The sequence below is a fragment of the Neisseria sp. P0021.S006 genome, assembly GCF_051956895.1.
The window spans coordinates 1-45,592 of record NZ_JBQCWZ010000016.1; the positions used below are offsets into that span (position 1 = coordinate 1).

Here is a 45,592-nt window from a genome sequence, read left to right on the forward strand (position 1 = left end):
TAGAAGATAAAGGGAAGAAAGATATGTACTTAAAGGCATTTGACAGAAAATGGGATAGGGCAACTGTGCAGAGGGGCTACTCCTTGATACAGCTGCTGGTGGTGATGCTGCTGGTTTCGATCTTGGCGACGTAAGATATTAGGCCGTCTGAAAGATACTTAAGATTAGCTTTCAGACGGCCTTGTTGTAAGATGAATTTTTGATATTGGCGTACTTTTTTAAATACAGATAAAATCCCTGCTAATTATTTATAACGATATTTTTAGGATACACAGTGCTTGCTTTGGATTATTGTCATCAAAAGGTTGCCGAAAGCCATTCCAGTTTTTTATCCGGCTTTCGTTTTTTATCGGTAGAAAAACGGAATGCGATCACTGTTTTATACGCTTTTTGTCGCGAACTAGACGATGTAGTTGATAGCTGTACCGATCCAAATGTAGCTCAGATAACGTTGAACTGGTGGCGCAGTGATTTGGAGAAAGTGTTTAATAATGAGATGCCTGAGCATCCCGTTCATCAGGCTTTAAAAGATATTCGGGAAAATTTTGACTTGCCGAAGAATGAATTTGAGGCCTTGATTGATGGCATGCAGATGGATTTGGAGCAGGCTCGTTATGGTAGTTTTGATGAATTAAAGCTGTATTGTCACCGTGTTGCCGGAGTTGTGGGGCGTCTTATTGCGCGGATTTTAGGTTTTTCCAATCTGAAAACTTTGGAATATGCGGACAAAATGGGCTTGGCTTTGCAGTTGACGAACATTATTCGTGATGTGGGCGAAGATGCGCGACAAGGAAGAATTTATCTGCCGATAGAGGAAATGCAGAAGTTTGACGTACCTGCCAACGTAATTATGCAGTGCAAACCGACAGAAAATTTTGCACAATTGATGCAGTTTCAAGTGAATAGGGCGCGTGAAACTTATCGTGAAGCGATGTTGCTTTTGCCGGCTGAGGATAAGAAATCACAAAAAGTCGGCCTGATTATGGCGGCTATTTATTATGCGTTGTTGAATGAAATTGACCGTGATGGTGCGCAAAATGTGTTGACTTATAAAATTGCGATTCCTTCTCCCCGTAAAAAACGTATTGCTTTGAAAACTTGGCTGTTTGGATTTAAACCATGAAGACTAAGCGTCCAAAAATTGCTGTAATTGGTGCCGGTTGGGCAGGTTTGTCTGCGGCGGTTTCCCTGATTCATCGAGCCGATATTTCTTTGTTTGAGGCTGGGAGACAGGCTGGCGGTAGGGCGCGTAGCATAGCTGGGAAAGATGGTGGATTCAGCTTTTTGGATAATGGGCAGCATATCTTGTTGGGTGCGTATCATGGTGTTCAAACTTTGATGCAACATATCGGCGTTCAACCTGAATCAGCCTTTTTACGCCAGCCTTTGCGATGGTACATTCATGAGGGATTGCAGTTTCAGACGGCCTCTCTGCCTGCGCCTTGGCATTTGCTTGTCGGTATCCTGCGTGCTAAAAATCTTTCTTTTTCATTGAAAATCAAATTGCTGTCGGATATGTCGGCATTGCAACGTTGGGCTGATCATCATAAAACCGATTTGACGGTTGCAAAGTGGTTGAGAACACGAAATGTTCCGCGCAGCCTGCTTGGGCAATTTTGGCAACCTTTGGTTTGGGGTGCTTTAAATACGCCGTTAGAACAGGCATCGTTGCGCATTTTATGTAATGTATTGAATGATGGCGTGTGGTCTGAAAAGGCGAACAGCGATTATCTTTTGCCTAAGCAGGATTTAGGGCGGATCGTAGCCGAACCGGCTTTGGATTTTCTGCACAAGCATGGTGCAGAAATACATCTTGAAACTCGTATTTCCCATTTAAACCATCATATCGATGGCCGAGTTGAAATCAATGGCGAAGTATTTGATGCGGTTGTTTTGGCTATTGCACCATATCATGTTGACGCACTTCTGCCTGAAGATACGCCTGACTATATTCAGACGGCCTATCAATCGTTGCATTACCATGCGATTACTACGGTTTATTTGCGTTATGCACAAGCAGTCAAACTACCTGAGCCTTTAACGGGATTTTTTGATGGTGCGGCGCAATGGGTGTTACATCGGGGGGCGTTGGGTTTGCCGGATAATGAAGTCGCGGTCGTCATCAGCGTTTCCGATTACACCGAGGCACGGAAGGATAAAGATTTAGCCGAGAAAATTCATGCGGACATTAAGCGGATTTGTCCGGATTTGGGTACGCCTGAAGCCGTACGCATTATTACTGAAAAACGCGCGACTACGGCGGCAACGGTTGATTTTGTACAACCTGATTTCTCATGGTTGCATCATCGCCGTATTTATCCAGCCGGCGACTATCTCCATCCGCGTTATCCGGCAACATTGGAAGCTGCGGTTCAGTCGGGCTTTGCTGCGGCTGAAAAACTTATGCTGGATTTGCGGGTTGAATAAACTGAGGCCGTCTGAATGTTCAGACGGCCTTTTTGACTTTACAAAACTTACCAAGCCGATACAATATCCAAAACCATAAAGTTCAAGGAAAAGTCATGACGACATTAGCGAACAAAACCATCTTGATTACCGGCGCATCCCAAGGCTTGGGCGAGCAGGTTGCCAAAGCCTATGCGGCTGCCGGAGCGACTGTCATTTTGGTGGCGCGTCATCAAAAGCGTTTGGAAAAAGTATATGATGCCATTGTGGCTGCGGGCAGCCCTGAGCCGTTTGCCATCTGCTTTGATTTGATGAGCGCGGAGGAGAAAGAGTTTAAGCAATTTGCGGAGACTATTGATGAAGCGACCGGCGGAAAATTGGATGGCGTGGTACATTGTGCCAGCTATTTCTATGCCTTGTCGCCATTGGATTTTCAAACCGTATCGGAATGGGTCAACCAATACCGTATCAACACCGTTGCGCCTATGGGTTTGACCCGTGCGCTGTTCCCATTGTTGAAGCAATCCGAAGATGCTTCTGTGATTTTTGTCGGCGAAAGCCACGGCGAAAAACCGCAAGCCTATTGGGGCGGTTTCGGTGCCTCCAAAGCTGCGCTCAATTATTTGTGTAAAGTGGCCGCGGACGAGTGGGAACGTTTTGACAACCTGCGTGCCAATGTTTTGGTGCCGGGCGCCATCAATTCGCCGCAACGTATTAAATCGCATCCGGGCGAATCGAAAAGCGAACGTAAAAACTACGAAGATGTCCTGCCGCAATTTATTTGGTGGGCAAGTCAAGAGAGCAGGGGGCGGACAGGCGAAATCGTCTATCTGTAAATCTACCTGCTCAGAGTGGTTTGAGAACATGAGGCCGTCTGAAATCTATATTTTCAGACGGCCTTTAACTTATTGAGTTTTATATCTAAATAATGTTGAAGTGTAATGTTTGACGTTTTAGCAGGCAAACATCAGGCTGGCACAAAATTAGATATAGTAATCTAAGTTATAGTTGTATTGGATAAATATGACGGAATTTGACTTTATCAGACAATATTTGCAGCGACAAAAATCGGAAGGTTTGATTTTGGGCATAGGGGACGATGCCGCTATTATTCGCCCAAGTAACGGATTTGATTTATGTTTTAGCGCTGATATGTTGGTTAAGGGCAGACATTTTTTTGAAGATGTTTCACCTGAAGATTTGGCATGGAAAATGCTTGCAGTAAACTTATCCGATATGGCCGCTATGGGTGCCAAACCACGTTGGGTGTTGCTCAGTGCTGCGCTGCCTGAATTGAATCAAGACTGGCTCAAACGTTTTTGCGATAGCTTTTTTGCTTTGGCCGCGCGTTTTGATACGGTGTTGATTGGTGGCGATACCACCAAAGGCGATTTGGTCTTTAATGTAACAATAGTAGGTGAAGTTCCGACAGGGAATGCCCTGCGGCGTGATGCGGCCGAAGTCGGCGACGATATTTGGGTATCGGGTCGGTTGGGTTTGGCTGCCGCTGCTTTGAACAAACATCTGGGGCATTATCAATTACCGTCTGAAATCATGGCAGTTTGCGATGATAAATTGCTCCGTCCGGAACCGCGCGTTTCATTGGGGCAGGCATTGTTGCCGTTTGCCCATGCCGCGCAAGATGTTTCAGACGGCCTGGCTCAAGATGTGGGGCATATTTTAAAAGCCTCTGCTGTCGGGGCGGAAATATTTGCCGATTGTGTGCCGTCGTTGCCTGAATTGAAAAACGTTTTGTCGCGCGAACAATGGTTGTCGGCGGTATTAGCCGGCGGCGATGATTACGAACTGATTTTTACTGCTGCTCCAGAAGATAGGGAACGCGTTTATCAGGTAGCGGAACAAAGTGGCGTACCGGTCGCCCGAATTGGTAAAATGACTGACTCAGGCCGTCTGAATATTTTGGATGCCGAAGGCGGCGTATTGGAACTGACTTCTTTAGGATTTGATCATTTTGGCTGAACGTAAACCTACTTTTTCTTGGCTGTTGCACAAACCATTGTGTTTTTTAGGATTCGGTTTTGGCAGCGGCTTGTCGCCGGTTGCTCCGGGTACGGCCGGAACGCTGGCAGCATTACCTCTGGCTTTTGTATTGTGCCTGTTGGGCATAGACGGCTGGATATTGCTTTTATTGTGTATCGCCTTGTTCTTCTGGGGTATCCGCATTTGCGGTTATACCGAGAGGGAGCTGGGTATTCAGGATTACGGCGGTATCGTCTGGGATGAAATTGTCGCGATGCTGTTGGTGCTGTCGCTGATTCCGTTTAAATGGAGCTGGTGGCTGGCGGCTTTTGTTATTTTCCGCTTGTTTGATGCGTTGAAACCATGGCCGATAAAATGGTTTGACCAATGGATTCATGGAGGTTTAGGCATTATGCTTGATGATTTGATTGCGGCTGTGATGACCTTGATGGTCTTGGGCCTGTTTTATTGGATCGCGTGATGCGTTTTAAGTGTTTCGACCCTTTGCAAAAATAGGGCGGGCACGCCGGAATTATCCGGATATTGAAATAAAATAAATACCATACGGGGTAAACAATTATGAATGAAATCGAGATTAACGTGGAGCCGCGTTATATGGCCGGTCAGAGCGACGTCTATCGCGACCGTTACGCCTTCAATTATCTGATCACCATCTGCAACCGCAGTGATAAAATCATTACTTTGCGTCAGCGTTTTTGGGAAATCACCGACGGACACGGTGAGACAGAGCAGGTCGGTCATGTTGGCCTGATTGAAGAGCAACCTGTTTTGTACCCGGGCGAAGCCTATGAGTACAACAGCGGTTCGCAAATCAGCACGCCTTGGGGCAGTATCGAAGGCGCGTATGAGTTTGAAGACAGCATCGGCAAACGTTTCGTTATCGGGGTGCCGAAGCTTGAATTCAAAGCAGGCTTTACTTTGCAATAGGTCGTCTGAAAAATAAAACCGGAACATGGGAAATGTTCCGGTTTTATTTTTCAGACGACCTTATCAGTCTTTGCAAGGCTGTACCAATACCCACGGCGCTACGACAACCGCCCACATTTCCTGCTTATCCGCTAAAAATGTGCGTGCCATATCATCGCTGATGGCACCGAATTTGCCTTGTTCCATCCATTGTTTCAATGGCGCGGCTTCATCTTCGGCAACATGACGGGCGACGGCAATCAAATCCAAATCGGGCGCAACATAGACGGCGGCACCGCGTGCGAAGTGGGGTTGCAGCTCTTCCCATGAAATGCGGGCGGTTTCGGTATTGAGTTTTTCGTTTAAGAGTGGAATAGACATAGGACAATCATCAAATAAAAAACGGATTGTAACCGATATTCGGCCTTTTGCCCGATGCCGTCTGAAAACGAAAGAAATTTACAGGGTTAACGTTATACAGTATCATTTTAATGTTTTAATTTTCTTTCAGACGGCCTGTTGTCCGTATTTGGACAAGGGCGGTTTTAGGCTTATGAATTCTGTATTGTTGACCGGATTGCTGCAAAGGCTGCTGATTGCGCTTGTCGCATTGGCGGCGTTGTGGGCTGTATATTTTTGGGCGGTATCGCCATGAGTATCGTGGTGGAAAATCTGACGGTCAGCTATCAGCGCAGGCCGGTGGTGCACCATGTCGATATGGTGTTTGAAGATGGCAAAATGTGGACGATTTTCGGGCCGAACGGCGCGGGTAAATCGACCCTGCTCAAAGCCATTATGGGCTTGCAGAAGACGGATACGGGCAGCGTGCGCTATGAAAATATGGCACGCAAGGATATTGCCTATCTGCCGCAGCAGTCGGACATTGACCGCAGCCAGCCGATGACGGTGTTTGAACTGGCAGCGATGGGGCTGTGGTATGAAATCGGCTTTTTCGGGCGTGTGAACGCGGCGCAGAAAAAGCGCGTGATGGTGGCTTTGGAACGCGTGGAAATGCAGGATTTTGCCACGCGCCAAATCGCGCACTTGTCCAATGGCCAATTCCAACGCGTATTGTTTGCGCGGATGCTAGTGCAGGATGCCAAATTTTTGCTGCTGGATGAGCCGTTTAACGCGGTGGATGCGCGGACGACTTATGCGCTGTTGGAAGTTTTGCGCCAGTGCCATCAGGACGGTCAGGCAGTGATTGCCGTGTTGCATGATTACGAGCAGGTGCGGGCATATTTTGCCAACACGCTGCTTTTGGCGCGTGAAAAAGTGACAGCCGGTGCGACGGAAAATGTGTTGACCGATGAATTTTTGGCACAGGCCAACCGAATGATGCAGAAGCAGGAAGCGGCCGATTGGTGCGCGGTTTAATGGACAAGGCCGTCTGAAAGTAAGTGTTTTTCAGACGGCCTCAGGCTTTCAGAGATTAATAAAAAAGCGATAAAACATGGATTTATATGATTTGGTCGTCGCGCCGTTCGTCGAATTCGACTTTATGCGCTATGCCCTGGCGTCGATTTTCTGCCTGGCATTGAGCGCGGCGCCTGTCGGTGTATTTTTGGTGATGCGCCGCATGAGTTTGGTGGGCGATGCCTTGAGCCATGCGGTTTTGCCCGGTGCGGCCATTGGCTATATGTTTGCCGGTTTGAGTTTGCCTGCGATGAGTGTTGGCGGTTTTGCAGCCGGTTTGCTGATGGCTTTGTTGGCCGGTTTAGTCAGCCGGTTTACTTCATTGAAAGAAGATGCGAACTTTGCCGCATTTTATTTGAGCAGCCTCGCCATCGGTGTGGTTTTGGTCAGCAAAAACGGCAGCAGCGTCGATTTGCTGCATTTGCTGTTTGGCTCGGTCTTGGCGGTGGATATTCCGGCTTTGCAGCTGATTGCCGTTTCTGCAAGTGTCACTATTTTGCTGATGGCGGTCATGTTCCGCCCGCTGGTGTTGGAAAGCATAGACCCTTTGTTCCTCAAGGCTGTCGGCGGTAAGGGCGGCTTTTGGCATGTGTTGTTTTTGGTACTGGTCGTGATGAATCTGGTTGCCGGTTTTCAGGCATTGGGTACGCTGATGTCGGTCGGTTTGATGATGTTGCCGGCGATTACTGCCAGACTGTGGGCGAAAAGCATGGGTTGGCTGATGATTTTGTCGGTCGCATTGGCTTTGCTTTGCGGCTTGGCAGGATTGTTGTTTTCCTACCATATCGAAATCCCGTCCGGCCCGGCGATTATTTTATGCTGCGGCACGCTTTACCTGATTTCCGTCGTGTTCGGTTGGGAAGGCGGCATTTTGGCAAAATGGCTGCGCCGCAAGAAACACCGCACGGCATGATTTTTCAGACGGCCGCTTGAATAATCAGACAGTCTGTCTTATGATGATGTTAATGTTACGTTATATCACTGGAGAGAATATGAAACATTGGAAACTCGGCATCGTTGCCGCATTATTGACCGGTGCCGCTTATGCCGCTCCGTTGCCTGTTGTCACCAGCTTCAGCATTTTGGGCGACGTGGCCAAACAGATTGGCGGCGACCGCGTGGCCGTTCAAAGCTTGGTGGGTGCCAACCAAGACAGCCATGCCTACCACATGACCAGCGGCGACATCAAAAAAATCCGCAGCGCAAAATTGGTATTGCTCAACGGCTTGGGCTTGGAAGCCGCCGATGTACAACGCGCAGTTAAACAAAGCAAAGTGCCTTTCGCCGAAGCGACCAAAGGCATTCAGGCTTTGAAAGCAGAAGAGGGCGGCCATCATCATGACCACGATCATGAAGGCCATCATCACGATCACGGCGAATTTGACCCGCACGTTTGGACCGACCCCGTCTTGATGGGTACTTATGCGCAAAACGTTGCCAATGCGCTGATTCAAGCCGACCCTGAAGGCAAAACCTACTATCAGCAACGTTTGGGCAACTATCAAATGCAGCTGAAAAAATTGCACAGCGATGCGCAGGCTGCCTTTAATGCCGTACCTGCCGCCAAGCGTAAAGTCTTGACCGGACACGATGCGTTCACGTACATGGGCAAACGCTACAATATTGAATTCATCGCCCCTCAAGGCGTGAGCAGCGAAGCCGAGCCGTCTGCCAAACAAGTGGCTTCCATCATCCGTCAAATCAAACGCGAGGGCATTAAAGCCGTCTTTACCGAAAACATCAAAGACACGCGCATGATTGACCGTATCGCCAAAGAAACCGGCGTCAATGTCAGCGGACGTTTGTATTCCGATGCACTGGGTGGCGCACCGGCCAACAGTTACATCGGCATGTACCGCTACAATGTCAAAGTTTTGACTGATGCCATGAAAAAATAAAACGGTTTCAAGATAAAGGCCGTCTGAAACTTGGAAACAAGGTTTCAGACGGCCTTTTATATGCTTATTTTTAAAACAAATCGTCAAATTTAAAATATAAAAATTAGTTTTGTGCTATTAAAAGCTTAATTATCAAAAATTCATGCCAATTTGCTTGATAAGTACGCACCATCCGTGCGAATTGCTTATCGGCTGTCCGTCAGCCACTCACGGCTTGACTTCACCCTGTTACAATTCGGCATCTTCACGTTTCTTAAACTTACATCATGAGCAATCATTCGTCTTGGTCATCCAAAATCGGCTTTGTGCTTGCTGCGGCAGGCTCGGCCATCGGTTTGGGTGCAATTTGGAAATTCCCTTATACAGCCGGTACCAACGGCGGCGCCGTATTCTTTCTTTTGTTTTTGATTTTCACCATTTTGGTGGCTTTACCGGTTCAACTGGCTGAGTTTTACATCGGCCGTACAGGCGGTAAAAACGCCATTGATTCCTTTAAAGTATTGCGCCCGGGTTCGCAGTGGCCGTGGGTCGGCCGCATGGGTGTGGCCGCGTGTTTTATTTTGCTGTCGTTTTATAGCGTGGTCGGCGGCTGGGTATTGAACTACGTCGTGCACAGCTTTACCGGTGAAATTCATGCCGGCGCAGACTTTGAAGCCTTGTTCGGCAACACGATTTCTTCACCGTTTGGTTCGCTGTTTTACCAAGGCTTGTTCATGCTGATTACCATTTGGGTGGTTAAAGGCGGCATTTCAGACGGCATTGAAAAGGCAAACCGCGTGTTGATGCCGGGTTTGTTTATCCTTTTTATCGCGCTGGCTATCCGTTCGCTGACCTTGCCCGGCGCAATGGAGGGCGTGGCATTCTTGTTGAAACCGGATTGGTCGTATTTGAAACCGGGTACGATGCTGACTGCTTTGGGTCAGGCATTTTTTGCGTTGAGTATTGGCGTGTCCGCGATGATTACCTATGCCTCGTATTTGGGTAAGGATCAGGATATGTTCCGCTCCGGCCATATGATTATGTGGATGAACCTGTTTGTGTCGCTGCTGGCCGGTTTGGTGATTTTCCCTGCGGTATTTGCCTTCGGTTTTGAACCCGGCCAAGGCCCTGGTTTGATTTTTGTCGTGTTGCCTGCGGTCTTCATGAAAATGCCGATGGGTACGTATTTGTTTGCCGTGTTTATGCTGTTGGTTGTCTTTGCGACGCTGACTTCCGCGTTTTCCATGCTGGAAACCGTTATCGCGGCAACCATCCGCCAAGACGAGAAAAAGCGCAGCAGCCACGCTTGGGTAACCGGTATTGCGATTTTCATAGTTGGTATTCCTTCGGCGCTGTCATTTGGCGTTTGGGGCGATTTTAAGATTTTCGGAAAAACTATTTTTGATTTGTGGGACTTCATTATTTCTGCCGTCATCATGCCGATTGGCGCATTGAGCGTTGCCGTGTTTACATCATGGGTTCAGGACAAACAGTCTGTCCTGCGTGATGCGGGCATGGGCAGCACCATTCCGAAACAGCTGCTTTACCTGTGGTTGGGTGCGCTTCGCTATCTTGCGCCGATTGCGATTATTGTCGTGTTCATCAACTCTTTGGGTTTGATTTAATCCGATAGAGAGCAAACAGTCCGGCGTTGCATTGTTTCGCCGGACTGTTTGTTTAAAAACATCATTAAAAATATTAAGGCCGTCTGAAAATTTTTCAGACGGCCTTTTTATATACGCATGAGGCTGATTAGAACTTCGCTTGCAGTCTCAGCCATGCAGTACGGCCGGGTTCGTTCACGCGCATGGTTTGTGTACCGGCAGACGGGTCGCCGCCGCGGCTGACGAATTCAGCATAGTTTTTGTTGAACACGTTGTCCACGCCACCTTGTAATGTGGCGTATTTGCTGAATTTCCAACCAGCGTTGAGCGAGAGTACGCCAAAGCCCGAAGAAGCGCCGATGTCTTGGCCGACGATATTGCCTTGGCCTTTGCTGTAACGGTTTTGTTTGGCCACGACGCGCCATAATGCGCCCGCACTGAATTTGCCGTTGTCAAAGGCGAGGGTGTTGTTCCACTCGAGCGGTGGCGTTTGTGCCAAAGGTTTGCCGTCGGTACGGTTTTTGCCGTGGGTGTAGGCGAGGCTGGTGCCGACTTCCCAGTTAGGCGCAAATGTCCATTTGACTTCGGCTTCGCCGCCAAAGCGTGAAGCGTTGATGTTGCGCACGTTGAAAATCTTGTCTTTGCTCTCCATCATGATGAAGTCTTTGATGTCGCTGCCGAATACGGATACGGATGCGTGGAGATTAGGACGTTTCCAGATTACGCCTGCATCGATTTGGCGGTTTTGCTCTGCGCGGATGGCTTTGTTTTCAGAGTGCAGGCGTTCCCAGTAGTCAGGCGCGCGTTCGGCAATGCCGAATCCGGCATAGTATTTCAGACCGTTGTCCGTATTTCTTTCCCAACGCAGGAAGCCTGAGTTCAAATTGAATTTCTGATGTTTCAAAACGGGGTCGGTAACACGCGCGGTATCGTAATGCGCTTTGACTTGGTCATGGCGAAAACCTGCTACCCAGCGTTGATTGTCGGTTTGTTGCCAAGAGGCTTCGGTGAAAATACCCCATTGTTTGAAACTTTGGTTGGGCATGTAAGGCTTGTGGCTGTAGCCGTCGCCGCCACGCTCATGACGCGCGACGTGGACGTCGTCCAAATAATCCAAACCGGTTTGCAGGTTGAGCTTGTCCCAATCGAAAGTGGCTTTCAGACGGCCTGTATCGGTATTGCGTTTAGGGTTGTTGGCATTTTTAATCTGCTTGCCGGCAGGATTGTAGATGGTACGCAGGCTGTATGTGTCCATCACGTGGTCGATTTCGCTTTTACCGTAGCGCAGTTCCAACTCGCTGAACCATGGTGTGAGGTTGCGTTGGGTAAAACGGATATTCCACGCATCACGGTCGAATTTGCTGCCGTCCATCATGCGGTCGGCGTAGGCAACCTTGGCTCTGCTGCGCTCGTATGTGCCGGCAATGGTGGTGTTTTCTGTCGGAGTAACACCCAGTTGCAACATTTGGCTGTCGCGTTTGAAGTGGGAGTGAATGCGGTTGCCGTCGCCGTCTTTGTAATCGTCGGCTTCGTTATGGGAGATATTGGTACGGACATAGCCGTATTTGCCGCCGAACTCGGCTTCCAGCGAGCCGTCAAGGCGGTCGTTGCTGCCTGCTGTCAGGGTGGCGTTAATATTGTAAGGTTTCTCAGTGAAATCAGGATCTGTACGGATAAATTGCACTGAGCCGCTGACCAAACCCATGCCTTGGGTAACGGTTTGCGGGCCTTTAGTAACCACGACTTTATCAAATGAATTGGGGTGGATATAGGCAGTCGGCGGGTCCATGCGCATACCGCAACCGCCATAAATAAACTGATCGTCGGCATTGACGGAGAGGCGCGAGCCGCCCAAACCACGGAACAGCGGATCGCCCGAGCTACCTCCTTTACGGATGATGCTCATGTTGGGCACGGATTGTAAAAGGTCTGCCCCGTCTCCGGCAGGGAGGGGTTGCAAAGCAGCTTTGGGGTTGAAAGTAACGCGGTTGGCTTTTTGTTGTTGTGTGCCGGTGACGGTGACAGGGGAAAGGGTAACCGTTTCTTCAGGTGTAGGATCGGTATCTGCCCATGTTTGGGATACGGCTAAGGTAATGGGTAAGATAAGTAATGGTGGGTATTTCATATTGTTTCTCTCTATTATTAGGAATTATGTTAACTAATACCTAAGTATTATACATAAAGTCTAGTTAAATAGAAGCAGCGGGATTTTAATCTAAATCAATATTTTCAGATTTTGGGCGCATAGGTTGTTTATTAAGATTGGTCATACCAAAATATTGATTTGAAGGCATTGGTGAGGTTACTTGATAAAAATGAATGTGTTTGAATTAAACTGCTTGCGATGGGAAGAATGGCATTCCTTGACGAAAAAATAGGGGATTGATTAGAATGAGCGGCCAATTGGTCAATCCAATTTATGGCCGTTTGAATACAACTGTCCTTCAATCATCAGGAATACAACATGACGAAATTGGTTCGTCCGCAAAAAATCAGCGATCAGGTTTTAGCCGTTTTGGAAGAACGTATCGCGACCGGCATTTATGAAGAAGGCAGTAAATTGCCTCCCGAACGTACGCTTGCGGAAGAATTCGGCGTATCGCGTCCGTCAGTCAGGGTGGCATTGAATATCTTGATTGCCAAGCAGGTTTTGGAAGCGCGGCAGGGCGATGGCTATTATGTTTCCGTCAAGCCGCAGCAGGATTTTTTGCAAAGCTGGCAGGAGTTGCTCGGCAAACATACCAATTGGGAAACAGACGTATTCGATTTCAGTTGTCACGTTGAAGGCTGTATGGCGGCGCTGGCCGCCGAAAGACGGACTGACGCCGATTTGAAACGTATTGACTTCTGGCAGCAGAAGTTTGAAACGGCCTGTGAAAGCGGAAATTTGGAACATCAAGCCGAGGCAGACGTCAGTTTCCATCAAACTATTGCTGATGCCGCACACAATATCCTGTTCAGCCACCTTTCCAGCAGCCTGCTCAAAATGCTTTATCAGCAAACACGCAGCGGCATTATCTATATCCATCAAACCGAAGACCCGCGCCCGACGCTAATTGCCCAGCACCGCGCTATTTTTGAAGCCATTGCCCAGGCCAAACCGGCTGAGGCGGCGGAAGCGGCCAAACTGCATTTGAATTATGTCGCCCGCCGCATTTTGCAGGACAGGGAATATCAAAGCCGCAGCGAGCATGCGGATGTATTGGCACAAAACGATTTGAAACGAGTAGATTGGTAGCGTTTAAAAATAATCAGGCCGTCTGAATTTTTCAGACGGCCTGATTTTGCAAATAAGGCCTTTTAGTGCCACAATCTTCATTAATTCTGTCTGAAAACAAAGGAAGCACCATGTACCGTCATGTCGAGTATTATCCGGGCGACCCGATTTTGAGTTTGGTTGAAACCTTCAAACGCGACGAGCGTCCTGAAAAAGTCAATTTGAGCATAGGCATTTATTTTGATGACGAAGGCAAAATGCCGGTTTTGGAATCTGTCCGCCGGGCAGAAGCAGAGCGTGCGGCCGTACCGCGCCCCTCTCCTTATCTGCCGATGGAAGGTTTGGATACTTATCGGAGTGCCGTTCAGCGTTTGTTGTTTGGCAAGGATAATCCGGCATTGGCAGAAGGTAGCGTTGCGACCGTACAGACTTTAGGCGGCTCGGGGGCGTTGAAAGTCGGTGCCGACTTTTTGCGCCGTTGGTTCCCTGATGCAAAAGCCTATGTCAGCGATCCGACTTGGGACAACCATAAAGGCATTTTTGAAGGCGCAGGTTTTGAAGTGGGGACGTATCCTTATTACAACCCTGAAACCGTCGGCGTGAAATTTGAAGAAATGACTGCGTTTTTCAAAACATTGCCGGAAAACAGCGTCTTGATTTTGCATCCATGCTGTCAAAACCCGACCGGCGTAGATATGTCGAAAGCGCAATGGGATGAAGTGTTGGATATTATCAAAACGCACAAGCTGATTCCGTTTATGGATATTGCCTATCAAGGTTTCGGCGAAGATTTAGACAGCGATGCGTATGCAATTCGCAAAGCCGTCGAAATGGGTCTGCCTTTGTTTGTCAGCAACTCTTTCTCGAAAAACCTGTCGCTGTACGGCGAGCGCGTCGGTGGTTTGAGCGTAGTGTGTCCCAATAAGGAAGAAGCAGAGCTGGTGTTCGGACAGTTGAAATTTACCGTCCGCCGCATTTATTCCAGTCCTGCCGCGCATGGCGCATACATCGCTTCTGATGTGATGAACAGCGATGAGCTACGCGCTTTGTGGGAAAACGAGGTTTACGCCATGCGCGACCGCATCCGTGCCATGCGTCAGAAACTTTATGATGTTTTGACGGCCAAAATCCCCAATCGTGATTTCAGCTATTTCATCAAACAGCGCGGTATGTTCAGCTATACAGGCCTAACCGTAGAGCAGGTACACCGCCTGCGTGACGAGTTTGCCGTTTACCTGCTGGATTCGGGTAGGATGTGTGTGGCAGGATTGAATGCATCGAATATCGATTATGTGGCCGAAGCATTTGCCAAAGTGTTGTAATAGCCGTTCAATCTGAAATTGAATGTAGTTTTATTTGAAGTAAATCAAAAGGCCGTCTGAAAAATTTTCATCTTTCAGACGGCCTATTTATAATTGGCGCACCCAACAGGGATCGAACCTGTGACCTCCAGCTTCGGAAACTGACACTCTTCCAACTGAGCTATGGGTGCGAAAGCCGTAAGGTTAACGCATATTGGCTTTATTGGCAAAGTTTATCTTGAAAGTGTCTGAAAGTGGCATTGGCGGTCACTTTTTTGCATAGCTGGAATAATCAATTAACTACAAAGGCTTAGCAGAATTTAGATGGCCTTTTGAGGATTTTTGCGTATCTTTTTCTCAAGATGGATTGGAAAGCCTTTGCGAATTCAGTATAATCCAGCAAAATATTGTTAACTGCGTTTAACACATAAACTATAACTTACAGCACAACCTAACCTAACGGCGAGGCCTACCAAATGAAACAACTCCGCGACCACAAAGCCCAAGGCTCTGCATTGTTCACCCTTGTGAGCGGTATCGTTATTGTCATTGCAGTGATTTACTTCCTGATCAAACTGGCGGGAAGCGGTTCATTCGGCGATGTTGCCGAAACAACCGAAGCTGCGACTCAAACCCGTATCCAGCCAGTCGGCCAACTGAAATTGGGCGATGGTATTCCAGTCGGCGAGCGTCAAGGCGATCAGATTTTCAACAAAATCTGTATTCAATGTCACGCGGCAGACAGCATCGTTCCTAACGCGCCTAAATTTGAAAACAAAGGCGATTGGGCGCCTCGCATTGCACAAGGTTTCGATACCTTGTTCCAACACGCTCTGAATGGTTTCAACGCAATGCCTGCCAAAGGCGGTGCGGCTGATTTGACCGATCAAGAATTGAAACGCGCCATTACTTATATGGCCAACAAAGCCGGCGGTACTTTCCCTGATCCTGATGCCGCAGCTCCTGCCGATGCAGCCGCTTCCGGTGAAGCCGCTTCAGCTCCGGCGGCTGAAGGTGCAGCTCCTGCAGAAGCCCCTAAAGCAGATGTGGCCAAAGCAGATGACAAAGGTGTGGCAGCTCCAGCAGCCGGCGGTGCAGACGGCAAAAAAGTTTACGAAGCCAACTGCCAAGCATGTCACGGCGGCGCAGTTCCAGGTGTTCCTCATGTAGGTAAAAAAGAAGACTGGGCTCCTCGTATCAAACAAGGTAAAGACACCCTGCACAAACACGCACTCGAAGGCTTTAACGCAATGCCTGCCAAAGGTGGTAACGGTAGCCTGAGCGATGATGAAGTGAAAGCTGCAGTTGATTACATGGCTAATCAGTCTGGTGCTAAATTCTAAGATTTGATTTTGAATCTCGAATAGGAAGCGCATTCTGCAAAAGGATGCGCTTTTTTTGTGCAGGAAATCTGGATCTTGCTATAATACTGAAGTAGTAAATTATTCTCATGATCAAGGGTCGTCTGAAAGATTCAGACGGCCTTCGAATACAATCAAGATTCTTTTAAAGAAGTTCAACCATATTCACATACGACAAAACAACCACGGAGTTATCTCATGGCAAAAAAATATTTCGGTACTGACGGTGTGCGTGGCGAAGTCGGTCAGTTTCCTATCAATCCTGATTTTGTCTTGAAATTAGGCTATGCGGCAGGTCAGGTTTTGGTGCAGCACGAAGGCGAAATCAAACCAACCGTCTTGATCGGTAAAGACACGCGTATTTCAGGCTATATGCTGGAAGCTGCGCTGATTGCCGGTTTTACCGCCGCCGGTGTCAATGTTATTCAAACCGGCCCTCTGCCGACTCCGGGCGTAGCGTATTTGACCCGTGCTTTGCGTTTGTCTGCCGGTGTGATGATTTCTGCGTCCCATAACGTTTATTCTGACAACGGCATTAAATTCTTTGCCGAAGGCGGTGTGAAGTTGAGCGATGAAATCGAATTGGAAATCGAAGCCAAAATCGATGAGGAAATGAAAACACAGCCATCCAGCCGTTTAGGCCGTGCGCGCCGGATTAATGGTGCGGATGACCGCTATATCGAGTTCTGTAAATCCACTTTCCCAAGCCATTTGGACTTGCGCGGTCTGAAATTGGTGGTCGATACCGCCAATGGTGCGGGCTATGCAGTTGCGCCTAAAGTATTCCACGAATTGGGTGCGCAAGTAGTAAGCATCGGTGATGAGCCAAACGGCTACAACATCAATGAGAAATGTGGTGCGACCCATCCGAAAGCTTTGCAAGCGGCTGTGTTGCAAAATGAAGCCGATTACGGCATTGCCTTGGATGGCGATGGCGACCGTTTGATGATGGTTGACCGCAATGGCAAAGTGTATGACGGCGACAGCTTGATTTATGTGATTGCCAAAGCACGCGCGCACGAAGGCGTGGAGATCGGCGGCGTGGTGGGTACGGTAATGACCAATATGGCGATGGAAGTTGCTTTGAAAGAGCAGGGCGTTGATTTCTGCCGCGCCAAAGTGGGCGACCGCTATGTGTTGGAACAGCTCCACCAACGCGGTTGGCTGATTGGCGGCGAAGCCAGCGGTCATATTTTGTGTATGGACAAACACAATACCGGTGACGGCATCATTTCCGCGCTGCAAGTTTTGGCCGCATTGCAAACCTTGAATCAAGACCTTGCCACCGTTTGCGCCGATTGGCAGCCGTATCCGCAAACCATGATCAACGTCCGCATCAAAAAAGGCCAAAACTGGCAGGACGCTTCCAAAGAGGCTTTGGCTGAAGTGGAAAAAGAACTCGAAGGCAAAGGCCGCGTGGTCTTGCGCGCATCCGGTACCGAGCCTGTCGTGCGCGTGATGGTGGAAGCCAAGCAGGCAGACTGGGCGAAAAAAGGCGCAGAAAAAATTGCCGCGGCCATTCAAGGTCAAAAGTAACAGTGTGTTTGATTTTGAATTGAACTAAATAAAAGGCCGTCTGTTATAAAAGGCCGTCTGTTGTTCAGACGGCCTTTGTGTTTCATTAGAAGCTTAGTTGCTCAAGACATCAACGCCTTTAGGAGGGGTAAATTTGAACATACCGCTGGAAAGGTTAGGCTTGGTGTTCAAGCCGCTGAAGCTGATGCTGGTTTGGTTGCCGAAGCTGTCTTTCAGCTGCATGGCGGCGAGGTTGTCGCCTTTGAAGCCGATGCGGATGTATTGATAGCCGGCGTTGTTTTTCTTAGGTGTAGCCAAAACGTAGTCGATACCGTTGGCAGAACCGTCTTCTTTCAGCGTGTAGCTGCTGTCCAATGCCGTTTTGTTGGAGAGGATGGCGGCAGGGCTGTCGCCGATGGTTTGGTCTTGTGAGGACTTGGTTACTTGTGCCAAATCTACGTCATAGAGCCAAATGGTTTTGCCGTCGCCGACGATGGTTTGTTTGTAGGGTTTGGTGTACTCCCATTTGAACAAGCCAGGGCGCAGGATTTTGAATGTACCGTGTGTGGTTTGGGTTTTCTTTTTGCTGTGAACGGTTTGGCTGAAGTTGCCGCTGATACCGTCGGCGTCATTATTGAATTTTTTCAGGGCGTCCACTGCGTCGGCTTGTGCAAAGCCGATAGCTGAAGAAAGCAGCGCGGCAGCGGTCAGGGTGAACAGTCGGGTAGTTTTCATGTTTTGGTTCCTTGTTCGGAGAGATGGGTTCAGTATAGACGTTATGGTGTAACAGACAAGGGGTTGAATGGAGGGTTTAATTTGTGTAAATATGAAAAATCCAATCAAGTGACTGAAATAATTTCATTTCTTCAGATGGCCTGCATTTGGTTTTGACGTTTTTTTAATGAAACGCATAAGGGCTTGGTGTGGTATTTAATGTCATTTTACGGAAAGCTTGAAATTATAGTCTTTCTGTTTGCTTTTTAAAACGGTTATAATATTTGTCTTTTTAAAACAATGGTTTTGTATGTATCTGAATCCTTATCCTTTATTGGAACAGGCTTTGCTGTCGGACAATCCGGATGAAAAGGGAAGGTTGACGCAGACCTTGTTTGCGCAGTTGGGCGAGGCGGAAGGTTTGACGGTTGAGGAGTCGAAACCCGTGGATTGCCGTTTTGCCGGACATCCGTTGCGTCCGCGTTTAGTTGCGCCTTCGGAGGTTACGCCGCGCAAGATGAATACGGTCGAAGGCTATGCGGCCATGTTGCATGCGATTGCGCACATTGAATTTAATGCGATTAATCTGGCTTTGGATGCGGCGTATCGTTTTCGCAATATGCCGTTTCAGTTTGTACGCGATTGGGTAAGGGTGGCGAAAGAAGAAGTGTTTCACTTCGGCTTGATGCGTGGCCGTCTGAACAGCTTGGGCTACGATTACGGCGATTTTGAAGCGCACGGGCATTTGTGGGATATGGCATATAAAACTGCTTACGATCCTTTGTTGCGCATGGCTTTGGTACCGCGGGTGTTGGAAGCGCGCGGTTTGGATGTCACGCCGGGTATTCGTGCAAAAGTGGCACAGCGCGGCGATGTGGAAACCTGCGATGTGTTGGATATTATTTATCGCGATGAAGTAGGGCATGTCGCCATCGGCAATCATTGGTATCAGCATCTTTGCCGTGAGCGCGGTTTGGAACCGGTTGCCTTGTTCCGCAGCCTGATTGCGCGTTACGATATGTTTATCTTCCGCGGTTACGTCAATATCGAAGCACGGGAACGCGCGGGATTCAGCCGTTTTGAGTTGGATATGTTGGAAGATTTTGAGAAAAGTTTGAAACAGGATAAAAAGGCCGTCTGAAACGGTAAAATCATTATGGCACATCATCACGATCATTCGCACGCGCACACGCATACCGCCAACAAGCAGGTATTGCGCATTTCATTTTTCGTTATTATCGGATTTATGCTGGTTGAGGCGGTCGGCGGTTGGCTGACCAACTCTTTGGCCCTGCTTTCCGATGCGGGGCATATGTTCAGCGATGCGTTTTCGCTGGGCGTAGCATTGTCGGCATTCAAACTTGGCGAGAAACAGACCACGCTGCAAAAGACATTCGGTTACAAGCGTTTTGAAATTTTGACGGCGATGTTTAACGGATTATCGCTGGTGTTGATTGCGGCGATGATTTTTTATGAAGCAGTCAAACGATTGTTTTATCCGCCGGAAATTTTGACGGGCGGCATGTTGGTGGTCAGTATCATCGGTTTGCTGGTCAACATCGGCGTCGCCGTTTATATGTTGAAGAATGGCGATACCGAAGAAAACGTCAATATGCGCGGCGCGTATCTGCACGTAATCAGCGATTTGTTCGGCTCGATAGGGGCGATTGTCGCAGCGGTACTGATGATGGCGTATGGCTGGCAATGGGCGGATACGGTTGCCAGCGTATTGGTGGCGGCTTTGGTAGGGTGCAGCGGCTGGAAGCTGTTTAAACAGACTTTGCACATTTTGATGGAAGGCGCGCCGGAAAACATCCATACCGATGAGTTGCTCAGCGTTATCCGCAATATGGAGGGCGTAAAATCCGTTCACGACTTGCATGTTTGGACGATTACCAGCAATATCCACGTTTTATCCTGCCATATTGTCGTAGATGGCAACATGACGGTTGCAGAGTCCGAACAAATCGCCTACCGCATCGAACATGAATTGGCGCATCATAACATCGGGCATTGTACGATTCAGATTGAAAGCGAACAGCATCCGCATAAAGATGAAGTTTTGTGTTCGCAGGAAATGCACGAACACCATCACCATTAACCATATTCAGGCCGTCTGAAACTTGTTGGATTGTTCAGACGGCCTTCTAAAATCATCAAAGGAATACTTATGACCCAAGCCGTATTATTCGACCTTGACGGCACGCTTGCCGATACCGCACTTGATTTGGGTGGTGCGCTCAACACGGTATTGCGCCGACACGGTTTGCCAGAAAAAAGCATGGATGAAATCCGTCCGCAGGCCAGCCACGGTGCGAGCGGTTTGCTCAAACTTGGTGCAGGCATTACGCCCGACCATCCGGACTATATGCAATGGCGTAAAGAGTTTTTGGATGAATACAGCCGCTGTTATGCCGATCAAACCATTTTGTTCGACGGCGTAAACGAAATGTTGGAAGCCTTAGTTCAACGCGGTATCCAATGGGGCATTATTACCAACAAGCCCATGCGTTTTACCGATGTCCTCGTGCCTAAGCTCGGGTTTGCCGCGCCTCCCGCCGTCATTGTCAGCGGCGATACCTGCGATGAACCCAAGCCCAGCGTGAAGCCTATGTTTTATGCGTGCGAACAGATTGGCGTTGAGGCGCAGCGATGTTTTTATGTCGGCGATGCCGAGCGCGATATGCAGGCAGGCAAAAATGCAGGAATGATAACCGTGCTTGCCGATTGGGGTTATATTTCTGCCGAAGACCAAACCGAAAACTGGTTCGCCGATTTCCGTATTGCCACACCTTTGGATTTGTTGGCAATCTTGCGTTAAAACCCTGTAATAATCCGTTTTCAGACGGCCTGAAACGGCGTAAAATTACACAAATTTGTATTTTTTCAACCGTTTTACACTTGTAAAGAGAAAAATCATGTTCTTCAAGCATATCGAAGCAGCTCCTGCTGATCCGATTTTAGGTTTGGGCGAAGCGTTTAAAGCCGAAACCCGTCCCGAAAAAGTCAATCTCGGTATCGGCGTGTACAAAGACGCATCCGGCGCAACGCCTATTGTCAAAGCCGTCAAAGAGGCTGAAAAACGCCTGTTGGAAAGCGAGACAACTAAAAATTACCTGACCATCGACGGCGTTGCCGATTACAACGAGCAAACCCAAATCCTGTTATTTGGTAAAGACCACGAAATCATTGCCAGCCGTCGCGCCAAAACAGCGCAAAGCCTTGGCGGTACAGGTGCATTGCGCATTGCGGCCGAATTTGTCAAACGCCAGTTGAACGCGCAAACCATCTGGATTTCCAATCCGACTTGGCCTAACCACAACGCCATCGCCAAAGCGGTCGGTATCCAAGACAAACCGTATCGTTACTATGATGCCGCCAAACACGGTTTGGATTGGGATGGCATGATTGAAGACTTGAGCCAAGCGCAAAAAGGCGACATCGTCCTGCTGCACGGCTGCTGCCACAACCCTACCGGCATCGACCCTACGCCCGAACAATGGGAAACTTTGGCAAAACTTTCTGCCGAAAAAGGCTGGTTGCCACTGTTTGACTTTGCCTACCAAGGCTTCGGCAATGGCTTGGAAGAAGATGCCTACGGCTTGCGCGTGTTCTTGAAACACAATACAGAATTGCTGATTGCCAGTTCTTATTCCAAAAACTTCGGTATGTACAACGAGCGCGTCGGCGCGTTCACTTTGGTGGCCGAAGATGAAGAAACTGCAGCCCGCGCCCACAGCCAAGTCAAAACCATCATCCGTACCTTGTATTCCAACCCAGCTTCACACGGTGCGAACACCATTGCGCTGGTGTTGAAAAATGATGATTTGAAAGCACAATGGATTGCCGAACTTGATGAAATGCGCGGCCGCATCAAAGCCATGCGCCAAAAATTTGTTGAGTTGCTCAAGGCCAAAGGTGCAACCCAAGACTTTGATTTCATTATCGAACAAAACGGTATGTTCTCTTTCAGCGGCTTGACTCCCGAACAAGTTGACCGTTTGAAAAACGAGTTTGCCATTTATGCCGTCCGTTCCGGCCGCATTAATGTTGCAGGCATTACCGATGACAATATCGACTACCTGTGCGAAAGTATTGTGAAAGTCTTGTAATTGTCGAATTAAAGGCAAAGGCCGTCTGAATCATTCAGACGGCCTTTATTTTTGACTGTGGAAACTTATCCGGCAACTATGTTCATTCCCCAATAAATCATGGCATAGCGCAGCAGTTTGCCTGCAATCAGAATGATGGCGCAATGCAAAGCATTAAGCCTGAGCCAGCCTGTGGCAAGGGGGAGGGCATCGCCGATAATCGGCAACCATGCAAATAATAGCGGCCAAATTCCCCATCTTTGTATACGCGCCAATACTTTTTCAGACGGCCTTTTCTTGGCCGGAAACATTCTGCCCATGTAATACGAAACCATACTGCCCAAGCCATTCGCCAAACCGGCACACAAACATGCGCCGAGGGCATGTTGCGGATATTGGTACACAAATGCGGCGTATGCCGCCTCGGATGTACCCGGAAGTAGTGTGGCTGAAGTGAAGGCAGAAGCAATCAGGGCAAGGTAAGCGTAAAGAGGTGGCATGTTTTGAGTTACATCAAGTGATATTGTAAAAAAGAAATAATAGGCTTAGTAAGAGGATTATGCCTTTATTTTTTAATCTAATAAAAGATAAATCCAATATTATTGAAATTTTTAAAATTAAACGTCTGAAGGATAATGTAGTCGGCTGTTAGAAAATAGTTTTCAAAGTGACGGATTATCAGTATGATACGGGCGGCTGTTAATGGGTGTTAAGTTTAATGAACTGATTTAAGCTCATTTTTCCAGCAAATCTTAACAAAACGAAAGGCAAATCATGTCTGCGCATTCACAACAAAATCATACTCCTGCGCTGGTTGTCCTAACCACACTCTTTTTCATGATGGGTTTCATTACCTGCATGAATGATATTTTGATTCCGCATTTGAAAGATATTTTCGACCTAACTTATGTTCAGGCGATGCTGATTCAATTCTGTTTCTTTACCGCTTATGCGATTATGTCGATCCCGATGGGCTATTTGGTCGGCAAAATCGGCTATAAAAACGGCGTGATTAGCGGCTTCGTATTGACTGCCATCGGCTGTCTACTCTTTTATCCTGCTGCTGGCAGTCATTCTTATGCAACTTTTTTGGGTGCATTGTTTATTTTGGCTTCAGGTGTAACACTGTTGCAAGTGGCGGGTAACCCTTATGTGACTTTGCTGTCCAAACCGGGTAAAGAATCTGCAACACTGACTTTGGTTCAGGCATTTAACTCTTTGGGTACGACCATTGCTCCGCAAATCGGCGCATTCCTGATTTTGGCTGATGCGACACAAACTGTCAGCAAAGCCGAGCAAATTTCTTCTGTTCAAATTCCATATTTAGGTTTGGCCGGTCTGCTGATTATTTTGGCTGTATTCGTCAAAATGATTCGTCTGCCTGACGCAAACAAAATTGCTGAAGAAGAGAGCGAACACAACCATGATGGCAAACACAGCGTATGGCAATACCGTCATTTGGTTTTTGGTGCGGCCGGTATTTTCTGTTATGTCGGTGCGGAAGTATCCATCGGTTCTTTATTGGTCAGCGTGTTGGGCTATCTGAAAGGTTTGGACCACGCATCTGCCGCGAAATATTTGTCGTTCTACTGGGGCGGCGCGATGGTCGGCCGTTTCTTAGGCTCTGCCATCATGGCGAAAATTGCGCCTAACCGCTATTTGGCATTTAACGCTACTGCTGCTGTTGCCTTGTTGGGCGTTGCTATGTTGGCAGGTAAAGCCAGTGCGGATATTGCGATGTGGGCATTGTTGGCTATCGGCTTCTTCAACTCCATCATGTTCCCAACCATTTTCTCTTTGGCAACCAAAGGTCTGGGTCGATTTACCAGCAGCGCTTCCGGCGTATTGTGTACTGCGATTGTCGGCGGTGCGGTTGTGCCTGTGGTACAAGGTTGGGCTGCAGATACTTACGGCCTGATGATTTCTTTCGTTGTATCGGCGATTTGTTATGTATACATCGTCTTCTTTGCTATAAAAGGCTATAAAGCTGACGAATAATCCATCATGATAAAAGGCCGTCTGAAACCTTATGGGATTTCAGACGGCCTTTTTACTTTGTGGCATAATGATTTAAATGACAGGAGGAAAAAATGGCCAAAATCATTTTGCTGCATGGCTTGCACATGCATTCATGGGTAATGAAACCGCTGGCGTATTTGCTGGAACAAGAAGGTTTTGAAGTTGCGCTGTTCGATTATTACAGTGTTTTGCATTCGATGAACCGACATGTTGAAGATTTGGCGCGATGGATTGATGAGAACCATGCTGATGAAACACTGCACTTTGTCGGCCATAGTTTGGGCGGGTTGGTCTTACGCAATTTTGCGGCTGCATATCCGAATAAAGTCAGCGGCCGTATCGTTACTATGGGTACGCCGCACCAAGGCAGCCGGGCTGCGCAACGTGTGCTCAATTTGGGTTTGCAAAAGCCGGTATTGGGCGGCTCGTATAAAGGCGCTTTGGACGGCAGTATGCCTGAATTGCCAGAATGCGTTGAGTTGGGCAGTATCGCCGGCAATAAACCGTATGGGCTGGGCCGTGTTTTAGGTTTGCATGGTGAACATGATGGTACGGTTTTGGTCAGCGAAACGCATTGTCCGAATATGCGTGATCATGTCGTTTTGCCTGTCAGCCATAGCGGTATGTTGTTTAACCGTAAAACGGTCGAGCAAGTGGTGGCATTTTTGCATGATGGACGTTTTAAAAAGCAATAAAATTTCATTTATTCTAATTTAAAAGTATTTAATGTTAATAATTTAATATATTTTAAAGAAAGTGTCGCAGTTTTACTGGAGCTGTTTTTATAAAATAACAGGCAGGCCGTCTGAGAATCGGGTTTCAGACGGCCTGTTATGCTAAAATCTGTTAAGTACTTATTTAAAAGGCAAAGAACAATGTTTGCTTTCAAATCCTTACTTAATATGCCGCGCTTTGAGGCCATTGCGGTGGCCTTAGCTTTGGTGGCAGCAATGGGTTATACGATTATTTCGCTTGAATGGCTGCCGCATATGTCGATTGTGACGGCGATCGTGGTCTTGCTTTTGTACGGTTTGATGCGTGGCTTGAAATATCAAGACATGCAAAACGGTATGATCGGCGCGGTCGGGCAGGGCATGGGCGCGATTTATCTGTTTTTCTTTATCGGCCTGATGGTCAGCGCGCTGATGATGAGTGGTGCGATTCCGACGCTGATGTATTACGGTTTCGGATTGATTTCGCCGACTTATTTTTATTTCTCGGCGTTTGCGCTTTGCTCGGTCATCGGTATTTCCATCGGCAGTAGTTTGACGACTTGTGCAACTGTCGGCGTGGCATTTATGGGTATGGCGGCTGCGTTTCATGCCGATATGGCGATGACGGCAGGTGCGATTGTGTCGGGTGCGTTCTTTGGCGATAAAATGTCGCCGCTTTCCGATACGACCGGTATTTCCGCTTCGATTGTCGGCATTGATTTGTTCGAACACATCAAAAACATGATGTACACCACTGTGCCTGCGTGGTTGATCAGTGCAGCATTGATGTTGTGGCTCTTGCCTAATGTTGCCGCGCATGATATGAACAGCGTCGAAGCTTTCCGCGCGCAATTGGAAGCAACCGGTTTGGTGCATGCCTATTCGCTGATTCCGTTTGCCTTGCTGGTTGTCCTCGCCCTGATGCGCGTCAATGCCATTGTGGCCATGTTGTTTACCGTTGTGGTGGCGCTGATTGTGACTTACTTCCATAGTACGCCTGATTTGAAACAGCTGGGCGCGTGGTTTTACGGCGGATACAAACTCGAAGGCGAAGCATTTAAAGACATTGCCCGTTTGATTTCTCGCGGCGGCTTGGAAAGCATGTTCTTTACGCAAACTATTGTGATACTCGGCATGAGCTTGGGCGGCCTGTTGTTTAGCATCGGTGTGATTCCGTCTTTGTTGGAGGCCATTCGTGCGTTCCTGACCAATGCCGGACGCGCTACTTTCAGCGTGGCCATGACATCGGTTGGTGTTAACTTCCTGATTGGCGAGCAATATTTGAGTATTCTGCTTTCCGGCGAAACCTTTAAGCCGGTTTATGACAAGCTTGGTCTGCATTCGCGCAACCTTGCCCGTACGCTTGAAGATGCGGGTACTGTCATCAACCCGTTGGTGCCTTGGAGCGTCTGCGGCGTATTTATCAGCCATGCCTTGGGTGTGCCCGTTTGGGAATATCTGCCTTACGCCTTCTTCTGCTACTTGAGCTTGGCTCTGACGCTGGTGTTTGGCTGGACAGGACTGACTTTGAGTAAGAAGTAAACAGCATTTAAAATAGCAATGCTTTTATAAAACAAGGCCGTCTGAAAACAACTTCAGACGGCCTTGTTTACTTAAAGTAGCCGTATCAACATGATTTCACTATAATTGCTGCGCCAATAAAAAAATAATCCAAACAATGAACAAACAAATCCGCCAAGAAATTTTCGAGCGTTTCCGCGCTGCCAATCCTCATCCGACTACCGAGTTGAATTTCAGCTCGCCATTTGAGCTGCTTATCGCCGTTTTATTGTCTGCACAAGCAACTGATGTCGGCGTGAACAAAGCGACTGCCAAACTCTTTCCCGTTGCCAATACGCCGCAAGCTATGTTGGATTTGGGGCTGGACGGCGTGATGGAATACACCAAAACCATAGGCCTCTACAAAACCAAGTCCAAACACATCATGCAGACTTGCCGTATTTTGCTGGAGAAATATAACGGTGAAGTACCTGCCGACCGAGAGGCTTTGGAATCTTTGCCCGGTGTTGGCCGTAAAACAGCCAATGTGGTGTTGAATACTGCATTCGGGCAACCTGTTATGGCGGTCGATACCCATATTTTCCGTGTGGCCAACCGCACCAAAATCGCGCCGGGCAAGGATGTGCGTGAAGTTGAAGACAAGCTGATGCGCTTTATTCCCAAAGAATTTTTGATGGATGCCCATCACTGGTTGATTTTGCATGGCCGCTATACGTGTAAGGCTTTGAAACCGCAATGCAGCAAATGTTTGATTAACGATTTGTGCGAATATCCGGCAAAAATGTAAATAAAAAAACATAAAAAAGGCCGTCTGAATTTCAGACGGCCTTTGATTTGGCTACGATTAGTCGGCAACTGCCATCAGGCTGGCGTTACCACCGGCAGCGGTAGTATTGATACTGCAAGAGATTTCTTCAAATACTTGCAGGATATCCAGACCTTGTTCAGAAGGCAGGATGCGGATGAGCGCACCGTCGCGGCCGGCCAACTCTTGTTTGCGCTCGCTGCTCAAAGGCTCGATAGCGGCAACATGGCTGATGCCTGCGTTTTCGGGTTTGCTGTTGACTTGCAACAAACCGTCCAAATCGGCTGAGTAGGAAGCCAGTGGGCTGTTTGGCTCAACAACGGTTTGGATGCCTGCGGCTGCCAGCTCGGTCAGGGCAGAGAAGGCTTGCAGCAGATTGCCGCCATGTACCCAAACACGTTCTGGAGAGCGCCAGCTCAATGAGTTGCGTTCGCCGGTCGGGCCGACCAATACGGTTTCGGCTTTGCGCAGGGTACGGACGCGTGCGTGACCCAAAGCTGCGGCTGCGGCTTTTTTCTCTTCTGCGTTAAACGGCAGTTTGTGAACCAGGGTTTCCAAACGTTTGAGCGCGTCTTCGTCTGCTTGGCCGATTCGGCTGAGGGTTGGGGCAACCCATTCAGGAGTACGAACCAGGCGTTGCAGATAGAATGAACCGCCTGCTTTTGGACCGGTACCGGACAAGCCGTGACCGCCGAAAGGTTGTACGCCGACAACAGCACCAACGATGTTGCGGTTAACGTAGATGTTACCAGCTTCGATGCGGTCGCGGATATGGTCAACAGTGCCTTCGATACGGCTGTGTACACCGCTGGTCAGAGCATAGCCTTTGGCGTTGATTTGGTCAATGAGTTGATCCAATTCGCTGGCGCGGTAGCGGACAACGTGCAGTACAGGACCGAACACTTCGCGTTGCAACTCGTTCAGGTTATTCAATTCAAACAGGATTGGACGAACGAAGGTAGAGTTGTTGTCATCAACGTCGGCGGCAGTTTTGATTTCGTGGTAAGCCTTTGCTACGCCTTTCATTTTGTTGATGTGGGCCAACAGGTTTTGTTGGGCTTCAGCATCGATGACAGGGCCAATGTCTGTGGTCAGTTGGGTCGGTTTGCCGACAACCAATTCGTCCATTGCACCTTTGATGATGTTGACCATTTTATCGGCAACATCTTCTTGAACACACAAGATACGCAGGGCGGAACAACGTTGGCCCGCGCTGTCGAAGGCAGAATTCAATACGTCGAGGCAGACTTGTTCCGGCAGGGCGGTAGAGTCCACGATCATCGCGTTTTGACCGCCGGTCTCGGCAATCAGGACAGGGCTGTCGTCGCGTTTGGACAGGGCTTTGTTGATCAGGCGCGCTACTTCGGTAGAACCGGTAAAGATCACGCCGCCGATGCGGGCATCGCCGGTCAGGGCAGAGCCGACATCGCCTGCGCCGAGTACGAGTTGCAGTGCAGAAGTCGGAATACCGGCTTGATGCATCAGGGAAACGGCGTAAGTAGCAATCAGGCTGGTTTGTTCGGCAGGTTTGGCAATAACGGTGTTACCGGCTGCCAATGCAGAAACCACTTCGCCGGTAAAGATGGCCAATGGGAAGTTCCATGGACTGATGGCAACGATTGCGCCGACGGCTTTGGCATCTTTAGGCAGGGTGTTCTCAGCTTCGTTGGCATAGTAGCGGCAGAAGTCAACGGCTTCGCGTACTTCGGCAACGGCGTTGTTCAGGGTTTTACCGGCTTCGCGGACGGCCAGCATCATCAATGCAGGCGTGTGTTGTTCCAACAAATCGGCAAAACGGCGCAGGCAGTTGGCGCGTTCTGAAGCAGGTTTGGCGCTCCACTCAGGCAGGGCGGCAACGGCTGCACCAATAGCTTCTTGAGCCAATGCCGCATCGGCAAAGCTGACAGTGCCGACAACATCGTTGTGGTCTGCAGGGTTGCGGACGGGTTGCGCTTCGCCCACGTTACGCGCTTCGCCATTAACGATAGACGCGGCGTGGAAGTCTTCGGAAGAAGCTTGGTTGAGTTTTTCTTGCAGGTTTTGCAATACGTTTTCGTTGCTGAAATCGACGCCTTGGGAGTTCAGACGGCCTTTGCCATACAAATCGCGCGGCAGAGGCAATGCCGGATGCAGGTGGATGCCTTGTTCGGCGATGGTGTCGAACGGGCTCTTAATCAGGCGGTCGATGCTGATGTTTTCGTCAACGATTTGGTTCACGAAAGAAGAGTTCGCCCCGTTTTCCAACAGACGGCGTACCAAGTAGGCAAGCAGGGTTTCGTGTGTGCCGACCGGGGCATACACGCGTACGCGACGGCCTAAGTTTTGCGGGCCGACCACTTGGTCGTACAGGGTTTCGCCCATGCCGTGCAGACATTGGTGTTCAAAGTCTTTGCCTTTACCCATTTGGTAGATTGCGCCCAAAGTGTAGGCGTTGTGGGTGGCAAATTGTGGGAACACGGCATCTTGCGCATCCAAGAGTTTGCGTGCGCAGGCGAGATAGGAGATGTCGGTATGGACTTTACGGGTGTAAGTCGGATAGCCTTCCATGCCGTCTACTTGAGCCCATTTCACTTCGCTGTCCCAGTATGCACCTTTAACCAAACGGATCATCAGTTTTTGGTTGTTGCGGCGTGCCAGGTCGATCAGATAGTCGATAACGAACGGGCAACGTTTTTGGTAGGCTTGAACAACGAAACCGATACCTTTGTAGCCGGCCAAGTCAGGATCGGAAACCAAAGCTTCCATCAAGTCCAAAGACAATTCGAGACGGTTGGCTTCTTCGGCATCGATGTTGATACCGATATCGTATTTTTTACCCAAAAGGAACAATTCTTTCAGGCGTGGCAACAATTCGCTCATAACGCGTTCGTGTTGGGCGCGTGAATAGCGTGGGTGGATGGCGGAAAGTTTAACGGAGATACCGTTGCCTTCGTAAACGCCTTGGCCTGCGGCATCTTTACCGATGGCGTGAATGGCTTGAACGTAGTCGTTGTAGTAGCGGTTGGCATCTTCTTCGGTGTATGCGGCTTCACCCAACATATCAAAAGAGAAGCGGTAACCCATTTTCTCGCGCTCTTTACCGTTTTGCAGCGCTTCTTCAATGGTTTGGCCGGTTACGAACTGTTTGCCCAACAGGCGCATGGCGTAGTTCACACCTTGACGGATCAGAGGTGCGCCACCTTTGCTGATCAGACGGCTTAATGCGGAACTCATCTGTTTGTCGTTTGTCGCGGTCAGTTTGCCGGTAATCAGCAGACCCCATGCAGCCGCGTTAACGAAGAGGGAAGGGCTATTGTTCAAGTGGCTTTTCCAGTTGCCTTCAGAGATTTTGTCGGCAATCAGGCGGTCACGGGTTGCATTATCCGGAATACGCAGCAGGGCTTCGGCCAGACACATCAGTGCAACACCTTCTTCACTGGAGAGAGAGAACTCGTGCATCAAGGCATCTACGCCGCTTGCTTTGGTGCGGCTGGAGCGGACTTGAGTAACCAAACGACGGGCAAGCTCGGAGGCGGCATTGCGTTCTTCGTCGGTCATCTGTGCACGTTGCAACATATCCTGAACGGCCTCGATTTCATCGCGGCGGTAGGCATCAGTTACAGCTTGACGCAGAGGAGTTTGTGTTGGAAAAGCGAAGTTAAACATTATTTATGTTCTCCAAAGGTTTTTTCATGGTTTCAGACGGCCTGAATTAAGACTGCTAAAACAAGCATTCTGAAGGATAGTAATATCGTAATAAAATTATGATGCGGATACAAGATGCATCCGCATAAATTGCTGTTTTTTCTGATAAGGCTCAGATTATTTTGAAACAGTTTATGTCGTAAAGACGGCCTGCACGGAATCATGCAGGCCGTCTGAAAACGTCTTATTTAGAGGCGCGGTATTCTGCGTCTGCTTTTTCGAAACGTTCTTGCAATTCGCGTGAAGGTTTTTTGTCGATCAGGGACACCAAAACAATCACGAGTGTGCAAATGATAAAGCCGGGGACGATTTCATAGACAGTAGCGAAACCTGTTTCTTGTGCGGCCAAAGCAGGTTTTTTGATCCACTCAGCCCAAACTACTACAGTCAGTGCACCTGCAATCATGCCGGAGAGTGCGCCGTAGGCAGTAATGCGTTTCCACAGTACAGACAGGATAACGACCGGGCCGAATGCGGCACCAAAGCCAGCCCATGCGTAAGCTACCAAGCCTAATACTTTGCTTTCAGGATCAGAAGCAATCAGGATGGAAATCACGGCAATCGCCAATACCATCAGACGGCCAATCCATACCAATTCAGCTTGTTGTGCTTTTTTACGCAGGAAGCCTTTATAGAAGTCTTCGGTAATCGCGCTGGAGCAAACCAACAATTGGCAAGACAGGGTAGACATTACGGCGGCGAGAATCGCGCTCAAGATGATACCGGCAATCCAAGGGTTGAAGAGCAGGGTAGCCAAAGCGATGAAGATACGTTCGTGGTTGCCGTTCATTTCATCAACGTGGGCAGGGTTGGCGCCGAAGTAAGCGATACCGAAGTAGCCGACAGCCACGGCACCGGCCATACACAGAACCATCCAGGTCATACCGATACGGCGTGCAGAAACCAGAGATTTAGCGCTTTCAGCAGCCATGAAACGGGCCAAAATGTGTGGTTGGCCGAAATAGCCCAAGCCCCAAGCGGCGGTAGAGATAATGCCGATGAAAGTAGTACCGGCAAACAGGCTGCCGTATTCTTTACCGGTAGAAGCGGCAACTTGTTGGATGGCAGCGTTCATTTGATCAGCACCGCCCAAACCCAAGTACACCATGACAGGAGTCAGTACCAATGCAAAAATCATCAAAGAAGCTTGCAGGGTATCGGTCCAGCTTACTGCCAAGAAACCGCCCAAGAAAGTGTAGGCGATGGTCGCGCCGGCACCCAGCCACATGGCTTGAGTGTAAGACATACCGTGGAACAGGCTTTGGAACAGGGTAGCACCGGCTACGATGCCTGAAGCACAGTAAATAGTGAAGAAGAACAAGATAATCAGTGCGGAAACCACTTTCATCAAGTGACCGCCGGCACCGAAGCGGTGGAAGAAGTAATCAGGAAGCGTCAGTGCGTTGTTGGCGTATTCGGTATGCACGCGCAAACGGCCTGCAACCAAGAGCCAGTTGAGGTATGCACCCACAATCAGACCAATGGCAATCCAAGCTTCATTCAAACCGCTCAGGTAAATGGCACCTGGCAAACCCATCAAAAGCCAACCTGACATATCGGAAGCACCGGCAGACATCGCGGTCACGAACGGACCTAAGCTGCGGCCGCCGAGAATGTAGTCGTCGAAGTTTCGTGTTGAAAAATAGGCGGCGAGGCCGATCAGTAATACGGCGACCAAATAGATCGCGAAAGTGATATACATGGGATTCATGTACTTATTCCTCATCTAACTTTTAAAACGGGTTTGAAATTGCAAGCAATTCATACCCAAACTTTTTTCTAATAAAAATACAGCTTAAAAATCCTGTTTTTTGCGAGAGAGACAGGATAAATTATTTTCAAATACAATAAAATACGAAATTTTAATGCATTAAATTGTAAATAATTTAAACCAGCATACCGTAAAAAGTCGCTTTTGCAAAGCGAAGAACTCAGCCTTTATTCGAAATTGATGCCGCCTTTTGGCTAAGTCATTTAAAAACATAAAAATATATAAATTTTTACCGATGATGACGAAGGAAAGTGTGTGAAACTATCTTTCCTGATGTTTTTTGGGGATTAAAGAGAAAAAGTAATTAAACGACTTGGACTTTCAGACGGCCTTGTGCAGAAACCCCGTATCTGTGTCGGGCAAATACGGGATTTTTAGAAAAAAAGACTACATTAAATAGAAAAATCGTCTTTTAGTAAGTGTTTGTAAGCAAAGAGATAAGAGGCTGCGACAAAGGATGACCCGCCCAGGACGTTGCCTAAGAAAACGGGAATCATATTGTAGAAAAATTGACCCCAGCTGACGTTTGCGCCCGCCCAAATGCCGGCCGGAATGATGAACATATTGGCAACAAAGTGTTGAAAGCCGATTAATACGAAGATCATAACAGGGAACCACATGGCTAAGATTCGTCCTGAAGTATGGCGTGCGCCGAAGTAAAACCAGATGCCCATACACACCATCCAGTTACATGCGATGGCAGAAACGAATGCGCGGCCGAAGTCCATATTGACTTTAGCTTCGGCAATGGCAATGGTTTTCGCTGCGGCCGGTCCTTCGGCAAGGCCAACGTAGTGGCCGAGGAAATAGGCCATGGCAACGGCGCCTGCCAGATTGCCCAAGCTGACAATGAGCCAGTTGCGTACCAGTTTGTAGGTGCTGACACGGCCGGTTAATCTGCCCAAAGCCATAATCATCATATTGCCTGTTGCCAACTCGCCGCCGCCGATTAAGATACAAATCAGTGCGATAGGGAACACGGATGCGCCCAACAGGGCGGCCAGACCGTTCCATTCGGCAGGAATGCCGCTGATGACGCGCAGGCAGGCAAGATAACCGAAGCCGACATAACCGCCGCCCAAGAAACTCAAAATCACCAACATCTTGATGCTGAATTCAGATTTGGCGCAACTTTTGCCGATGGCGTCCTGCAAAATTTCATGAGGGAACAGGTCTCGTGTGTCCATGAAGTTTCCTTAAGGTTAATATAAGAATAAAAATATCTTTCTTTATCATGCGGATGGCGAGTTTGCCTGAGAATATGGCAAACAGGAAATAACGGCTGATTGTAAGGATAGAAGCGTAGGTTATATATTGGCAGCCGATGTGTGAAAGGCCGTCTGAAAGCAATACTTTCAGACGGCCTTTAGATGGGGGAATGGGAATTATAAGCGCGTTACGCTTAAAACGCCTTTGATGTCGCCCAAGCTGGCTAATACGCGCGGCAGGTCGTTGACTTGGCGGACTTCAAGGGTAAAGCGCATACTGGCTTCCAAATCGCGCGATTGGGTTTGCACCGCGGTAACGTTGAGTTTATGACGCGCCAGCGCATCCGAAACGTCGCGCAGCAAACCGGAGCGGTCTTGAGCGCGGATTTCGACATCGACGGCAAATACTTGTCCTTCTTGCAAGGCTGCCCAGCTTGCATTCAACACTTTTTCCGGAGCCTGCTCGGCGAGGTGGCGGAAAGAAGGGCAGGTGCAGCGATGGACGGAAATACCGCGGTCGCGTGTAACGAAACCGATAATGTCGTCAGGAGGTGCTGGTTTGCAGCATTTGGCAAGCGTGGTCATCAGGCCGTCTTCGCCGTCAATCAAAATGCCATTTTTGCCGCCTTTTTTGATTTTGGACTGCTTGACGATATTGGTTTCATCAATCGGCACGGGAGGCGGTTCATTCAGCGCGCCGCAGGCTTTGTGGATGGCGCGGTTGGAAACTTCGCCCTGACCGATGGCCGTATAGAGTTCGTCGGTTTTTTTGAAGCCGAGTTTTTCCGCCAATGCTTGCAGATTGGGTTTTGGGAAGATTTTTGACAACTGTTTGTCCAATTGGGCGCGGCCTTCTTCGCGCACGGTATCTGCATTTTGCTGGCGGATATAGGCACGGATTTTGCTGATGGCGCGGTTGGATTTGACCCAGCCTTCGTAGAGCCAGTTGACGGAAGGATTTCCCTCTTTGGCGGTAATGATTTCAACGCGTTGTCCGTTTTCCAACGGCGTTGACAGCGGCACGATTTGTCCTTCGACTTTTGCGCCGCGGCAACGGTCGCCTACGCTGCTGTGCAGGGCATAGGCAAAGTCGATGGGGGTGGCGCCCGTAGGCAGGGAGAGGACTTTGCCGTGCGGAGTCAAAACATAAATCGTGTCGTTGAACAGCTCGGTTTTGAAAGCGGCGGCAAGGTCTTCTTTGCCGCTTTCGGCCATGTTTTCGCGCCAGTCCAAGAGTTGGCGCAACCAAGCGATTTTCTGTTCATAGGCGGAATCACCCTTGCCACCTTCTTTATAACGCCAGTGGGCGGCAACACCGAATTCGTTGAATTGGTGCATGTCGAAGGTGCGGATTTGGACTTCCACACCTTTGTCTTCCGGGCCGACGATGACAGTGTGCAAACTTTTATAGCCGTTGCCTTTTGGGTTGGCGATATAGTCGTCGAACTCGCCCGGAATCGGCTGCCAGAGGCTGTGGACAATGCCCAAGGTGGTGTAACACTCGGGAATGGTGTCCACCAAAATCCGTACGGCACGGATGTCGAACAGGCCGTCGAAAGTGAGCTTTTTCTTCACCATTTTTTTGTAAATGGAGTAGATGTGCTTCGGTCTTCCGGCAACTTCAAAATGAATATTGTATTTTTTCAGTTCCGTACGCAGGATATTGAGGAAGTTTTCGATGTATTCGAGGCGCTCGGTGCGTTTTTCGTCCAAAAGTAGGGCGATTTCGCGGTATTTTTCCGGCTCTTGATGACGGAAGCCCAAGTCTTCGAGCTGCCATTTGAGTTGCCACACGCCCAAGCGGTTGGCGAGCGGGGCAAAAATGTCGAGGGTTTCTTTGGCAACGGCGCGTTTTTCAGGATTGTCGGGAACGTTGCTTAAGAATTGCAGGGTGCGCGTGCGCATCGCCAGTTTGATCAGGACGACGCGGATGTCGGTAACCATCGCCAACAGCATTTTGCGCATGGTTTCGGCTTGTTGGCTGCGTTCTTCCGGCGTGGCAAGGCTATCCACGCGGGCGAATTGGGTCAGTTTTTGTACTTCGTCTACGCCTTTGACCAGCTCGCAAACGGTGCTGTTGCAGCGTTCGGCAACCAATTCTTGCCAAGTGGGAACGTATTTGCCGATGTCGGACAAAATCGTAGCCGCCACGGCATCGGGCAATAAGTCGAGTTCGCTGACGATTTGCATCGAGCCGAGGAAATGTTCCATTAAAGGCTCGCCGTAAGTCGTTAGGGCATCGGCGGGATAATGTTCTTTAGCCAGGTCAAAGGCCGTCTGAATCAGGTTTTTATCGGGATCAGGCAGCGCGGCAACATAGCTGTCGAACCATGCGAGGAGGCCTTCCAGCGTTACGCTCGATGTTTGGGGCGTTTGGCGAATAGTGGTCATGGCGTGCGTTTTTTTCTTTTTGATAAAAACGTTGCCATTGTAACAGTTTATTGCCGGCAGCCCTAGATTTGTATGCGAAGGTGGCACTATGTTTCAGGAAGCCTTGTTTCAGACGGCCTTGGGTGTTATGGTTAACCGTTTTGAAATTTTAAGGAGTATTTTGATGAAACTGTATATTTACGACCATTGCCCGTTTTGCGTTCGTGCAAGGATGATTTTCGGCTTGCGCGATGTGGCGGTGGAAGAGGTCGTCTTAGCAAACGATGATGAAGCTACGCCGATTGGCATGATTGGTTCAAAACAAGTGCCGATTTTGCAAAAAGAAGACGGTTCGTTTATGGGCGAGAGTTTGGATATTGTCCGTTACATCGATCAAGGCCGTCTGAAAGAAGAAGTTCGTCCAGAAGTACAGGCTTGGTTGGACAAAGTGGGTGAATACAATAACAAATTGGTACAGCCGCGCATGGTCAAAATCGGCCTGCCCGAATTTGAGACTGATGAAGCGAAAAAATACTTTATCGACAAAAAAGAGAAAAGTATCGGCAATTTCGAGACTAATCTGAACAAAACGGCGCAATATCTGGAGCGTCTGCATCAAGACTTGGCAGAACTGGAAGCGCTGGTGTGCGAAGGCGAGGGCTTGGGCGGTGAAATCAGTTTGGAAGATATCCTGACTTTCCCTATTTTGCGCAACCTGACCGTTGTGCGCGGTATTCAATGGCCGCAAAAATTGATGGATTATTTGCTGGCGATGAGCGAGCGATCCGGCGTGGCTCTGTATTTTGACCGCGCGTTGTAATGAATGTTTGAGACATAAAAAAGGCCGTCTGAAAATGTTCAGACGGCCTTTCGTTTAATAAGCAATCGTATCGGCAACCTGTGACAAACCGTTTTCCAACGATTCGAGCATGGCGGTATAGCCGTCGCCTTGCTGCGGCGTGACGGCGTTAAACGGTTTGCTGCGTCCGTCCGGCCATTGTGCATAACCGCTGATGGTGGTCTGCCCCTGATAGCTGCCTTGGAAGGCTTCGATATAGACTTTTAGGGTTTGGCTGCTTTGGCTGCGTGAAGCAGGGACGAAAGTATGGCGCGGATTGAGGCGGTTGAGCTTGTTGCTGAGGTTGGCCGCCAACGCGCCATCGAGTGGTGCCGCCCAAAGGTGGTTTTTCGCCAGATTCACATGATAGGCATCGGTTTGGTAAACGAGGCCGCCGTTGGCAAGCGGTTCGGCAAGGTTGACTTTGACCGCGATTTCGTTGCCATACGCAGCCGGACGGATGTACTGGCTGTCGGGCAGGACGAAATATTGTGTGCTTTGAGCAGTGCCGCAGGCGGCAAGCGTCAGGGCGGCGGCAATCGGGAAGAGGCGCATTATCGGCTTCCTTTCGGGATAGGGTCTTTGCTGCTGCTGTTGAAAATCAGCGCGTTGGGTTTTTCTTTCAAAGTATTAATCACGGGTTGAACGTCTTTTAAGGTTTTGTCCAAACTTTGCAGCGTATTTTGTACGTCGCCGTAGATAGGCGATTGAGGCGATACGCCTTGCAGGGTTTGACGCAACTCTTTCAGGGTTTGGTTCAACTCGTTCGGAATGTTTTGTGTCTGCGGTTTGCCGACCAGTTTGTCGATAGAGCTTAAAGCAGCATTGGCAGATTTGAGTGTGGATTTGAGCTCGGCAAGCGAACCGTTCAAGCCGGCAACGGTTTTATCCAATGGCAGATTGTTGAACTTGTCTAACAAATCGGCCACTTTTGCCTGCAAATCGTCCAAACCGCCGCCTTGGGTCGCGATAACGGTATCGCCTGCATAAACGGTATGCGGTCGCAGCTTAGGCGAGGCGGAAGGTTGATCGTTCAACTCAATCATTTTGCTGCCGGTCAGCAGGTTGTTGCTGGAGATGGTGGCGGTCAGGCCTTTGTTTAAGGCCGTCTGAAATTGTTGTTTCCAATGTTCTTTGCTTTGCTCGTCGGCATTGATTTCCAAACGGGAAGGCTCGATGCGGATGCGTACGGGAATCCAACCGTTTTCAAACAAATGCAGGCTGTCGTTGCGGTCGAAATAAGGGACATCGGAAACCACGCCGACATTCAGGCCTTTGTATTCGACAGGCGAACCGGCAGACAGGCCGCGTACGGATTGTTTGAAGAATGCGGTGTAGTACAGCGAGCGGTCGTCAGGCAGGTTGGCGACTTCGCTGCGGCTGTCATAAAGCGTGAAGCTGTCTTCGCTTTTGACGTTTTTGCTGTCGCTTGTTTTGGGCGAATCAAACGAAATCGCACCGGACAGCAGGGCAGGCAGAGGGGCGGAATTGAGTTTGACACCACTGCCTGTGGTTTCGATATTAATGCCGCTTTCCAGCCAAAAACGGCTGGCGGAATTAATCAGTTTGTCGTTGGGGCTTTGAATGAAAATGGTGTAATGCACGCTTTGGTCGGACGGGTCGAAATGCGCGCTTTCTACTTGACCGACCATAAAGTTTTCATACAAAACAGGGCTGCTGACGTTGAGGATGCGGTCGTTTTTGCCGATCAAATTCAGGCGCAGGCCGCTTTGACCGATGGCGGCAATCGGCGGAATGTCTTGGACGACAAATACATCTTTGGTTTCTTGGCTTTTGCCCGGTGTAAATGCAATATATGAGCCGGAAAGCAAGGTTCCCAAGCCGGTAACGCCACTTTGGTCGATACGCGGTTTGACCACCCAAAATTGGGTATCACTGCGGATAAGGTCTTTGGCGTCGGCGCTGAGCTGGGCAGTAACTTCCACGCCTTTTTGGTCGTCGCGCAATTTGATGCGGGTAACGCGTCCGACATCGACGTTCAACACCTTAATAACGGTGTTGTTGACTTCGATGCCTTCGGCGCTGTCCATCAACAGTGTAACGACAGGGCCGCGGTTGCGGATGTCTTTAACCAAAAGCCAGCCGCCGGCAATTAGCGCAATCAGCGGAATCAGCCACACGATAGACGTGAAGACATTGGTTTTCTTGACACGCGCTGGGGCATGATAATTGGGTGAAGAATCGTGTTTTTTCATTGTGTTAAGGTCTGGTCAGAATCAAGGCCGTCTGAAAGCTGCTGTTGCTTGTCCCAAATCAGACGGGGATCGAAATAATAGGCCGAAAGCATGGTCAAAATAACAACCAGGCAGAAGTAAATCGCCGCACCACCCGGCACGACGCGCGCCATATTGGTGTGGAACGAACTCATCAAAATAATAATCACAAAAATATCAATCATCGACCAGCGGCCGATGGATTCGGTGATCCGATACAAAACCGACATCTTTTCCGCGCTCATCACGGGTTTGAAGTATGCGGAATAAATCAAAACCGCCATCGCAATAATCTTCAAAACCGGCACCATAATACTGGCACTAAAGATAATCACGGCAATCAACCGATCGCCATCGTCCCACATATAAACAATGCCGTTGAAAATCGTGTTGATCTCCAAAGCCGTCGGATTGGACGAAATCATAATCGGCAGGATGTTGGCAGGGAAATACAGGATAAACGCCGCCATTAAAAACGCCAGCGAAATGCTCAGGCTTTTCGGGCGGCGGCGGTATAAGTCTGCGCCGCATACGCCGCAAGGCTGCTCGTCTTTATTGCGGAAATACAGGCAGCGGCTGCAACAGATTTTGTCTTCAGTGGCCGTCTGAACCGCATGGCCGCCGGTTAAACGGTGAATCTTATAATAAACCCAATGCTGCGGAATCGATACCGAAGTCCGAATCAGCATGACCGACAGCGGAAACATCAGATAAAACGCTGAGCCGAATTCCACTGTAGCAACGGACGAGAGCTTGATATATGCCACCAAAGTGGAAATGAAAAACACATCCACCATAATCCAATGACGCAGCCGAACCAATACACGCGTTGCAAAGCGCAGCGCAGGGTAGGCCTTTTCGCGTATCAAAGCCGTATAAACATAAAGGCAGAGCAGCAGAAACAGTAAGGGCGCGCCGAAGGTGAGGATAAACATCACTTCCGCCAGAAAACCGTAATCCAGCGAAATCAAAAGCCGCATCATTTGCGGCAACGACAAAATCGATGTTACGCCGAACAAATCCACGCGGATATACACCATATTGTACGCGAACGCCATCAGAATCAAGGTTGTCAGCGCATAGGCAATCGGCGCGATATACGGATTGTTTTCCACCTCCACAATTTCATGGTTGCACACCGGACAATGCGCTTCCTGTCCCTGACGCAGGCGCGGAATATCCATACGGCAGCCGCAATCCGGGCATTCCACCGTATGTGCAGGCAGCGTCGCATCAGGAAGATAAGACTTGTAGCGCCACCAGCGATGGTAGGCAGGAATCCGTTTCATGGTTCGGCAGGGGATAAAGAAGGTGCAAAGAATGTCGCATTATAAAGGAAAACAGAAGGATAGCCCAAATTTAGGTCGATATTTGATTGAATGGCGGCTGCTTAATAAGGTTTGGGCCGTCTGAAAAGTTTGAAAAGGGTTTAGAAGGTTATTGCTATGGGCTGTTAAATTTTATTAATAGGTCTTAGTTTGGTTTATTGTTATTATATTAAAAATAATATATATTCTCAATATTTAAAAACACGATGAGTCTTGTAGATCTGTGGAAGGTACGCGGTCAACGAATCTGAAGCAGGTTAAAAATTATCTTCTTTGTTTTTAAAACGATTCTTTTCAAATTAGACGGTATTTTTAACTATAAAGGCCGTCTGAAACCATTAGTCTCTTAATTCAAAGGAAACATCATGAGTGAAACACAAGAGCTGACTTTCGCCAAACGCTTGAAAGAGCAAACCACAGTTACACACGACAGCGTTGATAACTTGGTTATGTTTGTTCAGCCTTTCGTCAGCAAAGAAAACTACATCAAATTTTTGAAACTCCAATCAGTCTTCCACAAAGCTGTCGATCACATCTATAAAGATGCCGAATTAAACAAAGCCATTCCCGAACTCGAATACATGGCGCGTTACGATGCCGTAACCCAAGACCTAAAAGACTTGGGTGAAGAGCCTTACAAATTCGACAAAGAATTGCCGCATGAAACAGGCAATAAAGCCATCGGCTGGCTCTATTGCGCCGAAGGTTCAAATTTGGGTGCTGCTTTCTTGTTCAAACACGCTCAAAAACTCGAATACAACGGCGAACACGGCGCACGCCACCTGGCCCCGCATCCCAACGGCCGCGGCAAACACTGGCGCGCCTTCGTCGAGCACCTGAATGCCCTGAACTTAACTCCGGAAGCTGAAGCAGAAGCCATTCAAGGCGCGCGCGAAGCTTTTGAATTCTATAAAGTGATTCTGCGCGAAACCTTCGGTCTGCCGAAAGGTGCGGAAGCGCCTGAAGGTATGACGCCGCACAGACTCTAAAAAATAATTAAATCAAACAGACAAGGTCTCGGCGTAGATGTTTGCAGGGGCCTTTAATTACACAACAAAGTTTTGTTTGAACGGGTTGCTGTCTTATTAATCATTAATGATTATCAGAAATTTTTTATGCATTAACTGATGGATGAACAATCCATTACATCTTGAGTTGATAATATGAAACCATTACAAATGCTTCCTATTGCCGCACTGGTCGGCAGTATTTTTGGCAATCCAGTATTAGCAGCAGATGAAGCTGCAACTGAAACCACACCCGTTAAAGCAGAGATAAAAGAAGTCCGCGTTAAAGGTCAGCGCAATGCGCCTGCAGCCGTGGAACGTGTCAACCTTGGCCGTATCCAACAAGAAATGGTACGTGACAACAAAGACTTGGTACGTTATTCCACCGACGTTGGCTTGAGCGACAGTGGTCGCCATCAAAAAGGCTTTGCCGTACGCGGCGTGGAAGGCAACCGTGTCGGCGTCAGCATTGACGGCGTAAACCTGCCTGATTCTGAAGAAAACTCGCTGTATGCCCGTTATGGCAACTTCAACAGCTCGCGTCTGTCTATCGACCCCGAACTCGTGCGCAACATCGAAATCGTGAAGGGCGCAGACTCTTTCAATACCGGTAGCGGTGCATTGGGTGGCGGTGTGAATTACCAAACCTTGCAAGGTCATGATTTGCTGTTGCCTGAGCGTCAGTTCGGCGTGATGATGAAAAACGGTTACAGCAGCCGCAACCGCGAATGGACAAATACACTTGGGTTCGGTTTGAACAACGACCGCGTGGATGCCGCTTTGCTGTATTCGCAACGTCGCGGCCATGAGACTGAAAGCGCGGGCGAGCGTGGTTATCCGGTAGAGGGCGCCGGCAGCGGAGCGAATATCCGTGGTTCTGCGCGCGGTATTCCTGACCCGTCCAAACATAAATACCACAGCTTCTTGGGTAAGATTGCTTACCAAATCAACGACAACCATCGTATCGGCGCATCTCTCAACGGTCAGCAGGGCCACAATTACACGATCGAAGAGTCTTATAACCTGACCGCTTCTTCTTGGCGCGAAGCCGATGACGTAAACAGACGGCGCAATGCTAACCTGTTTTACGAGTGGACGCCCGATTCGAATTGGTTGTCGTTGTTGAAAGCGGACTTCGATTATCAGAAAACCAAAGTAGCGGCGGTTAACAACAAAGGCTCGTTCCCGATGGATTATTCTACCTGGACGCGCAACTATAATCAGAAGGATTTGGACGAAATCTACAACCGCAGCATGGATACAACCTTCAAACGCATTACATTGCGTATGGATAGCCAACCGTTGCAAATGGGCGGCCAACATCGCTTGTCGTTTAAAACTTTCGCCAGCCAGCGTGAGTTTGAAAACTTAAACCGCGACGACTACTACTTCAGCGGCCGTATTTTACGCACGTCCAGCACGATTCAGCATCCAGTGAAAACCAACAACTACGGTTTCTCGCTGTCTGACCAAATCCAATGGAACGACGTGTTCAGCAGCCGCGCAGGTATCCGTTACGACTACACCAAAATGACGCCGCAGCAACTGAATGCCGAGTGTCATGCTTGTGACAAAACACCACCTGCAGCCAACACTTATAAAGGCTGGAGCGGTTTTGTCGGCTTGGCTGCACAGCTGAGTCAGACATGGCGTTTGGGTTACGATGTAACTTCCGGTTTCCGCGTGCCGAATGCGTCTGAAGTGTATTTCACTTACAACCACGGCTCAGGTAACTGGTTGCCTAATCCGAACCTGAAAGCCGAGCGCAGCACCACCCATACCCTTTCTCTGCAAGGCCGCAGCGAAAAAGGTACTTTGGATGCCAACCTGTATCAAAGCAATTACCGCAACTTCTTGTCTGAAGAGCGGACGCTGACCACCAGCGGCGATGTCGGCTGTACTCAGATGAATTACTACTATGGTATTTGTAGCAATCCTTATTCCGAAAAACTGGATTGGCAGATGCAAAACATTGACAAGGCCCGAATCCGTGGTCTTGAGCTGACAGGCCGACTGAATTTGGGACAAGTGGTTTCTTTCGTACCTGAAGGCTGGAAACTGTTTGGTTCTGTCGGTTACGCGAAGAGCAAACTGTCAGGCAACAACAGCCTGTTGTCCACTCAGCCTCTGAAAGTGATTGCCGGTGTCGATTACGAGAGCCCGAGCGAAAAATGGGGTGTATTCTCCCGCCTGACTTATTTGGGTGCGAAAAAAGCTAAAGATGCGCAGTACACCGTGTTTGAAAACAACGGTTGGGGTACGCCTTTGCAAGAAAAAGTAGTAGATTATCCATGGCTGAACAAATCGGCTTATGTGTTTGATATGTACGGCTTCTACAAACCGGCTAAAAACCTGACTTTGCGTGCCGGCGTATACAATATGTTCAACCGCAAATACACCACTTGGGACTCCCTGCGCGGCCTGTACAGCTATAGCACCACCAACGGCGTTGACCGCGATGGCAAAGGCTTAGACCGCTATCGCGCCCCAGGCCGCAATTACGCCGTATCTCTGGAATGGAAATTCTAAGCAGTTAACGGATAGCTAAAGGCCGTCTGAAAGTTTTAATGACTTTCAGACGGCCTTTTTTATTTAAAACGAAATTTTTAAACGGATAACAACGGCTGCTGCCGAACAATCGCGCGGATGATGGCGCGGTTGGGGTGTAACGCGGTTCTCAGCCTTTGCGATAGCGGATGCGGCAAGCCGAGTATTTCGGCTGCAATGGCGGCGGCGCAGATGGGGGCTGTCGCCAGTCCGCGCGTGCCGTGTGCCGTATTGATGTAGGCATTGGTCAGGTAAGGGCAGGGGATTTTGTCGAGGCGGTAGTTTTTGTCCAATGCCAGCTTGGCGTAGGCGGACTGCATGGCGGTGATGTCGCCGAGCGCGCCGACAACGGGCAAGTGGTCGAGGCTGTCGCAACGTAGGGCGGCATGGCCTTGTGTGTTTTGAAGGCCGTCTGAAAACGAATCTTGCTCAAACAGGGATTGTGCCAATGGCGGATTGAGCTGGTGCAGGGCGGCGCGGTTTTCGGTTTCTTCGTGCGGATACCAAGTTTCATCGTTGCTGTTGAGGATAAATGTTGCGCCGTAGCAGTGACGGCCTTGCCAGCTTGGGCTGATGTAGCTTTCGCCGGAAATGGCGCAACGCAGTTTTTGTGAAAACGGGCTGGCGGACACAACACCGGTTTGACCGCGGATTTGGCGGAAAGGCAGGGCGGAGACGTTGGTGTCGGCGGCAGTCGGGCTATGCGCGCCCATACAGTAAACGATATGGCTGGCATTGAAATACGCGTCTGGTGTGTGTGCTGTCCATTGTGAGCCGTCATACGATACGGCGGTCAGCGGCGAGTGTTCGTGCAACTCAATCAGCGGATGATTCAATAAGGTATGAACGACGGCGGGCGGATTCAGCCATACGCCTTGCGGCCAGTAAAGGCCGTCTGAAAATACGTTTATGCCTGCGATGGACGCAGCTTCTTCGGCAGATACGCTGTGGTAAAGGTGTTTATGCTGGTGTTGCAAAACCAAGGCTTGATTGCGTTTGCGTTCGCTGTCGTCAAAATTCAAATGCAATACGCCGTCGCCGCCCCATACGTCGGAGTCGGGCAGCAAGTCTTCCAACAATCGGCGCGTGTAGCCGTAGCCTGTCAGCAGCAGCTCGGTTTGTTCGGTATCGTGTGGCG

The 45,592-nt window shown here is 49.0% G+C and carries 37 protein-coding genes and 1 tRNA gene; 25 read left to right on the plus strand and 13 right to left on the minus strand.

The features are described from left to right. Positions 1–274: 274 nt before the first annotated feature. From hpnD to apaG, 6 genes are all read left to right on the plus strand, one after another. A complete protein-coding gene (hpnD, locus tag ACTHUM_RS05085; protein WP_004520626.1) occupies positions 275–1,123 on the plus strand; it encodes a presqualene diphosphate synthase HpnD in 849 nt (282 codons plus the stop codon). Then, the gene (gene hpnE / locus ACTHUM_RS05090; RefSeq protein ID WP_070695300.1) at positions 1,120–2,427 is read left to right on the plus strand and encodes a hydroxysqualene dehydroxylase HpnE; all 1,308 of its coding nucleotides are present in this window, start codon (positions 1,120–1,122) and stop codon (positions 2,425–2,427) included. The genes hpnD and hpnE overlap by 4 nt, the downstream gene beginning before the upstream one ends. 95 nt (positions 2,428–2,522) lie before the next feature. Next, on the plus strand, positions 2,523–3,242 hold the full coding sequence (locus ACTHUM_RS05095; RefSeq protein WP_003682583.1) for an SDR family oxidoreductase: 720 nt from the start codon (positions 2,523–2,525) through the stop codon (positions 3,240–3,242). A gap of 187 nt (positions 3,243–3,429) precedes the next feature. Then, positions 3,430–4,386 carry a thiamine-phosphate kinase gene (thiL, locus tag ACTHUM_RS05100; protein ID WP_004520628.1) on the plus strand — a complete coding sequence of 319 codons (957 nt, stop codon included), beginning with the start codon at positions 3,430–3,432 and terminating at the stop codon, positions 4,384–4,386. Further along, on the plus strand, positions 4,379–4,867 hold the full coding sequence (locus tag ACTHUM_RS05105) for a phosphatidylglycerophosphatase A family protein (protein WP_039862448.1): 489 nt from the start codon (positions 4,379–4,381) through the stop codon (positions 4,865–4,867). Before thiL ends, ACTHUM_RS05105 begins: the two co-directional genes overlap by 8 nt. Positions 4,868–4,965: 98 nt before the next feature. Continuing rightward, positions 4,966–5,334 carry a Co2+/Mg2+ efflux protein ApaG gene (apaG, locus tag ACTHUM_RS05110; protein WP_004520630.1) on the plus strand — a complete coding sequence of 123 codons (369 nt, stop codon included), beginning with the start codon at positions 4,966–4,968 and terminating at the stop codon, positions 5,332–5,334. A 63-nt stretch (positions 5,335–5,397) separates the two neighbouring features. On the opposite strand, the gene ACTHUM_RS05115 is transcribed toward apaG, so the two are convergent. Continuing rightward, positions 5,398–5,694 (minus strand): DUF2288 domain-containing protein, encoded by a 297-nt coding sequence (locus ACTHUM_RS05115; RefSeq protein ID WP_004520632.1) that lies wholly within the window; start codon positions 5,692–5,694, stop codon positions 5,398–5,400. Between the two features lie 270 nt (positions 5,695–5,964). Here ACTHUM_RS05115 and ACTHUM_RS05120 point away from each other — a divergent pair, with 270 nt between their 5' ends. The 4 genes from ACTHUM_RS05120 (at position 5,965) to ACTHUM_RS05135 (ending at position 10,231) form a co-directional block, all read left to right on the plus strand. Then, positions 5,965–6,690, plus strand: a complete 726-nt coding sequence (locus tag ACTHUM_RS05120; RefSeq protein ID WP_188208635.1) for a metal ABC transporter ATP-binding protein — start codon at positions 5,965–5,967, stop codon at positions 6,688–6,690. 76 nt (positions 6,691–6,766) lie between these two features. Further along, positions 6,767–7,642 carry a metal ABC transporter permease gene (locus ACTHUM_RS05125; protein ID WP_003747573.1) on the plus strand — a complete coding sequence of 292 codons (876 nt, stop codon included), beginning with the start codon at positions 6,767–6,769 and terminating at the stop codon, positions 7,640–7,642. A gap of 79 nt (positions 7,643–7,721) precedes the next feature. After that, on the plus strand, positions 7,722–8,627 hold the full coding sequence (locus ACTHUM_RS05130; protein ID WP_049323129.1) for a metal ABC transporter solute-binding protein, Zn/Mn family: 906 nt from the start codon (positions 7,722–7,724) through the stop codon (positions 8,625–8,627). A 266-nt stretch (positions 8,628–8,893) separates the two neighbouring features. Next, positions 8,894–10,231 (plus strand): sodium-dependent transporter, encoded by a 1,338-nt coding sequence (locus ACTHUM_RS05135; protein WP_049344650.1) that lies wholly within the window; start codon positions 8,894–8,896, stop codon positions 10,229–10,231. Between the two features lie 127 nt (positions 10,232–10,358). Here the strand turns inward: ACTHUM_RS05135 and ACTHUM_RS05140 are convergent, their stop codons facing one another. Beyond that, positions 10,359–12,335, minus strand: a complete 1,977-nt coding sequence (locus ACTHUM_RS05140; protein ID WP_004520636.1) for a TonB-dependent copper receptor — start codon at positions 12,333–12,335, stop codon at positions 10,359–10,361. A gap of 339 nt (positions 12,336–12,674) precedes the next feature. Between ACTHUM_RS05140 and ACTHUM_RS05145 the strand changes: the two genes are divergently transcribed. Together ACTHUM_RS05145 and ACTHUM_RS05150 are read left to right on the plus strand one after the other, a co-directional pair. After that, the gene (locus ACTHUM_RS05145; protein WP_004520637.1) at positions 12,675–13,448 is read left to right on the plus strand and encodes a FadR/GntR family transcriptional regulator; all 774 of its coding nucleotides are present in this window, start codon (positions 12,675–12,677) and stop codon (positions 13,446–13,448) included. A gap of 110 nt (positions 13,449–13,558) precedes the next feature. Next, entirely contained in the window at positions 13,559–14,749 is a 1,191-nt protein-coding gene (locus tag ACTHUM_RS05150; protein WP_070695302.1) for an amino acid aminotransferase, read from the plus strand. Between the two features lie 94 nt (positions 14,750–14,843). Here the strand turns inward: ACTHUM_RS05150 and ACTHUM_RS05155 are convergent. Continuing rightward, positions 14,844–14,919 (minus strand) — tRNA-Arg (locus tag ACTHUM_RS05155). 285 nt (positions 14,920–15,204) lie between these two features. Between ACTHUM_RS05155 and ACTHUM_RS05160 the strand changes: the two genes are divergently transcribed. Both ACTHUM_RS05160 and glmM read left to right on the plus strand, forming a co-directional pair. Continuing rightward, positions 15,205–16,071, plus strand: coding sequence for a c-type cytochrome (locus ACTHUM_RS05160; protein WP_070624823.1), 867 nt, complete (start codon positions 15,205–15,207; stop codon positions 16,069–16,071). Between the two features lie 216 nt (positions 16,072–16,287). After that, positions 16,288–17,625, plus strand: coding sequence for a phosphoglucosamine mutase (glmM, locus tag ACTHUM_RS05165; protein WP_004520640.1), 1,338 nt, complete (start codon positions 16,288–16,290; stop codon positions 17,623–17,625). 93 nt (positions 17,626–17,718) lie between these two features. Here glmM and lolA read toward each other — a convergent pair whose 3' ends face one another. Next, on the minus strand, positions 17,719–18,339 hold the full coding sequence (gene lolA, locus ACTHUM_RS05170) for an outer membrane lipoprotein chaperone LolA (RefSeq protein ID WP_004520641.1): 621 nt from the start codon (positions 18,337–18,339) through the stop codon (positions 17,719–17,721). Positions 18,340–18,628: 289 nt separating this feature from the next. Between lolA and ACTHUM_RS05175 the strand changes: the two genes are divergently transcribed. The 4 genes from ACTHUM_RS05175 to ACTHUM_RS05190 all read left to right on the plus strand — a co-directional run bounded on the left by ACTHUM_RS05175 (position 18,629) and on the right by ACTHUM_RS05190 (position 22,430). Beyond that, positions 18,629–19,459, plus strand: a complete 831-nt coding sequence (locus tag ACTHUM_RS05175; RefSeq protein ID WP_070624822.1) for a ferritin-like domain-containing protein — start codon at positions 18,629–18,631, stop codon at positions 19,457–19,459. 15 nt (positions 19,460–19,474) lie between these two features. Beyond that, positions 19,475–20,419, plus strand: coding sequence for a cation diffusion facilitator family transporter (locus ACTHUM_RS05180; RefSeq protein WP_070695303.1), 945 nt, complete (start codon positions 19,475–19,477; stop codon positions 20,417–20,419). Between the two features lie 69 nt (positions 20,420–20,488). Next, the gene (locus ACTHUM_RS05185) at positions 20,489–21,139 is read left to right on the plus strand and encodes an HAD family hydrolase (protein ID WP_004520645.1); all 651 of its coding nucleotides are present in this window, start codon (positions 20,489–20,491) and stop codon (positions 21,137–21,139) included. A gap of 97 nt (positions 21,140–21,236) precedes the next feature. Then, positions 21,237–22,430: an amino acid aminotransferase gene (locus ACTHUM_RS05190; protein ID WP_004520646.1), complete on the plus strand. Its 1,194-nt coding sequence runs from the start codon at positions 21,237–21,239 to the stop codon at positions 22,428–22,430. Positions 22,431–22,495: 65 nt separating this feature from the next. Here ACTHUM_RS05190 and ACTHUM_RS05195 read toward each other — a convergent pair whose 3' ends face one another. Further along, on the minus strand, positions 22,496–22,909 hold the full coding sequence (locus ACTHUM_RS05195) for a YqaA family protein (RefSeq protein WP_004520647.1): 414 nt from the start codon (positions 22,907–22,909) through the stop codon (positions 22,496–22,498). Between the two features lie 274 nt (positions 22,910–23,183). Here ACTHUM_RS05195 and ACTHUM_RS05200 point away from each other — a divergent pair, with 274 nt between their 5' ends. The 4 genes from ACTHUM_RS05200 to nth all read left to right on the plus strand — a co-directional run bounded on the left by ACTHUM_RS05200 (position 23,184) and on the right by nth (position 27,449). Beyond that, positions 23,184–24,407: a sugar MFS transporter gene (locus tag ACTHUM_RS05200; protein WP_004520648.1), complete on the plus strand. Its 1,224-nt coding sequence runs from the start codon at positions 23,184–23,186 to the stop codon at positions 24,405–24,407. 92 nt (positions 24,408–24,499) lie between these two features. Further along, a complete protein-coding gene (locus ACTHUM_RS05205) occupies positions 24,500–25,123 on the plus strand; it encodes an alpha/beta fold hydrolase (RefSeq protein ID WP_004520649.1) in 624 nt (207 codons plus the stop codon). 180 nt (positions 25,124–25,303) lie between these two features. Beyond that, positions 25,304–26,683 (plus strand): Na+/H+ antiporter NhaC, encoded by a 1,380-nt coding sequence (gene nhaC / locus ACTHUM_RS05210; protein ID WP_039862424.1) that lies wholly within the window; start codon positions 25,304–25,306, stop codon positions 26,681–26,683. A gap of 136 nt (positions 26,684–26,819) precedes the next feature. Further along, positions 26,820–27,449, plus strand: a complete 630-nt coding sequence (nth, locus tag ACTHUM_RS05215) for an endonuclease III (RefSeq protein WP_049323145.1) — start codon at positions 26,820–26,822, stop codon at positions 27,447–27,449. A 57-nt stretch (positions 27,450–27,506) separates the two neighbouring features. Here the strand turns inward: nth and putA are convergent, their stop codons facing one another. The 4 genes from putA to ACTHUM_RS05235 form a co-directional block, all read right to left on the minus strand. Continuing rightward, entirely contained in the window at positions 27,507–31,112 is a 3,606-nt protein-coding gene (gene putA, locus ACTHUM_RS05220; protein ID WP_049344640.1) for a bifunctional proline dehydrogenase/L-glutamate gamma-semialdehyde dehydrogenase PutA, read from the minus strand. A gap of 223 nt (positions 31,113–31,335) precedes the next feature. Next, positions 31,336–32,862, minus strand: a complete 1,527-nt coding sequence (putP, locus tag ACTHUM_RS05225) for a sodium/proline symporter PutP (protein ID WP_049336262.1) — start codon at positions 32,860–32,862, stop codon at positions 31,336–31,338. A 452-nt stretch (positions 32,863–33,314) separates the two neighbouring features. Then, a complete protein-coding gene (locus ACTHUM_RS05230; RefSeq protein ID WP_004520655.1) occupies positions 33,315–34,109 on the minus strand; it encodes a formate/nitrite transporter family protein in 795 nt (264 codons plus the stop codon). Between the two features lie 198 nt (positions 34,110–34,307). Next, positions 34,308–36,521 (minus strand): RelA/SpoT family protein, encoded by a 2,214-nt coding sequence (locus ACTHUM_RS05235; protein ID WP_070695305.1) that lies wholly within the window; start codon positions 36,519–36,521, stop codon positions 34,308–34,310. An 88-nt stretch (positions 36,522–36,609) separates the two neighbouring features. Between ACTHUM_RS05235 and ACTHUM_RS05240 the strand changes: the two genes are divergently transcribed. After that, complete coding sequence (locus ACTHUM_RS05240; RefSeq protein WP_070695306.1) at positions 36,610–37,320, plus strand: GrxB family glutaredoxin; 711 nt, start codon at positions 36,610–36,612, stop codon at positions 37,318–37,320. A gap of 54 nt (positions 37,321–37,374) precedes the next feature. Here the strand turns inward: ACTHUM_RS05240 and ACTHUM_RS05245 are convergent, their stop codons facing one another. From ACTHUM_RS05245 to ACTHUM_RS05255, 3 genes are read right to left on the minus strand one after another with little or no spacing between them, the layout of a single operon-like run. Next, positions 37,375–37,893 carry a PqiC family protein gene (locus ACTHUM_RS05245; protein WP_070695307.1) on the minus strand — a complete coding sequence of 173 codons (519 nt, stop codon included), beginning with the start codon at positions 37,891–37,893 and terminating at the stop codon, positions 37,375–37,377. Next, the gene (gene pqiB, locus ACTHUM_RS05250; protein ID WP_049336255.1) at positions 37,893–39,554 is read right to left on the minus strand and encodes an intermembrane transport protein PqiB; all 1,662 of its coding nucleotides are present in this window, start codon (positions 39,552–39,554) and stop codon (positions 37,893–37,895) included. Before pqiB ends, ACTHUM_RS05245 begins: the two co-directional genes overlap by 1 nt. Beyond that, the gene (locus ACTHUM_RS05255) at positions 39,551–40,861 is read right to left on the minus strand and encodes a paraquat-inducible protein A (protein WP_079453695.1); all 1,311 of its coding nucleotides are present in this window, start codon (positions 40,859–40,861) and stop codon (positions 39,551–39,553) included. The genes pqiB and ACTHUM_RS05255 overlap by 4 nt, the downstream gene beginning before the upstream one ends. A 404-nt stretch (positions 40,862–41,265) precedes the next feature. Between ACTHUM_RS05255 and ACTHUM_RS05260 the strand changes: the two genes are divergently transcribed. Together ACTHUM_RS05260 and ACTHUM_RS05265 are read left to right on the plus strand one after the other, a co-directional pair. Then, positions 41,266–41,889, plus strand: a complete 624-nt coding sequence (locus ACTHUM_RS05260) for a biliverdin-producing heme oxygenase (protein ID WP_440361277.1) — start codon at positions 41,266–41,268, stop codon at positions 41,887–41,889. Between the two features lie 174 nt (positions 41,890–42,063). Beyond that, the gene (locus ACTHUM_RS05265; RefSeq protein ID WP_440361278.1) at positions 42,064–44,436 is read left to right on the plus strand and encodes a TonB-dependent hemoglobin/transferrin/lactoferrin family receptor; all 2,373 of its coding nucleotides are present in this window, start codon (positions 42,064–42,066) and stop codon (positions 44,434–44,436) included. 77 nt (positions 44,437–44,513) lie between these two features. On the opposite strand, the gene mnmC is transcribed toward ACTHUM_RS05265, so the two are convergent. Continuing rightward, on the minus strand, positions 44,514–45,592 hold a 1,079-nt coding region (gene mnmC, locus ACTHUM_RS05270; RefSeq protein ID WP_440402798.1), incomplete at its 5' end, for an FAD-dependent 5-carboxymethylaminomethyl-2-thiouridine(34) oxidoreductase MnmC.

Excerpts from the sequence above, each read along its gene's own strand:
- glmM (WP_004520640.1), top strand. The coding sequence starts at position 16,288 with ATGGCAAAAAAATATTTCGGTACTGACGGTGTGCGTGGCGAAGTCGGT.
- ACTHUM_RS05260 (WP_440361277.1), top strand. The coding sequence starts at position 41,266 with ATGAGTGAAACACAAGAGCTGACTTTCGCCAAACGCTTGAAAGAGCAA.
- ACTHUM_RS05205 (WP_004520649.1), top strand. The coding sequence starts at position 24,500 with ATGGCCAAAATCATTTTGCTGCATGGCTTGCACATGCATTCATGGGTA.
- ACTHUM_RS05130 (WP_049323129.1), top strand. The coding sequence starts at position 7,722 with ATGAAACATTGGAAACTCGGCATCGTTGCCGCATTATTGACCGGTGCC.
- ACTHUM_RS05115 (WP_004520632.1), bottom strand. The coding sequence starts at position 5,694 with ATGTCTATTCCACTCTTAAACGAAAAACTCAATACCGAAACCGCCCGC.
- ACTHUM_RS05140 (WP_004520636.1), bottom strand. The coding sequence starts at position 12,335 with ATGAAATACCCACCATTACTTATCTTACCCATTACCTTAGCCGTATCC.
- putP (WP_049336262.1), bottom strand. The coding sequence starts at position 32,862 with ATGAATCCCATGTATATCACTTTCGCGATCTATTTGGTCGCCGTATTA.
- ACTHUM_RS05160 (WP_070624823.1), top strand. The coding sequence starts at position 15,205 with ATGAAACAACTCCGCGACCACAAAGCCCAAGGCTCTGCATTGTTCACC.
- ACTHUM_RS05255 (WP_079453695.1), bottom strand. The coding sequence starts at position 40,861 with ATGAAACGGATTCCTGCCTACCATCGCTGGTGGCGCTACAAGTCTTAT.
- ACTHUM_RS05150 (WP_070695302.1), top strand. The coding sequence starts at position 13,559 with ATGTACCGTCATGTCGAGTATTATCCGGGCGACCCGATTTTGAGTTTG.
- ACTHUM_RS05180 (WP_070695303.1), top strand. The coding sequence starts at position 19,475 with ATGGCACATCATCACGATCATTCGCACGCGCACACGCATACCGCCAAC.
- nhaC (WP_039862424.1), top strand. The coding sequence starts at position 25,304 with ATGTTTGCTTTCAAATCCTTACTTAATATGCCGCGCTTTGAGGCCATT.
- ACTHUM_RS05125 (WP_003747573.1), top strand. The coding sequence starts at position 6,767 with ATGGATTTATATGATTTGGTCGTCGCGCCGTTCGTCGAATTCGACTTT.
- putA (WP_049344640.1), bottom strand. The coding sequence starts at position 31,112 with ATGTTTAACTTCGCTTTTCCAACACAAACTCCTCTGCGTCAAGCTGTA.
- ACTHUM_RS05145 (WP_004520637.1), top strand. The coding sequence starts at position 12,675 with ATGACGAAATTGGTTCGTCCGCAAAAAATCAGCGATCAGGTTTTAGCC.
- ACTHUM_RS05190 (WP_004520646.1), top strand. The coding sequence starts at position 21,237 with ATGTTCTTCAAGCATATCGAAGCAGCTCCTGCTGATCCGATTTTAGGT.
- ACTHUM_RS05245 (WP_070695307.1), bottom strand. The coding sequence starts at position 37,893 with ATGCGCCTCTTCCCGATTGCCGCCGCCCTGACGCTTGCCGCCTGCGGC.
- ACTHUM_RS05240 (WP_070695306.1), top strand. The coding sequence starts at position 36,610 with ATGTTTCAGGAAGCCTTGTTTCAGACGGCCTTGGGTGTTATGGTTAAC.
- ACTHUM_RS05230 (WP_004520655.1), bottom strand. The coding sequence starts at position 34,109 with ATGGACACACGAGACCTGTTCCCTCATGAAATTTTGCAGGACGCCATC.
- ACTHUM_RS05235 (WP_070695305.1), bottom strand. The coding sequence starts at position 36,521 with ATGACCACTATTCGCCAAACGCCCCAAACATCGAGCGTAACGCTGGAA.
- ACTHUM_RS05135 (WP_049344650.1), top strand. The coding sequence starts at position 8,894 with ATGAGCAATCATTCGTCTTGGTCATCCAAAATCGGCTTTGTGCTTGCT.
- hpnE (WP_070695300.1), top strand. The coding sequence starts at position 1,120 with ATGAAGACTAAGCGTCCAAAAATTGCTGTAATTGGTGCCGGTTGGGCA.
- ACTHUM_RS05120 (WP_188208635.1), top strand. The coding sequence starts at position 5,965 with ATGAGTATCGTGGTGGAAAATCTGACGGTCAGCTATCAGCGCAGGCCG.
- nth (WP_049323145.1), top strand. The coding sequence starts at position 26,820 with ATGAACAAACAAATCCGCCAAGAAATTTTCGAGCGTTTCCGCGCTGCC.
- ACTHUM_RS05200 (WP_004520648.1), top strand. The coding sequence starts at position 23,184 with ATGTCTGCGCATTCACAACAAAATCATACTCCTGCGCTGGTTGTCCTA.
- apaG (WP_004520630.1), top strand. The coding sequence starts at position 4,966 with ATGAATGAAATCGAGATTAACGTGGAGCCGCGTTATATGGCCGGTCAG.
- ACTHUM_RS05175 (WP_070624822.1), top strand. The coding sequence starts at position 18,629 with ATGTATCTGAATCCTTATCCTTTATTGGAACAGGCTTTGCTGTCGGAC.
- ACTHUM_RS05095 (WP_003682583.1), top strand. The coding sequence starts at position 2,523 with ATGACGACATTAGCGAACAAAACCATCTTGATTACCGGCGCATCCCAA.
- ACTHUM_RS05195 (WP_004520647.1), bottom strand. The coding sequence starts at position 22,909 with ATGCCACCTCTTTACGCTTACCTTGCCCTGATTGCTTCTGCCTTCACT.
- ACTHUM_RS05265 (WP_440361278.1), top strand. The coding sequence starts at position 42,064 with ATGAAACCATTACAAATGCTTCCTATTGCCGCACTGGTCGGCAGTATT.
- thiL (WP_004520628.1), top strand. The coding sequence starts at position 3,430 with ATGACGGAATTTGACTTTATCAGACAATATTTGCAGCGACAAAAATCG.
- ACTHUM_RS05185 (WP_004520645.1), top strand. The coding sequence starts at position 20,489 with ATGACCCAAGCCGTATTATTCGACCTTGACGGCACGCTTGCCGATACC.
- pqiB (WP_049336255.1), bottom strand. The coding sequence starts at position 39,554 with ATGAAAAAACACGATTCTTCACCCAATTATCATGCCCCAGCGCGTGTC.
- lolA (WP_004520641.1), bottom strand. The coding sequence starts at position 18,339 with ATGAAAACTACCCGACTGTTCACCCTGACCGCTGCCGCGCTGCTTTCT.